Raw genomic sequence first — 57,671 nt, forward strand, 5'->3', positions numbered from 1 at the left:
CCCACACCTATGCAACTTACTCACGCTTTACTCGGTTCCCGCTTCCGGGTACTTCCGAGGCAGGATTGTGACCATGTCCAACACTCCCATGGCAGCGAGCCCGCTCACCCGGGCCGTACTCGAGATCGACGAGTACGCCTCCGGCCTCGGCTGGGACCAGCCCGCTCGCCTCTTCGCCCTCGTAGACACCGCGCGACTGCGGGCCCAGGAACCCGGTCTCGCGGCCCAGCTCGGTCTTCAGGACGAGCAGGAGACCACCGGTCTCACCCCCATCGAGCAGGACGAGGTTCCCGCCGACAAGCCGCTCGACGAGTTCCTCGGCACCATCGCCTGGCCGGACGCGGTCGTCGGCTGCGCGCTGACCGTGGAGCGGCTGATGCTGCCGCCGTCGGCGGAGGCCTCGGTCCCGGAGGGCCTCAGCGACAAGAAGCTCGCGCAGTGGGTGGCCGAACACCCGGACCGCCAGGAGGTCCGGATGACCGTCGCGGTGCTGCGGAACGGCTCCCGCGACTCGGCCCTGCGGCTGCGTGCCAAGGACGCGCCGACGGAGGTCCTCACCGGCTCCGAGCTGGTGCCGGGGCTCGCGGAGGCCCTGTCGGCCACGTTCGCGGACTGACACCGTCCGCACCTCTGTCCACGAAGGCTTCCCGTACGGCGACGGGGGCGCGCCCGGTTTCCGGGTGCGCCCCCGTCTGTGTGCGGGCACGTGGAGGTGTGCGAGCGGCCCAGGTCAGCCCTTGGCCGTGCACTTCGGCAGGGCGGCGGTGTCGCCGGAGCGGATGTCCTCCAGGGCGTCCATCGCGTCGTCGATGGTGTTCACCTTGACGAGCGTGAGGCCGTCGGGGGTGTCCTTGGCGGCGGCCGCGCAGTTGTCCTTCGGCGTCAGGAAGTACTGGGCGCCCTTGTCGCGGGCACCGACCGTCTTCAGCTCGATGCCGCCGATCGGGCCGACCTTGCCGTCGTCGTCGATGGTGCCGGTGCCGGCGACGAACCGGCCGCCCGTGAGGTTCCCCGGGGTCAGCTTGTCGACGATGCCGAGGGCGAACATCAGGCCGGCGCTGGGCCCGCCGACGTCGGCGAGCTTGATGTCGATGCTGAACGGGAACGTGTGATCGGTCCCGGCCGAGATGCCGACGATCGCCCGGGCCTCGCCGGTGTCGTCGGACTTCTCCGTGGTGATGGTGATGTCCTCGGTCCGGGTCGCCGTCCTGTTCGCCTTCTCGGCGGCGGCCTGCTCCTTGGCGGGCACGATCGTGAAGTCGACCTTCTCGCCCGGCTTGTGCCTGGTGACCAGCTTCGCCACGTCCTCGGGGGCCTTGACCACCGTGCCGTCGACGGCCTTGACCACGTCACCCGCGTGCAGCTTCCCCTCGGCGGGGGTGCCCTTGACGACGGTGGAGACGATCACCCAGGACTTCACCGGGATGTCCAGCTCCTTGAGCGCCGCGACCTTGGCGCTCTCCTGGGACTGGCTGAACTCCTCTGCGTTCTCCTGCGTCGACTGCTCCTCCGTCTTGCCGTCCGGATAGAGCGTGTCGTGCGGCACGATCTTGTTGTCGTGCGCCAGCCACCCGTAGACCGCCTCGACGAGGTTCATCTTGTAGTCGGCGCTGGTGACCCTGACCGTCGTCATGTTGAGGTGACCGGTCGTGGGGTACGTCTTGCGGCCGGAGATCTGCAGCACCGGCTCGCCCGCGTGCTCCCCGAGCGTGTTCACCGTCGGTCCCGGTGACATCTCCGAGTACGGCACGTCGATGAACACTCCCGCGCACAGGAGTGCGATCAGCATCAGGGTGGAGGCGAGCATCGTCGCGGTGCGGCGTGGCATGGAACGACAGTACGGGACCACGCCGACAGCGCACTGCGGGGGCCGCCCGTACGGGGACCGGCCCCCGCTCACGTCCCGGAGTGCGACTTCTCCATGGCCTCACGGAAGCGCGTGTAACCCGCGAGCTCGGTTCCGTCTCCCGTGGTCTTGCGATTCCGTCCGACCCAACTGCCCCACAGACCGGCGCCGATCGCAGCGAAAAGCGGAATCAGCAACCAGGCGAGCGCTGCCATGCCGACCTCCCAACCCCATGAGCGACCGCAACTGAGTGATCAGCAGATTAACCATCCGCCTGCTCAACGCTCACGCCCGGGGTGCGGTTACGCAACCGGAGGACCAGGCGGGGGTGAGGAGTTCACGACGCGGCCCGCGCGCGGGTGCCGTCCACGAGTCCTCGGCGGGCGTCCGCGGCCCCGCGCGTCGCCCGTTCGGCTCAACAGGCCCCGACCCACTCCTCCGTACCGTCGGAGAACGTCTGGTGCTTCCAGATCGGCACCTCGTGCTTGAGGTCGTCGATCAGCTTGCGGCACGCCTCGAAGGCCTCGCCCCGGTGCGGGCACGACACGGCGACGACGACCGCGAGGTCTCCGACGGCCAGGTCACCCACGCGGTGGACGGCGGCCAGCGCCCGCACGGGGTACGCGGCGACCACCTTCTCGGCGATCCGCCGCATCTCCGCCTCGGCGGTGGGGTGGCACGAGTACCCGAGCCGGTCGACGTCGGCGCCCGAGTCGTGGTTGCGCACGGTCCCCACGAAGAGCGCGGTCCCGCCGGCGGCGTCGTCCCCGACGGCCCGGAAGACCTCGTCGAGGGAGAGCGGCGTCTCCCGGATCGCGAGCAGCCTGATGGGGTCCTGCGCCGCCTGCTCGCCCGGGTGGTCGTACATAGGTGCCATGGCCCCATCGTGCCGCACGCCACCGACAAGTCGGAATAGCCGTTTCGCCCGGCACACGCGCGTGGCCGCTTGGAGCCTCCTACAGAAGCGGACCGCCACCCGTGCGGAGTACGGACCACCGCTCCGTCGGCGGCGCCCCGGCCAGCACCCCGCCGGGCACCGCGCGGGACGGGCCGCCGGCCCGGCGTCAGATCCGACGTCGGGCCTTGCGGGCCCGGCGGACGAGGGCCGCCGTACCGAGCAGGGCGACCGTCGCTCCGGCGGCTCCCGCGGCGGTGGCGTCCTTGCGCCCGAGCCGCCGCCCGGCCACCGTGTGCCGCCCGGCGACCTCCTCCAGCAGCTCAGCCATGACCTCCTCGTTGGTCCACCGGGGCCGCCACCCGGCGTCGTGCAGCTTGTTCCCGCTGACCACCCAGGGGTACATCGTGTACGCCAGGTCACCGGCCGGCGAAGGCGTCAGCCCGATCCGGTGCAGCCGGGCGGCCGCGCCGAGCGCCACCGCGGACGGCAGTTCCATCCGCCGGATGCCGCTGAGCTCCTCGACCTCCTCCTGCTCCAGCCACCCGTCGCAGCCGACGACCAGCTCGCCGTCGACCTTCTCCAGGACGGCGTACTCCAGGGCGCTGCACAGGTCCTCGACGTGGCAGAACTGCCAGGCGGGCCGCGAGCCGGCCACCACCAGCAGCCGCGGCGACTCGAAGTACCTGGTCAGCGCCGTGTCCGTGCCGCCGACCAGCACCGCGGGCCGGACGACGGTGACGTTGAGGCCCGGATGGGCGCGAGGCGCGCGCCGCGCGAGCCGCTCGACCTCCAGGAGGTCCCCGACGCCCGTGGCCTCGGCGGTCGCCCGCAGTTCTGCGTCCTCCGAGAGCGGCAGCTCGTTGTCGGGCAGCGCCCCGTAGACCATCGACGAGGTGCACAGCACCACCCGGTGGACCCCGGCGGCCGCGGCGGCCGTCAGCACCGTCTGCGTGCCCCGGACGTTGTAGGCCGTGCGGGCCGCCGGGTCGCTCTCCAGGTCCAGGTCCAGCGCCAGGTGCACGACGACGTCGGCGCCGCGCAGCTTCTCGGCGATGGCCGGGTCCCGCACGTCGAGGATCTGCCACTGCGCCCCGGCGCACTCGCCGCGCCGCTCGTCGATGGCGATGACCTGCTTGATCTCCTCGCTGGCGGCCAGCCGCTCGGTGAGCAGCGCGCCCACGCCGGACGCCGCGCCGGTGACGGCGACGACGGGCCCGCGGGCGGCCGGGCTGGTTGAGGGGTTTCGCGCTGCGCGAACCTGCGGATCTGGGGAACTCACCGGGCGTCTCCAGCGGTTGTCTTCAGTAACGAACGCGCGTGACGCGTGCGTACCAGGTGGCATCCATCCTGCCGCAGGCGGAGAGTCGGCGAAGCACCGAGGCCCGATCGGCCCTTGGTGTCTACGCTGGGTGGTGTTGTCGGGCAGCCGCCGTCGGAAAGAACCGGCGGCCTTACCAGCCGAGGAATCCCGTGAGTGACACCCCATTCGGATTCGGCCTTCCGCCGGAGGAGCCGGAGAACGGCGACGAGGGCAAGAAGAAGGACCAGGAGAGCGGCGGTGGTCAGGGACCGGCCAACCCGTTCGGCTTCGGGTTTCCCGGAGCCGGCGGTCCCGGCGCCGACAATCCGCTCGCCGCGATGTTCGGTTCCCTGAACCCCAACGACCTGGGCGCCGCGTTCCAGCAGCTGGGCCAGATGCTCTCGTACGAGGGCGGCCCGGTGAACTGGGACATGGCCAAGCAGATCGCCCGCCAGACGGTCTCCCAGGGCACGTCGGAGGGCACCAAGGACGCGAGCGTGGGCCCCGCCGAGCGCACGGCGGTGCAGGAGGCCGTCCGTCTGGCCGATCTCTGGCTGGACGACGCGACGTCCCTGCCGTCCGGCGCCGGCTCCGCCGTGGCCTGGAGCCGCGCGGAGTGGGTCGAGGCGACCCTTCCGGTGTGGAAGGAGCTCGTCGATCCGGTCGCCGAGCGTGTCGGCGCGGCCATGGGCGACGTGCTGCCCGAGGAGATGCAGGCCATGGCGGGCCCGCTGATCGGCATGATGCGGTCCATGGGCGGCGCCATGTTCGGCACGCAGATCGGGCAGGCCGTGGGCGTGCTCGCGGGCGAGGTCGTCGGCTCCACCGACATCGGCCTCCCGCTCGGTCCCGCCGGCAAGGCCGCGCTGCTCCCGCTGAACATCGAGGTGTTCGGCAAGGACCTGGGCGTCCCCCAGGACGAGGTACGGCTCTATCTCGCCCTGCGGGAGGCGGCCCACCAGCGGCTCTTCACGCACGTGCCGTGGCTGCGCTCGCACCTCTTCGGTGCCGTCGAGGGCTACGCGCGCGGGATCAAGGTCGACACCGCCAAGCTGGAGGACGTGGTCGGCCAGTTCGACCCGCAGAACCCCGAGCAGCTCCAGGACGCGCTCCAGCAGGGCATGTTCCAGCCGGAGGACACCCCGGAGCAGAAGGCCGCGCTCGCCCGTCTGGAGACGGCGCTCGCGCTGGTCGAGGGCTGGGTCGACGCGGTCGTGCACGCCGCGGCCAAGCCGCGGCTGTCCTCGGCCGACGCGCTGCGTGAGACGCTGCGCCGCCGCCGTGCCTCGGGCGGTCCGGCCGAGCAGACGTTCGCGACCCTGATCGGCCTGGAGCTGCGCCCGCGCCGGCTGCGGGACGCCTCGCGCCTGTGGGCGTCCCTCACGGACGCGCGCGGGGTCGACGGCCGCGACGGCCTGTGGGCGCACCCGGACATGCTGCCCACCTCGTCCGACCTGGACGACCCGGACGGCTTCGTGCACCGCGAGCAGCTGGACTTCTCCGAGCTCGACAAGATGCTCGGTGAGGCGGCGGGCGGTCCCGGCGGACGGCAGAACCTGAAGAAGGACGAGACCGGCGAGACCCGGGGCAAGGACACCGAGGACACCAAGGACACCAAGGACGACGGCAAGGGCGACGGCACCGAGTGACGCTCCACGACGACGCGGTCCTCGTACTGAAGGAGTACGGGGACCAGGAAGAGCTGCGCCAGGTCTATCTGGACCATCTCGCGGCGCATCCGGACGGCCTGTGGAAGGCCTGTACGGCGGGGCACCTCACGGCGAGCGCCCTGGTGGTCGACCCCGAGCGGGGCCGGGTGCTCCTGACCCTCCACCGCAAGCTGCGCATGTGGCTCCAGATGGGCGGTCACTGCGAGCCCGGCGACGCCACGCTGGCGGCGGCCGCCCTGCGCGAGGCCACGGAGGAATCGGGCATCGCGGGCCTGACCCTGGTGCCCGGCGGCCCGGTGCGCCTGGACCGGCACGCGATCCCGGCGCCGTGCCACTGGCATCTGGACGTCCAGTACGCGGTGCTGGCGCAGCCGGGGGCGGTGCACGAGATCAGTGACGAGTCGCTGGACCTGCGCTGGTTCGCGTACGACGAGGTCGCGGGAGTGGCCGACGCGTCGGTCGTCCGGCTGCTGGAGGCCGCCCGGGCCCGGCTCTGAGCGGCTGCGTCCCGACGGACGGGTAAGGGGCGGTCGCCGCGGCGACCGCCCCTTACCCATACCTCCCGGGAGGCTGCGCCCGCGGCTAGCTCCAGGCGTTGCCCTGGTTCTGCGCGTGGGCGCCGTGCTGTCCCATGCCGTACTGCGCGCGCACGCCCTGTCCGATCTGGGCGTTCTGCGGCGGCAGCAGCTCGCTCGGCTGGACGAGGATGTACCCCTGGCCCATGAAGCTGAGCTCCCAGCCCTCGCCGGTGCTGCCACGGCGCCGCCACACCCCGGAGGAGTGCGTCTGCGCCTGCATCTGCACCCGGAGGGCGGTCGACCAGGCGACGATCGCGTCCGCGTCGCAGTTGACGTACTTGTCCGGCGTGACCTGCATCATCAGCGGCATCCCGGACGTCATCAGGGCGACCTTGCCCCGGCCCGTGATGTTGAGCTGGTACTTGCCGGACCCCGAGATGCCGTACTGGCTGTCCACGGCGATCACCTCGTGGTGCAGCGCCGAGTCCATCGCCAGGACGTAGCTGCTGTCGACCGTGAGGCCGTCCTGGTCGACGTCGACCACGTGCACGTGCTGGGCCAGGTTGGCCAGGTAGACCGTCCCCTGTCCGTGGCAGCGCATCAGGTCCAGGCCCTCGCCGGTCATCGCGCGCGACCGCCGCTGCCCGTTGTTCTGGTACTCGGCGTCGAACTCGACGAGTCCCTGGTAGGCGACCATCGTGCCCTTGCGGGCCAGGATGTCGTCGTGCCCCTCAAGGGAGACCCGCAGCATCTGCGAGTTCTGCAGGCTGTAGCGGTCCTGGGACTGCTGTTCGTTGTAGCCGAAAAGCGGGCTCTGCATGGTGTCCTGTTCCCCCTCAGCCCCGGATCCGGAGGCGGTCGGTGCTGTCCTCGCTGGGCTGGACGACGACGATGCCCTGCCCGGAGAACGCCATCTGGTACGCCTCGCCGCTGCCCCGGCCGATCAGGGACTGCGCCTTGAAGCTGCGCTTGCCCTTGACCTTGAGGTTCGGGGACCAGGCGACGAGCGCGTCCGGGTCCACGTACGTCTCGTCCTCGCCGCCGCCGCAGTCCACGACGATCGGCTTGCCGCGGGAGGTCAGCGCCACCCAGCCCTGGCCGGAGATCTTGGTGTTCCACAGACCCTGCCCGGCGAACTTGGCGAGCCCCTTGACGCGCTCGACGCCCCAGGTGAGGTGCGCATCGAAGGCGAGCAGGTTGGTGGCGTTGACGGAGATCGCGTCCCCGTTGAGGTTGATGACGACCACGTTCGCGCCGTAGTCGGCGAGATACAGCAGACCGTCACCGGTGCACTTCATGAGGGGCGCGCCCTCACCGGTCATCCAGTCGCGCGCGATCTGGCGCACGGCCGGCGGGTTGGGCTCGTACTGGACGAACCCTTCGTAGGCGACCATCGAGCCCACGCGCGCGAAGAGGTCGTTTCCGGTCTGCATGGCGACCTTCAGCATGTGATTGCCGTGGTTCTCCATGCGGGCGGTGACGGGTGCCGGGGCGAAGCCCGCGAACGGCTGATTCATGACGGGCTCCCTCAGACCTCGTACGGCTGGACGACGATGAAATTGCCGGGAGCGCCCCGGAACTGCAGGTTCACGCTCTCGCCGGTGTCGCCCGGGTAGGCGTTGCGACGCATCCGCACCTGGCTGGAGACGATCACCTGGGACGCCGAGGACCACGCCACGACGGCGTTGCAGTCGGCGAACGTGGTGGGCGTGACCGGCAGTACGACGGGAGCGCCGTGGGTCTTCACCACGATCGTGCCGGTCCCCTGGAACTGCATCGTGAACAGGGCCCCACCCGGGATGCCGTGCCCCTCGATCCGCCGCACCTCGTACTGGAGCGTCTCGTCGAAGGCGAGGACGTTCTCCGCGGAGACGCAGATGCCGTCGCCCTGGAGTTCGATGGGGTGCAGCATCGTCGAGTTGTCGGCGAGGAACACCTGGCCCCGGCCGGAACAGCGCATCAGCTGCATCTCCTGGCCGGTCGCGTTGCCCACGATCCGGCCGGCGAAGCCCGCTCCCTTGTAGGTGAAGTCGACCTTGCCCTGGTAGAGCACCATGCTGCCCTGCCGGGCGAGGACCGCCTGGTCGCCGCCGGCGCCGAGGTCGACGCGGACCAGCTTCTTGTTCTGCTGGGTCCACCGCTGGCCGGTGGGCGTCTCCTTGTACGCCTGGAGCGCGGCGGCCACACCGGCGCCGCCCTGCGGGGCGCCCTGGGGGGCACCGTAGGGCGAGGGCGCGGCCTGGCCGGGGACCTGGCCGTACGGAGGCTGCTGCCCGTAGCCCGGAGGCGGGCCCGGCTGTCCGTAGCCGGGGGGCGCGCCCGGGGGCTGCCCGTAGCCGGGCGGCATGGGGGCGCCCTGCCCGGGAGGCTGCTGTCCGTAGCCGGGCGGCGGGCCGGGCTGGCCCGGCGGCTGCGCGTACGGCGCGGGTCCGGGCGGCGGTACGGTGCCCGCGCCCGGCGGGGTCAGCGGCGCGATGATCGTGGGCGCGGCGTGCACCGCGGGCGCCGGTGCCGGCGGCGGAGTCGCGCCCGGAGGCGGCGTGAAGCCCTGCGGCGCGGGGGCCGGGGCGCCGAAGGCGGGCGGCGCGGAGGACTGGGCGGGCGGCGCGAAGGACGGGGAGGCGCCGGCCTGCGGCTGCGGGGCCACGGGTGTCTCCTCGGCGACCTCGCCGCCGAAGTTCTTCAGCAGCGCGTCGAGCCCGCCGTCGAAGCCCTGTCCGACGGCGGCGAAACGCCACACGTCCTTCAGGTAGAAGTCGCCCAGCATGACGGCGCGTTCCGTCGAGAACTCCGCCCCGCTGAACGCGTACCGGGCGACCTCCTCGCCGCCCGCGACGATACGGAGGTATCCGGGAGCGATCTGCGACATCTGCCCGGCGCCGTCGATCGTCGCTGTGAACGACAGCTTGTGGATCTGCGGCGGGATCCTGTCGAGGGTGACGCGGAAGGACTCCGTGTCACCCGCCTGGGCGCCCAGGAGCTGGACGGACTCCTCGGGGGACTTCGGCTGGTTGAAGAAGACGAAGTACCGGTCGTCGGACAGCCGTTCGTCGGCGTCGAGGCCGAAGCAGCTGATGTCGAAGGTCAGCCCGGGGCCGGTGATCTGCACGCCTACGTACAGATCGGTGCCCGCGGTGAGGTCACTGATCTTGGCCTTGTGGCCGCGTTGGAATTCCCTGGCCATGCGTAACGACCGTCCCCCATCCCGAATGCGAGTGCGTCGCGTCAGGCTAACGGCAAATTCCGGGAGCGGACGAAGCCGGTACAGACCCGGTACACAATCCCTGCCCCGCGCGCGTCGGGCCGCTCTCAGTCCTCGGCGTCGGCGGGCTGGTGGGGCAGGCGGTCCGCGGCGGCCACCCCTTCGAGGTAGCCGCGGGCACGCTCGGTGCGCGGATAGGCCTCCAGGAGCCGCCAGAAACGGGGGCCGTGTCCGGGTACGAGCAGGTGCGCCAGTTCGTGGACGAGGACGTAGTCGACGACGTACTCCGGCATGCCCTGCAGCCGGTGCGACAGCCGGATGCTGCCCTCGGACGGGGTGCACGAGCCCCAGCGCGTGTTCTGGTTGGTGACCCAGCGGACCGAGGTGGGACGGGCCCGGCCGTCGAAGTACAGGTCGGAGAGCCGGGCCGCGCGCTCGGACAGCTCCCTGTCGCCGAGCCTGCGCTTGCTCTCCTGGGCGGCCAGCTTGTCGAGCATGACGCTCACCCAGCGCTGCTCCTCCGCCTCGGACATCCGGGCGGGGATGAGCACAACGGTGCGATCGCCCTCGCGGTACGCGGAGACCGTCCTGCGCCGTCGGGCACTCCTGCGGACCTCGATCGCGCTCGCCCCCGAGCCGCCTGGCGGCAGGCTCGTCGTGCTGCGCTGTGGCTTTCCGGCGCGGTGCAGTGGGTCGGCGGGCACGCCCCGACGTTACCCGTTGCACATGGTGAAAGTCCCGCCTCCGGGACGGTTCCGTGGCGATCCGCACTCCGTGCGCTGGATTCGTACGACGAATGCGGCAGCCTGTGGACAACTTTCGGCGCGGTGGCGGCCCGGGCGGGCATGCTGGCGGTCGTCGGCGGAGCTGGACCGCGGCCCGCCGGCACACGGGACGATCCGAGGGCTACGGGGGCCGGTCATGCATCCGATGGTGAAACCCGCGCTGCGGCGCGGCTGGCGGGATCTCAACACCGTGCAGTTCGGCATGGCCCCGGCGCACGCCATAGTGCTGGGCCCGATGGACACGGCCACGGGCAGCTTCCTGACGCTGCTCGACGGGACCCGCGGGCTGCCGCTGCTGCGGGACGAGGGACGCCGGATGGGTCTGCCGGACGGCCATGTGGACGGCCTCGTCGAGCGCCTCGCCGGCGCCGGACTGCTGGACGACGCGACCGGTGGCGGGCCGGCCGCCGACGCCCTGCGCGGGAGGAAGGCTTTATTGGACCGGCTCCGCCCGGACTTCGCCTCGCTGTCGCTGGTCGCTCCCGGTCCGGGCGAGGCGATCGAGCGCCTGGCCGCCCGCCGCTCCCTGCGGGTGCAGGTGCGCGGAGCGGGTCGGGTGGGTGTCGTGCTCGCCTCGCTGCTGGCGGGCGCGGGCGTGGGCGAGGTCGACGTCCGGGACGGCGGCCGGGTGGAGCCAGGCGATGTCGCTCCGGGCGGTCTGCCCGCCGAGTCCATCGGCGAGCGCAGGGAGGAGGCCGCCCGGCGGGCTGTGCGGCTCGCCGCCCCCGACCGGCCACCCCGCCGCAGACGGGCACCCGCACCGGATTCACCGGGCTCACCGGGCTCACCGGGCTCACCGGATGAGCAGACGCCGCCTCCCGCGGAGCCGACCTTCCCGGAAGGACGGGCGCACCTCCTCCCGGACGAGTCCGGCTGGTCGCTGGTGATCCTCGCGCCCCGGGACGGACTGGCGGTCCACGCACCCGACCCGGCCGCCGCCGACCAGCTCATCGCCTCCGGGACGCCGCACCTGTACGCGGGAGTAGTGGAGGGGACGGGTGTGGTCGGCCCCCTGGTCCTGCCCGGCGAGACCGGATGCGCGGGCTGTCTGGACCAGGCACGCGCCGACCGGGACGAGACCTGGCCGCGGCTGATCGCCCAGTGGCGCTCGGGTGGCGTTCGCCACGTCCAGGCCTGCGATCTCGCCCTGGCGGCCGCTGTCGCCGGGCTGGCCGCGAGCCACGCGCTCGCCTTCCTCGACGCCACGGCGCCCGCAGGCACCGGGATCCGCTGGGAGGCGTCCGTGCCGGAACCGACCTGGCACGCCCGGCCTGTGTGGCCCCACCCCACGTGCCCGTGCGGGGCGGCGGAGAGAGGTAAGGAAGAACACACCCCCGGGGACGGGGAACCGCACGAGACAATGGCGGAGCAACAGCCGCCGACGGGGTCACGCCACGAGGCACACGCCGCGCGGCTGTCTGGGACTTGGAGGGCGCATGTCTGATCTTCCCCGCAAGGCGGTCACCCGGACCGCCAAGCTCGCGGCGCTCCCGCTCGGCTTCGCCGGGCGGGCGACGTGGGGGCTCGGCAAACGCATCGGCGGGAAGTCGGCGGAGATCGTGGGCCGCGAACTCCAGCAGCGCACGGCGGAGCAGCTGTTCAAGGTGCTCGGCGAGCTCAAGGGCGGTGCGATGAAGTTCGGGCAGGCCCTGTCCGTCTTCGAGTCCGCGCTGCCCGAGGAGGTCGCGGGCCCCTATCGTGCGGCGCTGACGAAGCTCCAGGAGGCCGCGCCTCCCATGCCGACGCGGACCGTGCACACCGTGCTGGAGGAGCGGCTCGGCGAGGACTGGCGGGAGCTCTTCCAGGAGTTCGAGGACAGGCCCTCCGCGGCGGCCTCGATCGGCCAGGTGCACCGGGCCGTGTGGCACGACGGGCGCGAGGTCGCGGTCAAGGTCCAGTACCCCGGCGCGGGCGAGGCGCTGCTCTCCGACCTGACCCAGCTCAGCCGCTTCGCCCGTCTCCTGGGTCCGCTCATCCCCGGCATGGACATCAAGCCGCTGATCACCGAGCTGCGCGACCGGGTCTCCGAGGAGCTCGACTACGGGCTGGAGGCCCAGGCCCAGGCGGCGCACGCGGAGGAGTTCGCGGACGACCCGGACGTGGTGGTCCCCGCCGTCGTCCACCAGAGCGACCAGGTGCTGGTGACGGAGTGGATCGACGGGACGCCTCTCTCGGAGGTGATCGCCGACGGCACCCGGGAGCAGCGTGACCGGGCGGGCCAGCTGCTGGCCCGTTTCCTGTTCTCGGGTCCCGCCCGCACCGGTCTGCTGCACGCCGACCCGCACCCGGGCAACTTCCGTCTCCTGCCGGACGAGGAGAAGGGCTGGCGTCTCGGCGTCCTGGACTTCGGCACGGTGGACCGGCTGCCGGGCGGCCTGCCCAGCACCATCGGCAGCTCGCTGCGCATGACCCTCGAAGGAGAGGCGGAGGCGGTCTACGGACTTCTCTGCGAGGAGGGTTTCGTCAAGGAGTCGATAGAGCTGGAGCCGGACGCGGTCCTGGACTACCTGCTCCCGATCATCGAACCGGCCCAGGCCGACGAGTTCACCTTCACCCGCGGCTGGATGCGCAGCCAGGCCGCACGCATCGCCGACCCCCGCTCCCCCGCCCACCAGCTCGGACGGCAGCTCAATCTGCCGCCGTCCTACCTGCTGATCCACCGGGTCACCCTCAGCACCATCGGTGTGCTGTGCCAGCTGGGTGCGACGGTGCGGCTGCGGGACGAACTGGAGGAGTGGCTGCCCGGCTTCCTCGCAGAGGAGGACCCGATGGAGGAGCTGCTGGAGGAGGAGTCCGCCGCCGAAGCGTGATCGGGCCTACCACCAGGCCGAGTCGAGGCGGCCCTCGATCGCCCTGAGGTTGGCCCGGGCGCACGCCTCGCAGAAGTAGTGGCGGGCGCCGTTCTCCACGGAGCAGGTCCAGGTGACCGGTGGTTCTTCGGCGGAGGTGCCGCAGCGGGCGCACACGACGCGCGGGGGCTCGGCCGGGTCGTTCCGCGGCGTGGAGCCGTTGTCGTCGTTGTCCCCGGGAAGGCTCGTCACCCGGCGACGATAGCGCCGCACCGAGCGGCCCGGCGCCCACAACGCACCGCGGGGGCCGGTCCGTTCGGACCGGCCCCCGCTCTGACATCTCGTCTACTTCTCGTGACCGCTTACGGTCACTGCATGACGGCCATGGCCAGCGCCCGGCGAGCACGCATCGAGGCGCGCTCGGCACGGCGCTGCATCCGCCGGGCGGTGGCCAGGCGCACGGCCTGTCGTTCCCGCTCGGCTTCGTGCAGGCGGTCGTGCATATGCGCACGAGCCATGGCTTCTGGGATGAGTTGCATCTCGCGGGTCCTGTTCTGGCGCGAGTCGTTCGCACCGGTGGTGGAGAAGTCTGGGATCGCGGAGCCGACGGGCTCGGTGGTGGACGGCTTCATCGGGGCCTGCTTCTTGGGGTCGTTCGTGAGGGGGCGGTCGATCGTTCCTGCGGTGTTCATGCTGTGACCGGGTTCTTGCGCGGACGGCCACGCGGCCGCTTGCGGGCCACGACGACCCCCTGCACGAAGAGCTCGCCACCCCAGACGCCCCAGGGCTCGCGCCGCTCCTTGGCGCCGGCGAGGCAGGCCTCGACCAACGGGCAGGTGCGGCAGAGGGACTTGGCGTACTCGACATCGGCCGGCGACTCCGCGAAGAAGACCTCCGGGTCGTACGAGCGGCAGGGGACGGGTACGCCGAGGTTCTCGATGGCGTCGTCGAGCGCGGTGAGCGCGGTGAGCGCGGTGAGCGGAGTCAAGGTGGAGTCCTCCGTGAGGCCGGGCGGGGGGATCGTCTCGGAAGGCGGTACGGACGGGGCGTGCGCTTCGAGTTGCACGGTTTGTTTTCCTCGTCTGGTCGTGCCGGCCGGTTGGCCGGTTGGCGGCTTGGTACCGGGTTTTCTTGTCCCGAGGCCCCTTCGCTCCGGCTGTCCCCGGTCGGGGACAAACAGAAGGGCCGCGGATCCCGGGTGGGGTTCCGCGGCCCTGAAGGCGCCGGCCTGATCGAGAATCAGGCTGGATCACTCCAGGGTTCAGGCCCACGGAAGGCCCACATCGTGTGGTGCTGCTTCGTCTGCTCCAGGGATCCGGCACCGGCCGCCGCAAAGGCATAGGTCCGCACCTGTGCCGCTACTGCTTCCAGTGCCTGGATCGGTCGCTCATTGCGCTCACGAACGGGAAGACCCGCGAGAGCCACACTGGACGCCGGACGGACGGCGGAGATGCCGGACAGACCGGTGCCCAGGATGGAGACGCCGAGCGTGCAGACAGAGGCGACCGAGGGATCGGTCATTTTGACGGTGCTGGTGGAGCTGAAGTTGATGCTGATCACTGGAATCGCCTCCTCTCGGCGTCTATGGGGACCGGGGTGAACCGGTCCGACGGTTGTTAAGTACATCACGAAACCAGGGCCTCGGAGAAGGCCGCCGTTTCCGTGTTAAGAACCTATGGGGATCGCTGGGGCATGCGCAAACTATTTTTTCGACGAGTTTGAATCAGTCGACGTCGTCGTCCCCGCCGGGCTCGCGACCTGCGCAGATGGCCAGAACATCGGCTCCGAAACGGTTCAGCTTGCGTACTCCGACCCCCGGGATCCGCGCCAGCTCGCGCTCGTCGTCGGGCACGGACTCCGCGATGGCCATCAGTGTCTTGTCGGTGAAGACGCAGAACGCGGGCTGCCCACTGCGCTGCGCCTGCACCGCGCGCCACTCCCGCAGCCGCTCGTAGAGCCCCTCGTCCATGTCGGAGGGGCAGTCCTCGCAGCGCATCAGTTTCATCTCGCCCGCGTCGGTGAGCGTGCGTCCGCAGACCCGGCAGCGGGCCGGTGTCCGGCTGGTGCGCCGCACGGCGCTGCCGCCCGCTCTCCCGATCCCCCGCTCTATCCCGCCGGCGCCGACCGCTCCCGCGCGGCCCGCCGTGGCGACGGAGCCGGGGCGCAGCCCGTCGAGGAAGCGGCTGGGACGGCGGCTGGCCCGGCCGCCGGGCGAGCGGGACAGCGCCCAGGAGAGGAACAGGTGCTCTCTGGCCCGGGTGACGCCGACGTAGAGGAGCCGGCGCTCCTCCTCGATCTGCTCGTCCGTCTTTGCGTAGGTGATCGGCATCATGCCCTCGGCGACCCCGACCAGGAAGACGACGTCCCACTCCAGGCCCTTGGCGGAGTGCAGCGAGGCGAGCGTGACGCCCTGGACGGTCGGCGCGTGCTGGGCACCGGCGCGTTCGTCCAGCTCCGCCACCAGGTCGCCCAGGGTGGCGTCCGGTTTGGCCGCCGCGAAGTCCTGCGCGAGGTTCACCAGGGCGGCCAGCGACTCCCAGCGCTCCCGGACCGCTCCCGAACCGGCGGGCGGCTGGGTGGTCCAGCCCTCGCCGGAGAGGACCGCGCGGACCTGCGAGGGCAGGTCGACCACGTCGTCCAGGAGGGAGTCGTTGCCGCCGAAGCGGGCCGCGCCGCGCAGGGCGACGCCGGCCTTGCGCACCTCCGGGCGGTCGAAGAATCGCTCGGCTCCGCGCAGTTGGTAGGGCACCCCGGCGTCGGCGAGGGCCTGTTCGTAGATCTCGGACTGCGAGTTCGTGCGGAAGAGGACCGCGATCTCCGCGGCCGGGACTCCGGAGGCGATCAGGTCGCGGATGCGGCGGGCCGCGCCCTCGGCCTCGGCGGGCTCGTCCGTGTACTCGGTGTAGACGGGTTCTGGGCCGGGGCCGCGCTGGGAGACCAGCTCCAGTCGGTGGTCGGCGGCCCGGCCGCGGGCCTGGGCGAGCAGCCCGTTGGCGAGGTGGACGACCTGGGGCGAGGAGCGGTAGTCGCGGACGAGCTTGACGACGGTGGCCCCGGGGTGGCGGGTGCGGAAGTCGAGCAGGTGGTCGGGGGTTGCACCGGTGAACGAGTAGATCGTCTGGCTGGCGTCGCCGACGACGCAGAGGCTGTCGCGCTCCCCGAGCCACAGCTCCAGGAGGCGCTGCTGGAGCGGGCTGACGTCCTGGTACTCGTCGACGACGAAGTGCTGGTACTGGGAGCGGACCTGCTCGGCGATGTCGTGCCGGTCCTGCAGCACGGCCACGGTCAGCAGCAGGACGTCCTCGAAGTCGATGACCGCGCGGTCGCGCTTGAGGTCCTCGTACGTCGAGTAGAGCTGGGCGATCTCGGCCGGGTCGCGGGGGGTCTCGCGGCCCGTCTTGGCGGCGGCGGCCGCGTAGTCGCCGGGGACGGTCTGGGTGACCTTGGACCACTCGATCTCGGCGGTCACGTCGCGCAGCTCGCCCCGGTCGAGCCTGATGCGGCAGGCGGCCGCCGCGTCCGCGACGATCTGGATCTTGCGGTCGATGATGCGGGGCATGCTGCCACCGACTGCTTTCGGCCAGAAGTACTGGAGCTGGCGCAGGGCGGCGGAGTGGAAGGTGCGGGCCTGGACACCGGAGGCGCCGAGCTGCCTGAGGCGGCCGCGCATCTCGCCCGCGGCACGGTTGGTGAACGTGACGGCCAGCACGCTGGAGGGCTGGAGGATCCCGGCGCGTACTCCGTAGGCGATGCGGTGGGTGATCGCCCGCGTCTTGCCCGTGCCGGCTCCGGCCAGCACGCACACCGGACCGTGCAGGGCGGTCGCGACCTCGCGCTGCTCGGGGTCGAGCCCGTCGAGCACCGCGTCGGCCGTGTCCGGTACCTGAGGGAAGAGGGTGGAGTGCGTTGCTGCTGTCACACCGCCATGCTGCCAGGTCGCGGGAGACGGGTGAGCCGGTTGTCCACAGGGGGGCACCACTTGTCGTACCAATGCGGCAGGCGTCACAGCCGTCACATCGCAGGACTCGGCACCGGACCGGCGCCGGACCCGGGCCGTGCGCCGGCCCGCCCGCGGGAATGGCGGCCCGGTCACGTACGTTCCACTGACTGCGAACACGCACCCTCTGCCGCGAAGGAGCACAACAGACATGCCGGGCACTGTGACGATGTACAGCACCACGTGGTGCGGCTACTGCCGCCGGCTCAAGAGCCAGATGGACCGGGAGGGCATCACGTACAACGAGATCAACATCGAGCAGGACCCGGATTCCGCCGCGTTCGTGGAGAAGGCGAATGGCGGAAACCAGACGGTTCCGACCGTCCTCTTCCCGGACGGGTCGACGCTCACGAACCCCTCGCTGGCCCAGGTCAAGCAGAAGATCGGCGCGTAGCGCGGGACGTCGTCGGCACGCGGCCGTCGGCCGCGGCGTGAGCGTGACGATCGCGAAGGCCGGGCACCCCATGGGTGCCCGGCCTTCGCGTTGCCGTCCCTGAGACCGGTCGCACGTCGTCCGCGCGCGGCCCGGCGCCCGTCAGGGGCGTGACCTCACGGACGCGGCAGGGGCTTGCCGTACCAGAGCTCGATCAGCCGGGCCGCGATGGAGATGCCGTACGGGGGCAGCACCTCGCCGGACTCGAAAGCGGCCCGCAGGTCCTCGCGGGAGAACCAGCGCGCCTCCTCGATCTCCTCGCCGTCGACGTCGATCTCCGACGACGTGGCGCGGGCCATGAAGCCCAGCATGAGGCTGGAGGGGAAGGGCCAGGGCTGGCTGGCGACGTACTCGACCTCGCCGACCGTGATCCCGGCCTCCTCGAAGACCTCGCGGCGCACCGACGTCTCGATGGACTCGCCCGGTTCGACGAAGCCCGCGAGCGTGGAGAAGCGACCCTCGGGCCAGTGCACCTGGCGGCCCAGCAGGATGCGGTCGTCGTCGTCCGTGACCGCCATGATCACGGCCGGGTCGGTACGGGGGTAGTGCTCGGCTCCGCAGGCCGGGCAGCGGCGGATGTGGCCGGCGGCCGCGATGACCGTGCGCTCGCCGCAGCGCGAGCAGAAGCGGTGCAGCCGCTGCCAGTTCTCCAGGGCGACCGCGTGCACCATCAGTCCCGCGTCGCGCGGGGACAGGAGCAGCCCCGCCTCCCGCAGGCCGGCCGGGCGGGCGGACTGGTCGATGCGCCCCGGCAACGCGTCCTTCTGCAGGGCGAAGTAGCTCACGCCGTCGTCGTCGGTGCCGAGGAAGTAGCGGTGCGCCTCGGTCAGCGGGGCCTCGAAGGACGGGGTCATGACGAGTTCGGTGGTGCCGTCCGCCGCCTCGTCGATGAGGACCTGACCGCCGGAGACCACGAAGACGCGGGTGGTGGGGTGGCTCCACGCCGCCGCGAGCCAGGCCTCGTCGAGCCGGTGGTGGGCGGCCCGGTCGATGCCGCTCGGGGCGGTGAGCGAGATGGGACGGTCGGCGCTGTGGTCGGTCCAGGTGGTCACGGGTGCTTCCAACTCCCCCGATGGAAAGGTTGTTTCGGCTGGCGGTGCGGCGGGACGGGTGCGGAGGTCGTTCTTCGGCGTGCGGCCGGCCTTCTTCAGTGTGCCTCGCCCCAGTTCTCGGCCAGGTCGCCCCAGAGGTGGGCGGTGGTCTCGACGCCCTTCATCAGGAGGTCGAGCTCCACCTTCTCGTTCGGCGCGTGCCAGCCGTCGGACGGGACGGAGATCCCCAGGAAGAGCACCGGCGCCCCCAGCACCTCCTGGAGGTCGGCGGCGGGACCCGAGCCGCCCTCGCGGGTGAAGCGGACCGGCTGCTCGAAGGCGCGGCCCATGGCGCGTACGACGGACTGCAGCGCGGGGTGGTCGAGCGGCGTCAGGCAGGGCCGGGTGGCCGCGCCGAAGGTGATCTCGTGCCGGATCCCCGCGGGCAGCTGATGGGCCGCCCAGGCGCGCACCGCCTTCTCGATGTGGTCCGGGTCCTGTCCCGCGACCAGCCGGAAGGACAGCTTCACCATGGCCGAGGACGGGATGATCGTCTTGCTGCCGGGGCCCCGGTAGCCGCCGCCGATGCCGTTCACCTCGGCGGTCGGGCGGGCCCAGATGCGCTCCAGGGTGGTGTGCCCGGCCTCGCCGTGGGTCGCGGCGGACCTGGCCGTACGTAGCCACCGCTGCTCGTCGAAGGGCAGCTCGGCGAAGAGTTCGCGCTCGCGGTCGGTGAGTTCGACGATGCCCTCGTAGAAGCCGGGGACGGCCACGCGCGCGTGCTCGTCGTGCAGGGCGGCGACCAGGCGGGCGGCCGCGGTGGCCGGGTTCGGCACGGCGCCGCCGAAGGAGCCGGAGTGGATGTCCTGCTCCGGTCCGTGCAGCTCGATCTCGCACTCGGCCAGGCCACGCATGCCCGTGCACACCGTCGGGGTGTCCTCGGACCACATGCCGGTGTCGGAGACGATCACCGCGTCCGCGGCGAGCCGGTCCGCGCGCTGTTCCACGAGAGCGCGGAAGTGCGGTGAGCCGGACTCCTCCTCGCCCTCGACGAGCATCTTCAGGTGCACCGCGGGGGCCGTGCGACCGGTGGCGGCGAGGTGGGCGCGGACTCCGAGTGTGTGGAAGAACACCTGCCCCTTGTCGTCGGCGGCCCCGCGCGCGTGGAGGCGGTTCCCCCGGATCACCGGTTCGAACGGCTCGGTGTCCCAGCCGTCCGCGCGGGCGGCGGGCTGCACGTCGTGATGCCCGTAGACGAGGACCGTGGGCGCCTGTGGGTCGTCGGCGGGCCACTCGGCGAAGACGGCGGGCGCGCCCGGCGTCTCCCACACCTCGCTGACCGGGAAGCCGGTCTCCTTGAGCTTGGCGGCGAGCCAGTCGGCGCTGCGTGCCACGTCCGCGGCGTGGTCGGGCTGCGCCGAGACCGAAGGGATCCGCAGCCACTCCGCGAGGTCGTCGAGGAAGGCGGCGCGGTGCGCGGCGATGTACGTGCGGATGGTGCTGACAGCGCTGTCAACGGGCTTGCTCATGGCCACGAGCCTAGCGGCCCCCGCCGACACCCTCGTCCGGCGGATCCTCGGGAGCCCCGTCGGCGTCAGCGGGATCCTCCAGCAACAGCCGTTCGAGCGCCGCCCGGTCGGGGAGCCCGTCGAGGTTGACGACCTCGCCACTGCGCACGTACAGGAAGGTGGCCCGGACGGACGCGAGGGGGACGCCCTGCTGCTCGGCCCAGGCCAGTCGGTACACGGCGAGCTGGAGCGGGTCCGCGGTGCGGGTGCGGCTCGTCTTCCAGTCGACGATCTCGTACGTGGTGCCCTCGGCTCCGTCCTCGCGGTAGACGGCGTCGATGCGGCCGCGCACGACGCGTCCCGCGACGGACAGCTGGAACGGGGACTCCACCCGGTACGGGGTCCGGTGCGCGTACGGGCTGCGCTCGAAGGCCTCCTTGAGTGCCTCCAGGTCGCGCTCGTCGGCGATCTCGGCCTCGCTGCCCGGCAGCTCGTCCGGTTCCAGCATGGGCAGCCGCAGCGCCTCGAAGCGGGATTCGACCCAGGCGTGGAAGCGGGTTCCGCGGCGGGCCGCGGGCTGGGGCGGGCGGGGCATGGGGCGGGCGAGCTCCTGGGCGAAGCCGTCCGGGTCGGCGGCCAGCCGCAGCAGCTGCGAGGCGGTCAGGGACGCGGGCAGGGGTACGTCCGTGACGCTCGCGCGGGACCGCAGGAGCTCGCCGGTGAGAGCGTCGAGGTCGCGGTCCCAGGAGGCGAGGGTGCGGGCTTCCTCCGGGGTGAGCGGCGCGCCCCCGGCCTCGGACGCGTGATCGAGGTCGTCGGGGTGGGAACGGGCGTGCGGGATGACGGGCCGGTCGTCCTCGCCGGACGGTCCCGCCGTCGGTTTCTGCTCCCGCTCGTGTTCCTCGGGAAGCGGCACGCGCGCGTGGGGCGTGCCTGCGGGGCGGTCCGTCGTCCAGGAGTCCCAGTCGGCGGCGGCCTCCTCGGAGGGGTCGGCGTCGTAGGAGTCGTCGGGGAACTCCTCGTCGTCCGGTGGCGGCGGCCAGTCCGGGTCGTCGTGCGAGGAAGGGTCGTGGAGGGCCTCGGGCCGGCCCGCCCCCGGGTGGGTCTCGTCATGGGAGGCGAGCCGCTCCAGGTGCGCCAGCACGGTCTCCGCGGCGGCGCGCCGGCGAGCCAGCGCCAAGTCGTCCAGGGGCAGCGGCCACGCGTGATCGGCGGCGGCCTCCTGGAGGGCGGGGTTCTCCTCGTCCTCGGCCGGCTCGTCCGCCCAGACCTCGATCTCGCCGTGGCCGGACGCGCAGTGCTCGTACAGGGCGTGCAGGAAGTCCGAGGGGCCGCGCGGGCGCTTCTGCGAGGGGCCCCACCAGTGGCCCGAGCCCAGCAGCAGGGAGCGGGGGCGGGTGAAGGTGACGTAGCCGAGCCGCAGTTCCTCGGTGTGCTGGTGCTCCTTCATGGCGTCGTGGAAGGCCTTCATGGCCCTGGCGTCCCAGGAGTCGATGTCGGGCAGCGTGTCGGCGTCGCCGCGCAGCTCGTGCGGCAGGACCTTCCCCTGGGCGGTCCACTTCTCGCGCCCCTGGGTGCTGGGGAAGGTCCCGGTGACCAGTCCCGGCACCGCGACGACGTCCCACTCCAGGCCCTTGGACTTGTGCGCGGTGAGCACCTTGACGGTGTTCTCGCCGCCGGGGAGGGCGTTGTCGAGGCCCTTCTCGTACTGGGCGGCGGTCCGCAGGAAGCCGAGGAAGGCCAGCAGGGTCGCCTCCCCGTCACCGGCCGCGAAGGAGGCGGCGACGTCCAGGAAGTTGGAGAGGGTCTCCCTGCGGCGGGCGGCCAGCGCGTGCGGGGACGCCGACAGCTCGACCTCCAGTCCGGTGACGGCGAGCACCCGGTGCAGGACGTCCATCAGGGGGTCGGACAGGGAGCGCCGCAGGTCGCGCAGTTCGGCGGCGAGACGCGCGAACCGCACCCGGGCGTCGGGCGAGAACGGCAGCCCGTCGTCCTCGGCCTCGGCCCCGAAGGGCATCTCGAGGAAGGTGTCGAGGGCGTCCGCGAGCGATATCACCTCGGCGGGGTCGACCCCCTCGACGGCGGCGGCGAGCCGGCGGTCCGGGTCGTCGTCGTCCCCGCGCGCGTGGGACACGAGCAGCCGGGCCCGCCGCCCCAGGAGCGCGAGGTCGCGCGGGCCGATCCGCCAGCGCGGTCCGGTGAGCAGGCGTACGAGGGAGGCGTTGGCCCCGGGGTCCTGGAGGACTTCGCAGACCGCGACGAGATCGGCCACCTCGGGCAGGTGCAGCAGGCCGGAGAGGCCGACCACCTCGACCGGGATGTCCCGGGCGACGAGCGCGCCCTGGATCTCGGCGAAGTCCGTCGCCGTGCGGCACAGCACGGCGATCTCGCCGGGTGCCTTCCCGGTGCGTACGAGGTGGGCGATCGAGTCGGCGAGCCAGTCCATCTCCTCGGCGTGGGTGCGCAGCAGCGCGCAGCGGACCGTGCCGTCGCGCTCGGCTCCGGGGGCGGGGCGCAGGGCCTCCACGCCCGCGTGCATCGCGCGCAGGGGTTCCGCGAGGCCGTTGGCGAGGTCGAGGAGCCGGCCTCCGCTGCGGCGGTTCTCACTGAGCGACTGGCGGGCCGCCGGGCGGCCGTCGGCGTGCGCGAAGTGTTCGGGGAAGTCGTCCAGGTTGGCGACGGAGGCGCCGCGCCAGCCGTAGATCGCCTGGCAGGGGTCGCCCACCGCGGTCACCGGATGGCCCGTGCCGGCGCCGAACAGTCCGGCTAGCAGGACGCGCTGGGCCACCGACGTGTCCTGGTACTCGTCGAGCAGCACCACGCGGAACTCGTCGCGCAGGATCGCGCCGACCTCCGGGCGGGTGCGGGCCAGGGTCGCGGAGAGGGCGATCTGGTCGCCGAAGTCGAGCAGGTCGCGCTCCCGCTTGGCCGCGCGGTAGCGGCCCACCAGCTCGGCGAGCTCACGCCGGGCCCTGGCCGCCTCGGGCACCTTGCGGAGGTCGGCGTTGCTGAGCCGGGCGTCCTCCAGGGAGCGCAGCAGCTCGGCGTCGTACGCCCGCAGGTCCTCGATCCCCACGAGGTGCTCGGCCAGTTCGGAGTCGAGCGTGAGGAGGTCGCCGACCAGGTCGGGGAAGGAGCGGGTCAGGGCGGGATAGGGGCCCGGGGCCTCCCGCAGCACCCGCGCGGCGAGCTGGTAGCGGGTGGCGTCGGCGAGGAGGCGTGCCGTCGGTTCCAGCCCTATGCGCAGGCCGTGGTCGGTCAAGAGCCGGCCGGCGAACGCGTGGTACGTCGAGATGACCGGCTCACCCGGCGGGTTGTCCGGGTCGATCACGTCGGGGTCGGTGACGCCGGCCCTGACCAGCGCCTTGCGGACGCGCTCGGCCAGCTCACCGGCCGCCTTGTTCGTGAACGTCAGGCCCAGCACCTGTTCCGGGGCGACCTGTCCGGTGCCGACGAGCCACACCACGCGGGCCGCCATCACCGTGGTCTTGCCCGAGCCGGCTCCGGCCACGATCACCTGCGGGGCGGGCGGTGCGGTGATGCACGCCGTCTGCTCCGGGGTGAACGGGATGCCCAGGAGCTCCTTGAGCTGCTCGGGGTCGGTGATACGGACTGGCACGTCAGAGAGGCTAGCGGCGCCCACTGACAGCGGAGACCGCATCGGCGCACGGGACGGAAGAAGCGCTGGTCAGCTCACGAGGTGCGGTATGTCACTCGGGCCGCGCCGACCGTCGGCGGGCAGCCGCCGCGGGGCGCTCGTACGTCGGCGGGCGGCCGCCCCGGGGTGCGCGGGGCGCTCGTACGTCGGCCGTTCGAGGGACGCCTCACTCGATCACCTGCCGCCCTTCCGGCCGGGCGCTGCACGACGCCCGGAACGCGCAGTGCGTGCAGTGCTGTCCTGTGCTCGGCGTGAACCGTTCGTCGAGGACCTTGCCCGCGGCGGTGGCGAGGAGGTCGCCGACCCACTCCCCCGTCAGCGGCTCCTGCGCCTGGACCTTCGGGAAGGTCTCCCCGCCGTTCTTCTTGGCGGCGCCCTGGCGCAGCTGGACGAGTTCGGCGCCGCCCGGCTCCGGGCGCACCCCGTCGAAGACCTCGTCGACGGCGCCCTGGTTCACGGCCAGCTGGTACACCGCCAGCTGCGGGTGACGGGCGACGTCGGCCGCCGTCGGTGCCTGCTTGCCGGTCTTGAAGTCGACCACGTAGGCGCGGCCTTCGGTGTCCGTCTCGACGCGGTCCATGGAGCCCCGGATGCGCACTTCGTAGGAGCCCGCCTCCAGGGTCACGTCGAAGTCGTGCTCACTGGCCACCGGCCTGCGCCCCGTGCGGTCCATGACGTGCCACCGCAGGAAGCGTTCGAGCGCCACGCGCGCGTGCTCCTTCTCCTGCGACGACTTCCAGGGCGCGTCGAACGCGAGCGCGTTCCACACCGAGTCGAGGCGTTCCATGAGGACGGCGAGGTCGGCGGGCGTGTGCCCGGAGGCCACCTCGTCGGCGAGCACGTGCACCACGTTGCCGAATCCCTGGGCGGCGGTCGCGGGTGCGTCCGCCTTCACCTCGCGGCCCAGGAACCACTGCAGGGCGCAGGTGTTGGCGAGCTGGTCCAAGGCGCTCCCGGAGAGCACCACCGGGTGGTCGCGGTCGCGCAGCGGCACCTTGCTCTCGGTCGGCTCGTACATGCCCCACCAGCGGTAGGGGTGTGCGGACGGCACCAGGGGGCGCCCGTCCTCGTCGCCGAGCGCGGCGAGCCTCGCCAGCCGGCGGGCCGCGGCCTCCCGCAGGGTGTCGGAGACCCGCGGGTCGACGGTGGTCGCCCGCAGTTCGGCCACCAGGGCGGCCACGGACAGTGGGCGGCGCGGGCGGCCGGTCACGTCCCTGGGCTCGACGCCGAGCTCGGTGAGGAAGCGGGAAGGCTGGTCCCCGTCGTCCGCCGGGGCCTTCACCGCGGTGACGACGAGGCGTTCACGCGCGCGCGTGGCGGCCACGTAGAACAGGCGGCGCTCCTCGGCGAGCAGCGCGCCGGGCGTCAGCGGTTCGGCGAGGCCGTCACGTCCGATGCGGTCGGCCTCCAGCAGGGAGCCCCGCCGACGCAGGTCGGGCCACAGCCCCTCCTGGACACCGGCGACGACGACGAGCCGCCACTCCAGGCCCTTGGAGCGGTGCGCGGTCATCAGGCGGACGGCGTCGGGGCGTACGGCCCGGCGGGTGAGCGTGTCCGCGGCGATGTCCTGCGCCTCGATCTCCTCCAGGAAGTTGAGGGCGCCGCGGCCTCCGACGCGCTCCTCGGCGCGGGCGGCGGTCGCGAACAGCGCGCACACGGCGTCGAGGTCGCGGTCGGCGTTGCGGCCCGCGGCGCCGCCGCGCCGGGCGGAGCGCTCCAGCCGCTGCGGCCAGGGTGTGCCGTCCCACAGGTCCCAGAGGGCCTCCTCCGCCGTCCCGCCGCCCGCGAGCCGCTCCCGGGCCTTGCGCAGCAGCACGCCGAGCCGTTGGGCGCCCCGCGCGTACGCCGGGTCGTGCGCCACCAGCCGTTCCGGCTCGGACAGCGCCCGGGCCAGCAGTTCGTCGGAGGGCGGCGGTACGTGGTTGCCGCCGGCGCGCTCCTCCTCGCGCAGGGCCCTGCCGAGCCGTCGCAGGTCGGCGGCGTCCATACCGGCGAGCGGGGAGGTGAGCAGGGTGAGAGCGGTCTCGGTGTCGAGCCACGAGCCCTCGGGACGTGACCCGGGCGTTCCGGTCTCCGCACCGCACTCGACGGGATCCGGGGTTTCCGTGTCCTGGCCGGGCTCGGTGGAGTCCGGGGTTTCCGTCTCCTCGCCGGGCTCGGTGGAGTCCGGGGCTTGCGCGACCTCCCCGGATTCGGGGGATTCCGTGATGCCGGTGTCCTCGGGCTCCGCCGTCTCGGCCGTCTCCGCCTCCGCCGTCGCGACCGCCTTGAGCGCCGTGAGCAGCGGCGCGACCGCCGGTTCGTGCCGCAGGGGCAGGTCGTCGCCGTCGATGTCCAGGGGGACCCCGGCGGCCGTGAGGGCACGCCGGAACGCTGGGATGGTGCGGGAGCCCGCGCGTACCAGGACCGCCATGTCGCCCCAGGGGACGCCGTCCTCCAGGTGGGCGCGGCGGAGGATGTCCGCGATGTTGTCCAGCTCCGTGCCGGACGTCGGGTACGTGTAGACCTCGGCCCGCCCACCGCCGCGGACCGGCGTGAGTTCGCGGTGGGCGCGGACCTTCTCCGCCGGGAGGCGGGTCAGGGGCATGCGCTGGGTGACCAGACGGGTGGCCTCCAGCAGGGCGGCGCCCGAGCGGCGGGACGTGCGCAGGACCTCCACGGGGGCCGGACGGCCGTCCGCGCGCGGGAAGGCGTGCGGGAACTCCAGGATGCCGTTCACGTCGGCGCCCCGGAACGCGTAGATCGACTGGTCGGGGTCTCCGAAGGCCACCAGGGTCCGGCCGCCTCCAGCGAGAGCGTGCAGCAGCCGGACCTGCGCGGGGTCGGTGTCCTGGTACTCGTCCACGTAGACCGCGTCGTACTGGGTGGCCAGCCGCTCGGCGACCTCGTTCCGTCCGGCGAGCAGCACCGCGCGGTGGACGAGTTCGGCGTAGTCGAGCACTCCCTGCATGTCGAGGACGTCCAGGTACTCGGCGAGGAAGGCGGCGGCGGCCCGCCAGTCCGGGCGGCCGATGCGGGAGGCGAAGGCGTCCAGGGCGTCGGGGCCGAGCCCGAGTTCACGGCTGCGGGCCAGCACCGCGCGGACCTCGTCGGCGAAGCCGCGGGTGGTCAGGCAGGCGCGCAGTTCGTCCGGCCAGCGCACGTGCGCCAGACCGAGCTTCTCCAGGCCGGGCTGGCCGGCGAGCAGCTCGCGCACCGCCACGTCCTGCTCGGGGCCGGACAGCAGCCGCAGGGGCTCGACGAACAGCTCGCTGTCCTGGTGGGCGCGCACCAGGGCGTAGCAGTACGAGTGGAAGGTGGTGGCGCGCGGGGCGCGGGCCGCCCCGATGCGCAGCGCCATGCGGTCGCGCAGTTCCACGGCCGCCTTGCGGCTGAAGGTCAGCACCAGGATGCGCTGCGGGTCCGCGCCCCGGGCGATGCGCGCCGCCACGGACTCGACGAGCGTCGTCGTCTTTCCGGTGCCGGGACCTGCCAGGACGAGCAGCGGGCCCGCCTTGTGGTCAACCACCGAGCGCTGTGCCGCGTCCAGACGAGGGGGGTCCGGCCGGGCGGGCGGGGTACGCACCAGTCGGTAAGCGCCACGGCTCCCCTGGCGCACCTGGTGGTGCGACAGACGCCTGGTGGAAGAAGAGGAGCTCACGTGGTTCGCCGGTCCTGGTGGTTGTGCGATCGGTCACTGCCGGCGCGGGGCGCCGTCCTTCAGGGGTGGTCGGGTGACGGGCGGGCGGGCCGCCGCACGGGGCGGGCGGTGACCGCGAGGTGAGGGAGACGCGCGTCGTCGGTGCCACGCGGGTGGACGCCGGGGAAGACGCTACGCCGGTGGACACCGTGGAAGGAGGCCTTCCCCTTCTTCCCTCGTGCCCCGTGCGTCCCTCGCTCCCCGAACGTACGGCATGTCCCGCGGGTGCCCCGTTTCCCTCGTACGGGCCACAGGTTCCCCGTTCGCCGGTCCGATGCCGGAAGCTGTCAGGTGTGACCCTCCGCGCGCCCGCCCCCGTCCCATCTCGCCCGTCTCATGTCGACGCGGGGCAGATGACCTGCGGAGGCCCGGCCCGCTTCCTTCAGAGGCGTGCCCTCCGCGCGGTAGTGGCCCAGCGCCTCCAGCTCGTGGCCGGGGACCAGCACCCCGTCCGCGCGTATGACCCGCCACCAGGGAACCGCGCCTCCGTAGAGGGCCATCACGCGGCCCACCTGTCGCGGGCCGCCCTCCTCCAGCCATTCGGCGACGTCCCCGTACGTCATGACGCGCCCGGACGGGATCAGCTCGGCGACGTCGAGCACCCGCTCCGCGTACTCCGGCAGGGCGTCCGCCGGAAGGCTCTCCTCGCTCATCCGACCCATCCTGCCCCACCCCACCGACAATTCGACCGGGCGGTCACGCTGCGTACGCGTCGCCCCGGGACCACACTCGAGGCAGGCCGTTGGACCCCGTATTGCACCCTCCTGCCCCCGTGTCCCGGCGGGGCATGCCACCATCGTGCGGGCGGTGACAGGTGATACGAGATCAAGAAGAGACGATGAAGCAGCAGGGTGTGCACCCCGAAGACGCGGAGGGCACCTCTGAGGCGTCGTCGCGCCCGGACGCCGCCCGGACGGACGACGGAGCGGCCGAGGACGTGTCCGAGGAGAACGCCGACTGCGCCGAGGACCAGCACAGCGACGAGGTCGAGGGCGACGAACCGCTGCTCCCCGCGCGCGTGCACCGGCCTTCCGACCTCATGCGGCTCCTGGTCGGGATCCTCGCGATCGTGGTGCTGCTGGCCATCGCCGCGTTCGCGCACGGCACCACCTCGGGGCTCGAACAGGACATCAACAAGGGCACCGGCCAGGCACCCGATCTGCTGATCAAGATCGCGGGTCTGGCGTCGAGCATCGCGATCCTCCTGGTGCCCGTCGCCTTCGCGATCGAGCGGCTGATCAAACGGGACGGCCTGCGCATCGCCGACGGCGTGCTCGCCGCGGTCCTCGCCCACGGTGTGACACTCGCCACGGACCTGTGGGTCGCCAAGGCCGCCCCGAACTCGATCCAGGAAGCGCTCACCCAGCCCTCACCCGGCGACGTCCACGCCCTCACCGACCCGGTGCACGGCTACCTCGCGCCCGTCATCGCCTACATGACGGCCGTCGGCATGTCGCGCCGCCCGCGCTGGCGGGCCGTGCTGTGGGTGGTGCTGCTGCTGGACGCCTTCTCGATGCTGGTCACCGGCTACACGACACCGTTCTCGATCATCCTCACGGTGCTGATCGGCTGGACGGTCGCCTACGGGACGCTGTACGCGGTCGGCTCGCCGAACGTGCGTCCGACCGGCCGGACGCTGATGGCGGGGCTGCGGCACGTGGGCTTCCGCCCGGTGAGCGCGGCCCGCGACGAGGCCCCGGACACCACCGAGAACGGCGACCGAGGGCGGCGCTACTTCGTCACCCTGGAGGACGGCCCACCCCTCGACGTCACGGTCGTGGACCGGGAGCAGCAGGCGCAGGGGTTCTTCTACCGCGTGTGGCGCCGGCTGACGCTGCGCGGCATCACCACGCGCCGCAGCCTGCAGTCCCTGCGCCAGGCGCTGGAGCAGGAGGCCCTGCTCGCGTACGCGGCCATCGCGGCCGGCGCCAACGCGCCCAAGCTGATCGCGACCTCGGAACTCGGCCCCGACGCCGTGATGCTCGTCTACGAGCACACAGGCGGCCGCACCCTCGACTCGCTGCCCGACGACATGATCACCGACGAGCTCCTGAGGGACACCTGGCACCAGGTCCACGCCCTCCAGTCACGGCGCATCGCGCACCGCAGGCTCGCCGGCGACGCCATTCTGGTGGATCGTTCCGGCACGGTGATCCTCACCGACCTGCGCGGCGGTGAGATCGCGGCCGGCGACCTGGTGCTGCGCATGGACATCGCGCAGCTCGTGACCACGCTCGGACTGCGTGTCGGCGCCGAACGCGCGGTCGCCTCGGCGGTCGGCGTGCTGGGCCCGGACGCGGTCGCCGACTGCCTGCCGCTGCTCCAGCCGATCGCGCTGACGCGCTCCACGCGCGCGACGCTGCGCAGACTGGCCCGCGAGCGCGCCCAGCGCGAGCGCGACGCGGTGCTGGAGGCCTCCCGGCAGGACAAGCTCGCCCGCACCGAGGAAGCCCACGAGCAGACCGGACCCGTACTGGAGAAGCCGGGCAAGAAGGCCGTGCGTGCCGAGCAGCGGGCGGAGAAGCGGGCCATCGACGACGCCGTGGAGGAGGCGCGCGAGGAGGACCTGCTCACCCAGATCCGCCACCAGGTGCTGCTGATCAGACCGCAGGCGCCCGTCGAACCGGCGCGTCTCGAACGCGTCCGCCCCCGCACGCTGATCAGCTTCATCGCCGGTGCCATCGGCGCGTACTTCCTGCTCACGCAGCTCACCCACATCGAGTTCGGCACCCTCTTCGACAGCGCCGAATGGGGCTGGGTCGCCGCGGCCGTGCTGTTCTCGGCGCTGAGCTACTTCGCGGCGGCGATGAGCCTGCTGGGCTTCGTGCCCGAGCGGGTGCCGTTCATGCGGGCCGTGGCCGCGCAGGTCGCCGGCTCGTTCGTGAAGATCGTGGCGCCCGCCGCGGTGGGCGGAGTCGCTCTCAACACCCGCTTCTTGCAGCGCGCCGGGGTCCGCCCCGGACTCGCGGTGGCGAGTGTCGGCGCCTCGCAACTGTTCGGGCTCGGCTGCCACATCCTGATGCTGCTCTCGTTCGGCTACCTGACCGGCACCGAGAAGACACCCTCCCTCTCGCCGTCCCGCACGGTCATCGCCGGCCTGCTCACCGTCGCGGTCCTGGTGCTCGTGGTCACGTCGGTGCCGTTCCTGCGGAAATTCGTCGCCACGCGCGTGAGGTCGCTGTTCGCCGGCGTCGTGCCGCGCATGCTCGACGTCCTCCAACGGCCGCAGAAGCTGATCACCGGCATCGGCGGCATGCTGCTCCTCACCGCCTGCTTCGTGATGTGCCTGGACGCATCGATCCGGGCCTTCGGCCACGACGAGACGACCACGCTCAGCCTCGCCAGCGTCGCCGTCGTCTTCCTCGCGGGCAACGCGCTCGGCTCCGCTGCGCCCACCCCGGGCGGTGTCGGCGCGGTCGAGGCGACGCTGACGGTCGGTCTGATCGCGGTCGGGCTCCCCAAGGAGGTCGCGGCGCCCGCGGTGCTCCTGTACCGGCTCCTGACGCTGTGGCTCCCGGTGCTGCCCGGATGGCTCTTCTTCAACCACCTGACACGCAAGGGCGCCCTCTAGACGCGTACCCGGGTGACCGCCTACGCGCCGGGCGCTCCTCACCCGCACGGCCCGTGCCCCGAGCGTGCCGTCCGGCGCGACCTCAGGATGGGATCATGCCGACCCCTCCCCGACTGCGCGCCGCCGCCATGACCGCCGCCGCCGTACTTCTGTCGTCCCTGATGACGGGCTGCAGCGACGACGACTCCAAGGACGAGGACCTGACGGCTCAGAAGCTGAGCTGGAAGGAGTGCCCGGCACCCTCCGAGTCCGAGGGCGGCGGCAACGCCCCCTCCCCGTTGCCGGGCGGCACGGAGTGGCAGTGCGCCACCATGAAGGCGCCGCTCGACTGGGACGAGCCCAAGGGCGACACGATCGGCATCGCGCTGATCCGCGCGCGGACCAGCGGGGCCGAGAGCGAGCGCATCGGCTCACTGATCTTCAACTTCGGCGGTCCCGGCGGCTCCGGCGTCGCCACGCTGCCCGCCTTCGGGGAGGACTACGCGAAGCTGCGCACCCGCTACGACCTGGTGAGCTTCGACCCCCGGGGCGTCGGCCGCAGCGCGGGGGTGAAGTGCGAGGACGACCAGCAGCTCGACGCGTACTTCCAGCAGGACGCCACGCCCGACGACGCGGCCGAGCGGACTGAGCTGCTCGACAACACCAAGCAGTTCAACTCGGCCTGCGAGAAGAACTCGGGCCGGACCCTGCCGCACGTGCGGACCACGGACGCGGCCCGCGACATGGACCTGATGCGTCAGGTGCTGGGCGACGACAAGCTGTACTACTTCGGCGTCTCGTACGGCACCGAACTGGGCGGTGTGTACGCGCACCTGTTCCCCACGAAGGTGGGCCGTGCCGTCTTCGACGCCGTCGTCGATCCGACGCAGACACCGGAGCAGGGCTCCCTCGGCCAGGCCAAGGGCTTCCAGCTCGCGCTCGACAACTTCGCCCAGGACTGCACCAGCAAGGTCGAGGACTGCCCGGTCGGCGACTCCCCGCAGGACGTCAAGGACCGCATCGCGAAGCTGCTGGCGGACCTCGACCGCAAGCCGATCCCCGGTGTCTTCCCCCGGGAGCTGACCCAGACCGCGGCCACCGGCGGCATCGCCCAGGCCCTGTACTCCAAGGACTTCTGGGAGTACCTCACCCAAGGCCTGGAGGAGGCGTACGACGGGGACGGCAAGGTCCTGATGCTGTTGTCCGACTCGATGAACGGACGCAACGAGAACGGCCAGTACAGCAACATCACCGCGGCGAACGTCGCCATCAACTGCGCCGACGACAAGGCGCGGTACACGACGGGTGACGTGGAGACGCGGCTGCCCGAGTTCCGGTCCGCCTCCCCGTTGTTCGGCGACTACCTGGCCTGGGGCATGGTCAGCTGCACCGACTGGCCGGTCGCGGGCGCCGCCGACCACCCCGACGTGAGCGCGCCGGGCTCGGCCCCGATCCTCGTCGTCGGCAACACCGGCGACCCGGCCACCCCGTACGAGGGCGCGAAGAAGATGGCGGACGCGCTGGGCCGGGGGGTCGGCGTCGAGCTGACGTACAAGGGCCAGGGGCACGGCGCCTACGACAGCGGGAACAAGTGCGTTCACCAGGCGGTCGACAGCTATCTGCTGGCCGGGACCGTGCCCTCGGCCGGAACCGTCTGCTCCTAGGAAACCGCAGGTCAAAAGGTTATCCACAGGCCGCGACGGCGGTCGGACGCCGACGCCTAGTATGGCTTGCGTGTGATCCGCGACTCCGGCGGAGCACTGGCGAGGGGGGAAGCACATGACACGTTTCGCACGGTGGACGGCGGTGGCCGCAGCCGCACTGCTGCTGGCCGGCTGCAGTGACGGCTCGTCCGGCGAGGCCAAGGGCGGGGCCGGGGACAAGGACCGCCCCGACTCGTCGGCCACCGCGTCCTCCTCGGGTGCGTCGCCGGGGCTGCCGTCCGCCCTGACCTCGCAGAAGCTGGACTGGGGCCGCTGCAAGGCCACGTCGGACTCCCCCGCCCCGGGGAACGCGTGGCGGTGCGCGACGCTCAAGGCGCCCCTGGACTACGCGAAGCCGGACGGCGACACCATCGACCTCGCGCTGATCCGCTCCCAGGCGACCGGCGGCCGGAGCAAGCACATCGGCTCCCTCGTCTTCAACTTCGGCGGCCCCGGCGCCTCGGGCGTCGCCACGATGCCGGCGTACGCGAACGCGGTCTCCAAGCTCCACCAGCGCTACGACCTCGTCAGCTGGGACCCGCGCGGGGTTGCCGCCAGCGAGGGCGTGCGCTGCCGCGGCGACAAGGAGATCCAGGCCGCCGAGTCGGTGGACGCCACCCCGGACGACGCAACTGAGGAGAAGACCTACCTCAAGGACGCGACGGACTTCGGCGAGGGCTGCCGCAAGAGCGCCGGGAAGCTCATGTCGCACGTCTCGACGACCGACACCGCCCGCGACCTCGACCTGATGCGCCAGGTCCTCGGCGACCGCAAGACGCACTACTTCGGCATCTCCTACGGCACCGAACTCGGCGGGGTGTACGCCCACCTGTTCCCGAAGAACGTGGGACGCGTCGTCCTGGACGCCGTCGTCGACCCGAGCGCCGACACGGTGGGCCACGCCAAGAACCAGACCCGGGGCTTCCAGCGCGCCCTGAACGCCTATCTGAAGTCCACCGGCCAGAACCCGGAGCAGGGCTCTCAGAAGATCGTGGACCTGCTGAAGCGGCTCGACGCGAAGCCGCTCCCCGCGTCCCCCGGCCGCAAGCTCACACAGACGCTGGCGGTGACCGGCATCGTCCTGCCGCTCTACAGCGAGCAGGCCTGGCCCACCCTGACCAGCGCGCTCAAAGCCGCCGAGAGCGGGGACGGTTCACAGCTGCTGGCGCTCGCCGACGGCTACAACGAACGTGACGCCTCGGGGCACTACGGCACGACGACCCACGCCCAACGGGTCATATCGTGCCTGGACGACAAGCAGCGGCTGACGCCCGAGGAGTCGAAGAAGCTGCTGCCGGAGTTCGAGAAGATCTCCCCCGTCTTCGGCGCCTTCATGGGCTGGGACACGGCGGGCTGGTGCCACGACTGGCCGGTCGCCGGTCAGTTCGACACCCCGGAGGTCAGCGCGGCCGGATCGGCGCCCGTCCTGCTCGTGGGCAACACCGGGGACCCGGCGACGCCCTACGAGGGCGCCCGAGCGATGGCCGACGAGCTGGGGAAGGACGTGGGCGTGCTCCTCACCTGGAAGGGCGAGGGTCATGGGGCGTACGGGAGCGGCAGCGACTGCGTCGACTCGACGGTGAACGGCTATCTGCTGGACGGCACGGTGCCGAAGGACGGCAAGGTCTGCTCGTAGGACGGCCCGCGGGCGGCCGGGGCACGACGTCCCGGCCACCCGGGACCGTTCCGGCGGCAGGGGCACGGGCCTGGGTATTGGGGAGGTGCCCGGCACGAGCCACGGTACCGGAGAGGTGCGTGGCACCGGTCTCTGCACCGGAGTGGAGCCCGGCACCGGCCTTGGCACGAGTCCCGGTACGGGAAAGGGGCCCTGCACACGAGGTGCCGGGCCCCTCCCGGAAGGCCGTACGTCCGGCGAACCGGTTCGGACGCCTAGTAGACCGGCTTGTCCGGCTCGATCTGGTTGACCCAGCCGATCACGCCGCCGCCGACGTGCACGGCGTCGGAGAAGCCCGCGGACTTCAGCACGGCGAGGACTTCCGCACTGCGGACACCCGTCTTGCAGTGCAGGACGATCTTCTTGTCCTGCGGGAGGCTCTCCAGGGCGGTGCCCATGAGGAACTCGTTCTTCGGGATCAGCCGGGCGCCGGGGATCGAGACGATCTCGTACTCGTTGATCTCGCGGACGTCGATGATGTCGATGTTCTCGCCGTCGTCGATCCACTCCTTGAGCTGCTTCGGAGTGATCGTCGAGCCGGCCGCCGCCTCCTGGGCCTCCTCGGACACGACGCCGCAGAAGGCCTCGTAGTCGATGAGCTCGGTGACGGTGGGGTTCTCACCGCAGACCGCGCAGTTCGGGTCCTTGCGGACCTTGACCTGGCGGTACTGCATCTCCAGGGCGTCGTAGATCATCAGGCGGCCGACGAGCGGCTCGCCGATGCCCGCGAGGAGCTTGATGGCCTCGTTGACCTGAATGGACCCGATGGACGCGCACAGCACGCCCAGGACGCCGCCCTCGGCGCAGGAGGGGACCATGCCCGGCGGCGGGGGCTCCGGGTAGAGGCAGCGGTAGCAGGGACCGTGCTCGGACCAGAAGACCGAGGCCTGGCCGTCGAACCGGTAGATCGAGCCCCACACGTACGGCTTGTTCAGCAGCACGCAGGCGTCGTTGACCAGGTACCGGGTGGCGAAGTTGTCCGTGCCGTCCACGATCAGGTCGTACTGGCTGAAGATCTCCATCACGTTGTCGGCTTCGAGCCGCTCCTCGTGAAGGACGACGTTCACGTACGGGTTGATGCCGAGCACCGAGTCGCGCGCCGACTCGGCCTTGGAGCGGCCGATGTCCGCCTGGCTGTGGATGATCTGGCGCTGCAGGTTCGACTCGTCGACCTCGTCGAACTCCACGATGCCGAGCGTGCCCACGCCCGCGGCGGCCAGGTACATCAGTGCCGGCGATCCGAGGCCGCCGGCGCCCACACAGAGCACCTTCGCGTTCTTCAGCCGCTTCTGCCCGTCCATCCCGACGTCCGGGATGATCAGGTGGCGGGAGTACCTGCGGACCTCGTCTACGGTGAGCTCGGCAGCCGGCTCGACCAGGGGTGGCAGCGACACGGTTACTCCGTTAATCGGTCAATCAATGGGTGTCCCCCCGTTCGGGCGCAGCCGGGACCGGGGGAGGTCGTTCTCCCCGTAACACTGCCACGCCCTTCTTCATTCCGAGACACCCGTTCCGACTCGCGAGACGATCTCGTCCCAGTAGCCGGGCATGCTCGCGTAGGGGTCGGCGCGGCCGCCGTGGTCGAGGCGGTCGGTGAAGTAGATCGTCGACGCGCCCTGCCAGCGGGCGATGCGCAGGGCCTCCTCCAGGTGACCGCGGGGTACGCCGTGCACGAAGTGGCAGAAGCGCTCGGGCGGATAGTCGGCCGTCCACTCGGCCACCTGCGACCAGCGGTAGTCGGTCCAGGGGCCGGAGAAGGTCACCAACTGGTCGGCGTTCTCGGCGTATCCGGGGTAGGGGTGCGTGCCGTGGCCGAAGACGATGTGAGCTTTGTCGCGCAGCGCACGCAGTGTGGTCACGGTGCGGCGGATCTCGGGAAGCGCGGTGCGCTCGGTGGGACAGCGGTCCAGGTAGAAGCCGTCGGCCTTGTACCAGTCGAGGTAGCGGTGCGCGTCGGAGACGAGTTCCCCGAAGGTGCGGGCGCCGTAGGCGGCGTCCAGATGCCCCAGGACGCGGACTCCGGCGTTGCGCAGCCGTCCCGTCGCCTCCAGGCAGCGCGGGTCGGGGCGGGTGCCGGGCCCGTCGGCGACGTTCAGGACGACCCAGTGCAAGGGGGTGCCGGGGCGGGCGAGCTCACCCCATTCGAGCGGGGCGACGAGGGGGTGCGCGTAGCCGGGGATGCCGAAGCCGACGCCCAGACCGGTGCGTGCGGTGCCCGCCGCGGAGCGGGTCAGATACGGCATGCCGCCTCCATCCAGATGTCGGCGAGGGATTCCTCGAGGTTGATGCGGGGACGCCAGCCGAGCCGGTCGCGCGCGGTGCGGACGTCGGCCTGCTGCCAGCTGCCGCAGCCGTCCGGGTACGGGAAGGCGGCGGCCGGCACGTGGTCGGGTTCGTTGCGGGGATGCACGATGGACGGCCGCAGTGGGCCGGGCGGTCCGTCGAGCTCGTGCAGCGCCCCGCCGTATCCGGCCACCCGTGCGAGGACGGCGGCGGCGTCGCGGAGGCGGACGGCGCGTCCCGAGCCGATGTTGATGACGCCCTGGGCGGCGGAGAGGGAGGCGGCGTGGACGGCGCGGGCGACGTCGCGGACGTCGATGAAGTCGCGCTGGACGCCGAGTCCGCCGAGCTTGAGTTCGCCGTCGCCGGACTGCATGGCGCGGCGCATGGCCTCGGCGAGGCGGCCGAGGGGGGACCCGGCGGGGGTGCCGGGGCCCGCGGGCGAGAAGACTCGGAGGACGACGGCGTCCAGACCGGAGCCGAGGACCAGTTCGGTGGCGGCGAGTTTGCTGACGCCGTACGGACCGCCGGGGCGCGGTACGGCGTCCTCGGCCGTGGAGGAGCCGGGCTGGCTCGGCCCGTACTCGGCGCCGCAACCGAGCTGTACGAGCCGTGCCCCACAGCCGCTACGGCGCAGGGCCTCGCACACGGTGGCGACGGCGACGGTGTTGTGCCGGGTGAGTTCGCGGGCGCCGCCGCGGGTGGCGCCGGCGCAGTTGACGACGACTCCGGGGTGCACCGCGTCCAGGAAGCGGGTGAGGGCGCCGGGGCTGCCCGAGGCGAGGTCGAACCGTACGTCGGCGTCGTCGCCGCGGCCGAGCGCGGTGAGCTGGACGGCCGGGTCGGCGAGCAGCCGGTCGGCGACGAAGCGGCCGAGATATCCGTTGGCTCCGATCAGCAGGACCCTCATCGGGCGGCTCCCGGGGCGGACTCTCCGGTTCGGGAGGTGATCATCTGGCGTTCTCCTTCAGGGGTGGTGCCGTGGATCGGGAGTAAGGCCCGCGGTGTCGGCCCCGCGGGAGACAAGGGGGTGCTCGGGCCGGAAGCCGGCCTCACGGTGTCGCTCCGGCCGGTGTCGCGTGGGCCGAGGCGCGGGTCAGGGTGCGGGTGGCGTGGATCAGGAGGACGAGGGCCGCCGTCCCGCACACGGCCGCCGGGACGGCCCCGGGTCCCCCCGCGGCGACGACGGCCTCGACCGGTACCGAAAGGAGGGAGCAGCCGGGGAGGCGGCCGGCGAAGACGGACGACAGGGCGGTCGCCTCGGCCGCGCCCGCCGCGGCGAGCACGACGGCCGGGGCGTGGGTGAAGCCGTGCGCGGTCAGGAGCCGGGCGAGGAGGAGCAGTGCTCCGAGGGCGCCGGCTCCGGCGTACGCGGCGGGCTCGCCGAGCAGAGCCCCGCACACGGCGAGCAGGACGCCGACGGAGCAGAGGAAGAGCCCGAATGTACCCAGGAGCAGGGGCTTCACGGAGTCGGCGAACTCCTCCAGGCCGCGGCTCGCGGTGAGCCGGCGCCGGGCGCGTACGGCGAAGAGGTGGGCGCACCAGGCCGCCGGGGCGCAGGACAGGGTGAGGGCCAGGACGGGTGCGACGGCCAGGGGCCAGGGCCCGTCGGGGCCGCCCTCGATGCCGGCGTCGAGCAGTCCGTCGCCGACCAGTGCGTACGTGAGGAGCCAGCAGATCCAAGCGCGGGAGGAGTTGCGGTCAGGGGCCCTGAGGGGTCCCCGGCGCAGGGCCGCCCGCAGGCCGATCGCGACGGCCAGGACACCGGCGGCGGCCACGGCGAGGCGCGGCTGCCCCTCGGTGAGGCGCAGTCCTGCGACGGTCGCCGCGCAGAGGGCGCCCGGGAGCAGGGCGAGCACGGCCCAGCGGGCGGGGGCGCCGGGAGCGTCGGCCGTCTCGGGCCGTGCGGTCGGCTCCCCGTCGCGGGGCACGCGGGCGTACATCTCCTCCGCCAGCGAGAACACGTCCCGGTGCCGGAAGCGGGCGGCGGTCCGGTCGGTCACGCCGTGCGCCTCCAGGCCGGCGGCGATCTCCAGCGGGTCGACGGCGCGTTCGCAGAGTTCGCGGTGCCGGTGCATCAGGGCCTTCACGGGGTCGACGGCACCCCGACGGCTCACGGCCCGCTGCGCCACACCGAGGCCCCCACGGAGCCCGGCGCCGCCGCTCACTCCGGCGCGGCCTTCGGCTCCGGCACCCGACGCGGCTTCGGCGCCCACTCCGACTCCGGCGTGCCCGTCTAGCCCGGCGCGTCCGCGCACTCCGGCGCCGCCGCCGACTCCGGTCGGGCCTTCGAGCCCGGCGACCGAATCGGCTTCGACGACATGGCCCGCCGTTTCGAGCGGACCAAGCGTCTCCAGAGGTACTGCCTCACCGAACCCACCGGGCTCCCCAGTCACCTCCGCAGCACCAAGCCCGCCGAGCCCGTCGGCAACCTGGCCCCCGCCAGGCCGACCGAACGGCGCCGTCCCTACGACCTCACCGAAGTCACCGGTCGCCTCAGCCACTTCCGCTGCATCGAGCCCACCAAGCCCACCAAGTCCCCCGAGCCCGTCAGCAACCTGGCCCCCACCGAGCCGACCCGGCCCTTCCAGAGCTACCGCCTCACGGAACCCACCGGTCGCCGCAGCCACTTCCGCAGCACCGAGCCCAGCGAGCCCGCCGAGCCCGTCGGCAACCTGGCCCCCGCCGAGCAGCCCCAGCCCTTCCGGAGCTACCGCCTCACCGAACCCACCGGCGTCCTCCGCCAAGTCCTCTGCCGTAACCCCACCAAGTCCGCTGAGCCCCTGAGCAACGGCCCCCGCATCGAACCGGCGCAGTTCCTCCGCACCCGAGGCCCCACCGGCTCCGCCCGCTCCCCCGGCGAGCTCCCCCAGCTCGCTCGGTCCGCTGCACGCGCCGGAGTTGGTCGTACTGTTCGCCCCGGTCATCTCGCCCGCTCCGCTCATCGCACGCCCTCCCCGGCAGGGACCACCTGGGGGGCCGGGACGGTCACCGTGGCGCGTACCGGTGCGCCCGCCGCCCAGCGCGGCCGGCCCGCGGCCATCAGGCGGGACTCGGTCCAGCGGCCGGGCACGTGGGCCTCGGCGGGGACACCGAAGGGCAGCGGTTCGCCGGCCTCGTCGACGACGACCCGGCGTACCGGGGAGTGCGAGACGATCTCCAGGTAAATGCCGTGAAATGCCGCGATGTTCTGCTCGACGGTGAAGAGTTCGAGGGCGCGGGCGCGGGCGGCGGCGCCGAGCCGCTCACGGCGCTCGGGGTCGCGCAGCAGCGCCACACACGCCTCGGCGAGCGCCCGCGGATTGCGCGGGGGCACCACCAGCCCCGTACCGCCGATGACCTCGACGACCGCGCCGACGTCCGTGGAGACCGTGGCGCGTCCGCAGAACATGGCCTCGACCAGGCTGATCGGGAAGCCTTCGACGACGCTCGACAGGACGACGACGGCTCCCGCCGCGTACGCCTCCGCGAGGGTCGGGACCTCGGGGCCGCCGATCTCCTCGAAGGACACGGGGTTGTCGCCGACCGCGTGCACGCCCTCCGCCTCGTCGGGGAAGAGCTGCGCGGCCAGGGCCTTGCAGTGGCCGAGGTAGGCGGTGCCCTCCGCACCCGCGGCGGCGCCGACGATCCGCAGCCGCGTCTTCGGTTCCTCCCTGCGGATCTCGGCGAAGGCGTGGAGGAGGGAGATGAGGTCCTTGGCCGGTTCGATGCGGCCGACCCAGACCAGCGTGTCGGGGTCCGCGCCGGCGGCGCCCTCCGGGTTCTCCCCGACCTCGGCGAAACGGGAGGCGTCCATGCCCGGGTAGACCGTGCGCAGCTTGGCGCGGTCGGCGCCGCAGCGCTCCTGCCAGCGGCGGGCGTGCGTGTTGCCGGGCGTGATGAAGGAGGCCCGGCGGTAGACCTCGGAGGCGAGCCTGCCGTGGAAGGCGGCGAGCAGCGACCGCACCGCCGGGGGTGCCTGGGTCGACGCGAGGTAGTGGGCCCGCAGTTGTACCCCGTACTCGGTGACGAGGAGCGGGACGCCGGAGAAGTGGTGTGCCAGCAGCCCGGGCAGCGCGGCGGAGCCGCCGGCGGCGGCGTGGCACAGGTCGACCGAGCCGAGCCCGTCGTCCTCGTACCAGTCGAGGGAGAGGGGGCGCAGCGCCCGTTCGATGTGGGCGGCGACGGCGAGCAGGTCGGGCACCCGGGCGGTGCGGGCGGGCCGGAGTGCGCCGGGCGCACGACAGGCACGCTCCAGGGCGCGTACGGCGACCTCGGACCGCAGGGCTCCGACCAGGCCGCCCTCGTCCCGGGCGAGTTCGGCGAGGGCGTACAGCGCGTTGCCGAAACGGTCCGCCTCGACGCCGTCGGCGGTTTCGGAGCCCTCGGGGGACCCTGCCGCGCCGGTGCCGGAGGGTCCGGCGCAGACCACCGCTGCCAACTCGGCGTACGCGTCGGCGAAGCGCCTGCGTGCCCGTCGGCCGTGGACCACGCCGTCGCCCTCGGCCGTCCACAGGGGCGCGGTCCGCACCCGGCTGACCTGGGGCGGGAGTTCGATCCAGCCCTCGTCCTCCTGCCGCTCGCTGCGGCTGAGCGCGTAGATGTCGAACTCGTGCTGCCCGAGCCCGCGTACGAGCCGGTCGCACCAGAGCCTGGCATCACCGCTCACATACGGATAGCCACCCTCCGTAAGCAGTCCGATGCGCACGAGTGCACCCCCGATCTCCCGTATGGGGAGCCGCCGTTGGCCCGGCGGCTCGCAGCGGGACGAACGTATGCGGACAAGGCGGTGGCGCGACGGACGGTTGTCCATCGCGCCACCAAAAGGGGTGAACGGTCGTAACTTTCCCGCGCGGTCGGCGTTCCGTCGCGCTAAGGGATCATGCGGTCACATTCCGTCAGACCGCGGTCAGTTCCCGCCGGGCGGCCCGGCGCCGCGCCGCGACCTGCGGATCGAGCGCCGGTACGGCGGCGAGCAGCTGCCTGGTGTACGGGTCCCGCGGGGATTCGTACACCTCGTCGACCGGGCCCTGTTCGACGATGCGGCCGCGGCTCATCACCGCGACCCGGTCGCTGACCCGGCGCACCACCGCGAGGTCGTGCGCCACGAACACCAGCGCCAGCCCGAGTTCGCGCCGGAGTTCGCCGAGGAGGGCGACGACCTGGGCCTGCGTGGTGACGTCGAGCGCGGAGACCGGCTCGTCGCACACGATGACCCGCGGCTCGGCGGCGAGGGCCCGTGCGATGCCGACCCGCTGGCGCTGTCCGCCGCTGAACTCGTGCGGGTAGCGGTCGTAGTGCGCCGGTTCGAGCCCGACGCGCTCCAGCAGACCTCGCACACGCCCCCTGATCAGGTCCTCGTCCCGCTCGCCCCTGGCCCGCAGCGGATCGGCGATCGACTCGCCGACGCTGCGCCGGGGGTTGAGGGAGGAGACGGGGTCCTGGAACACCATCTGCACGGCCGGACCGACGCCGGAGCGGGCACGCCCCTGGTACCGGACGGAGCCGGCCGTCGGCTCCAGGAGGCCGACGAGCATGCGGCCCAGCGTGGTCTTGCCGCTGCCGCTCTCACCGACGATGCCCAGGGTCTCGCCCCGGTGCACGGTCAGCGTGACGTCGTCGACCGCCGTGAACCGGTGCTTGCCGCGCCCGAACTCGCGCCGCAGGCCCACCGCTTCGAGGACGACCTCACCGACGGCACCCGGCCCACCACCGGAACCGGACGCGGACTCGGACGCGGACTCGGCCTCGGACGCGGACTCGGCCTCGGACGACGTGCCCGCCCCACCGGACGAGGACTCGACCGACTCACCTGGCCCTCCGGACGAGGAACCAGCCGACCTGCCCGCCCCTCCGCCCGAAGGCCCGGCCGATGCCGATGTGCCCAGCGCTCCGGCCGAAGGCTTAACCGACGGCGCCGGAACACGCACCCGAGACCCGGCCCCCCGGGACTCGTGCGCACCGGGACCGCCCACTCGCGGCTCGTCCACCCGTGGGACCGCACTCAGCAGTTCCCGGGTGTACGCCTCCCGCGGGGCCCCCAGCACCGCGCCGACCGTTCCGTGTTCGACCGCGCGCCCGTGGCGCATGACAAGGACGTCGTCCACGCTCTCGGCGGCGACGCCGACGTCGTGCGTGACGAGCAGCAGCCCCATCCCCGTCTCCTCCCGCAACGTGTGCAGCAGGTCGAGGATCTGGGCCTGGACGGTGACGTCGAGGGCGGTCGTCGGCTCGTCGGCGATCAGCAGGTCCGGCTCGCACGCCAGGGCCATCGCGATCAGCGCGCGCTGCCGCATGCCCCCGCTGAACTCGTGCGGGCGCGAGCGGGCCCTGTGTGCGGCGCCCGGAATCCCGACCCGGTCGAGCACGGACACGGCACGCGCGCGGGCGGCCCGCCGGGACGCCCGGGTGTGCACCCGGTACACCTCGGCGATCTGGTCGCCGACGGCGTAGTACGGGTCGAGGGACGAGAGCGGGTCCTGGAAGACCATCGCGGCCTTCGCGCCCCGCAGTCGCCGGAGTTCCTCGTCGGATGCCGCCCCCACGTCCACTCCGGCCACGCGCAGCACCCCGCCGACGCGCGCGCCCGTGCCGCGGTGCAGCCCCAACAGGGCCGACGCCACAGTGGACTTACCGGAGCCGGACTCGCCGACCAGGCCCAGCGCGGCCCCCTTCTCCAGCCGGAAGGACACCCCGTCGACGGCACGCAGCTCCCCGAACGCGACTGTCAGATCACCGACTTCGACGAGGCTGTCGCCCGTTCTCCCGTCACGCGGGTCGGCCCCGGCGGCGGAAAGGGCACTCCGCTCACCGCCGCCGGAACGCTCACCGCCGACAGAGGCATGGACGTCACGGCCGGAACCCGTACCATCGGGCCCCGCCTTGTGGTCCTCCCCGACCGGGCCCCGGTCGGTCTTCCCAGAGCTCATGAGAGCACCACCCGTCGGTCCGCCACCGCGAACAGCACGTCCGCGACAGCATTGGCCACAACCACGAAGAAGCCGGTCACCAGGACCATGCCGACGACCACCGGCAGGTCGACGACCTTCACCGCGTGCACGAGTTCGCGCCCGAGGCCGGGCAGACCGAACATCGTCTCGGTGAGCACGGCGCCGCCGATCGCCGACCCGAAGTCGTTGGCGCTCAGGGCGATGACCGGCGCGACGGCCCCGCGCAGGGCGTGCCGTCCGATGACCGACCGTTCGCCGACGCCGTACGCGCGAAAGGTCCGCACGGGGTCCTCGGCGAGCGTCTCCAGCATGGCGGCGCGGGTCAGCCGGGCGTACTTGGCGGCCTCGATCACCGCGAAGGCCAGCCACGGCAGCAGCAGGTTCCAGGCCCACTGCTCGGGGTCCTCGGTGAAGGGCACGTACTGCGGGAAGGGCAGCAGCTGGAGCTGCCCGCACACGACGATCATCAGGACCAGGCCGATGACGAAGACGGGCGTGGCCGTGCCGGCGAGTGTGATGCCGGTCAGCAGCCGTTCGCTGATCCGTCCGCGCCGCCACGCGGAGAGCACTCCGGTGCCGACGCCGAGGATCAGCCAGAGCACCATGGCGCCCAGCACGAGGGAGAAGGTGACCGGCAGCTTCGCCCAGATGAGCTGCGTGACCTGCTGGTCGCTCTGGTACGAGAGACCGAGGCAGGGCGCGCCGCAGTGCCGCACGGAGGTGCCCGTGGAGTAGTCCTGGCCGGCGAAGATGCCCTGGAGGAAGTGCCAGTAGCGCAGGTAGAGCGGGTCGCCGAGCTTCAACTGCTCGGCCACCTGGTGCACTTGGGCGGGCGAGCAGCGCGGGCCGCAGGTGATCTGCGCGACGTCGCCGGGGGCGACGTAGAACACCGCGTAGATGATGACGGTGATGGCGAGCAGGGTGACGACTGCTCCGACCAGCCGGCGCAGGGCGAACCCGGCGAAGCCGGCCGTGAAGGGGACCGCGCTCATGCCTTCGCCTCCCGCCTGCGTCCCGTGCCGACGCGCAGCCGGGAGGCGGCGCGCGGGTCGAGCGCCGTCCGCACACCGTCGCCGAGGACGGTCAGGGCGAGCACCGTGACGAACAACGACCCGGCGGGGAGCAGCAGATACTGCGGTGCCGCCTGGTACCAGACGTCGGCCGCGGTGAGCATCTGCCCCCATGAGGGCGTCGGCGGTTTCACGCCGACGCCGAGGAAGCTGAGCGCCGCCTCGACGGTGATGTTCATCGGGACGAGCAGGGCGGCGTACGTGATGACGGGCGCGGCGAGCGCGGGCAGCAGCTCGCGGCGGGCGACCCGCCAGGAGCCCCAGCCGCTGAGCCGGGCCGCCGCCACGTAGTCCAGCTGCTTGAGGGTCAGGGTGTGCGCGCGCACGATCTTCGCGATCGATCCCCAGGCCACGAGCCCGATGATCAGCGCGACGAGGACGGGCCGCGGGAAGCCGCCGGGCACGATCGCGAGCAGCGCGAGGGCCACGATCATGAGCGGCATCGCGATGATGACGTCGGTGGCGCGGCTGAGCAGCTGGTCGACCCAGCGGCCGCCGAGGGCGGCGGCGACGCCGACCACGACGCCGATGAGGACCTGTACCAGCGTCGCCGCGAGCGCGACGCCGAGGGAGACGCGGGCGCCGTAGACGAGTCGGGCGAAGAGGTCGCGGCCGGTCTGCGGTTCGACGCCGAGCCAGTGGTCGCCGCTGACTCCGCCGAAGGAGCCGAGGGGGACGCCGCCGCGCGCCGAGTCGATCAGCGAGGGGTGGTAGGACGTCGGGTCCTGCCCCTCGATCGCCGTGAGGAGCGGTGCGACGAGCGCGACCAGGACGAGCAGCGCCACGACGGCCGCCGCCACGAGGGCGGAGCGCTGGGCACGCAGCCGCCCCCAGAACTGTCGGGCCCCCGAGACCGCCGGGACGGACGGATCCGTCCCGGCTGCCTCCGAGACCACAAGGGCCTCACTCATCTGACTACTTCACCGCGACCTGGGAGATGTCCAGCACGCCGGTCCAGTCGCTGATCACGATGTTCTTGACGTCCTTGCCGTACAGGCGCTTGTAGACGGGGTGGAACAGCGGCACGGTCAGCGCCTGCTCGCCGATCTTCTTGTCCAGCGCGCCCCAGCGCTTCGCCGCCGCGTCGAGGTCGGTCAGCTTGTTGATGGCGTCGATCTCGTCGTTGACGGACTTGTCGTTCAGGAAGCCGGTGTTGAAGTTGGCGCCGTCCTTGACGATCTGGCGGCCGTCGAAGATCGGGGCGAGGAAGGGGCCGCCGGAGGGCCAGTCGGCTCCCCAGTGGGCGAGGAAGAAGCCGGGCTCGGTCTTGGCGCTGTGGATCTTGTCGGCGTAGTCGTTGTCCTCCAGGCCCTGGAGCTTGACGGTGATGCCGGCCTTCTTGAGGGCGTCCTGGACGGCGGTCGCGATCTCCGGGCTGGTCTCGAAGTCCTTGGCGTTGGAGTGGGTGAGCGTGACCGTGAGCCCGTTCTTGTGACCGGCCTCCTTCAGCAGCTCCTCGGCCTTGCCCGCGTTGCCCGACTTGCCCGCGGGGAAGTGGTCGTACGGCGTGTAGCCGAAGGACTTCTGGTCGGGCAGGTACGTGGTCGCCGGCTCGGCGAGGGAGGAACCGCCGGCCGCGTTGATCACCGACGAACGGTCGACGGCGTACGAGATCGCCTGGCGCACCTTCGGGTTGTCGAAGGGCTTCACCTTCGGGTTGAAGGCGATGTAGTTCGTGTAGCCGAAGTGCCCGGTGCCGACGCGCGAGGCGAGTTCCTTGTCGCCGCTGACCTTGGCGAGTTCGGCGGGACCGAGGTTGGTGTCCGTGGTGACGGCGGCACCGTCCGCGCCCTGGGACGCCGAGAGCCGCTGGTTGATCACGGAGGAGTCGAGCCCGGACCGTACGTCGATCTTGTCGGGGTAGGCCTTGCGCTCCGCGTCGGTGGCCGCCGACCAGTGGGTGTTGCGCTCCAGGATCAGCCGCTCGCCGTCGTTCTCGTTCTTGACGACCTTGTACGGGCCCGAGGAGACGGGGTGCTCCTCGTACTTGGTGCCGGTGTCCTTGGCCTTGGGGACGGGCGTGAACTGAGTCTGCGTGGCGAGGTAGGGGAACTCGCCCTCGGGCTTGTTGAGCCGGAAGACGAGGGTGCGCTCGTCCGGCGTCTCGATCGAGTCGAGGCCCTTCTTGTCCTTGTACGGCCCCTGGTAGTCGGCGCCGCCGATCAGCCAGTCCCGCAAGTAGGGGGCGCCGCCGGAGAGTTCGGCGGCGAAGGAGCGCTCGATGCCGTACTTGACGTCGGCGGAGGTGATGGCGCTGCCGTCCTCGTACTTGAGGCCCTTCTTCAGGGTGTACGTCCACACGGTCGCGTTCTTGCTGGGGCGGCCGGTGTCGGTGGCGAGGTCGGGGACGACCTCGGCGCCGGCCGCGCCGTCCTCGCGGTTGCGGGTGGTGAGGGTGCGGAAGACGAGCGAGGGGACGTTACCGCCGCCGGAGGTGTAGAGGCGCGCGGGGTCGAAGTCCTCCTGCGGGTTGGCGTTCAGGACCGTCAGCGTGCCTCCCTTCTGCGGCTCGGAGCCGCCTCCGGTGCCCTTGGCATCGTTGTCCTCAGGACCGCAGGCGGCGGCACCCGCTGCCACGACCAGGCTGACGGACACCGCGGCCACGCGGCGCGCTATGAGGGACGGTTGACGCATCGGAAGACGACCTCTCGGGGAATGTCTCGTATGGCGAGACGAAACGACACAGAGTGAGACGAACATGTGCAGAGCTCGCCCCGGGCGTCGAAGTGCGCGTCGAGAGAACGGCCGTGAAGGACAGACGGAACCCGAAGAAGGGGAACGTGACGCACGCGCCGGGGGCGGGCGTCAGCGACAGTGAATGTCGGCCACGCAGAGCGCGGTCACACCGATGAGCGCCAGCTCAAGGGCGGCGCAAGCGGAGGCGTGACGAGGCGACATGCGGAGAAATATGAACGAACTTTCGTCCGATGTCAACGCGGCTTCCGGGGCCGGTGTCAACTCCCGGGATACTGCCAGGGGTTGGCCTTGCAGTGGATTCCGTCGTGGTCGAGGAACTTGGTCTGCTGCTGCATGACGGGCGCGAGGTCGCCGTCCTTGCCGCAGGTCACATGGCCGTAGCCGAGCCGGTGACCGACCTCGTGGTTGATCAGCATCTGGCGATAGGAGTGGATCCGGTCACCGTAGGTCTCGGAGCCCTGGGCCCACCGGTAGGCGTTGATCATGACGCGGTCGGTGGCCGCCGAGTCGCACGACACGTTGTCCTCGGTGGTGTCGAGCCCGGACTTGGCACACCAGTCGGCGGTGGTGCCGGGACTCGCCAGCGTGATCACGAAGTCCGGCTCGCCGGAGGAGATCCGCTCAAAGGTGCGGGCCCCGTCGTGCGCCCAGCTCCGGTCGTCGTTCAGGGTCTTCTGCACGGCCTCGGCGAAGAGCTCCGCGTCCAGCCCGAGGCCCTGCTCCACGTCGACCCGGTAGGTGTACTTGCGTCCCTTGCCCGGCGCCTTGTCGAAGCCGAGGACGGCGTCGAACTTCCCCGACCCCGTGAACTCCGCCCCGAGCGCGTACCTCTCCGCCATCTTCTGCTCGTACGTCAGCGGTGCCACGCTCGGCGTCCCGGTGGGCGTGGGACGGCGGTCGCCGCGCGAGGCGGAGTCCCGGGCGTCCCGGCCACCGGCGCCGGCCGCCTGCGCGCGCACGGTCTTCTCCGCACGCCCTTCGGTGACCTGCCCGGCGACGACGACCGCCAGCACGGTCGTGACCGCGGCGGCCGCGATCCCCGCGAACGTCCGGCCCCTGCCGCCGCCTCTGCCCTTCTCCGGAAGCCCCGTCTCCGGGAACACCGGCCCGCCGCGGCCGGCGCCCGCGTCCGGGAGGGCGGACGCGGCCGGCGGACCGGCGGCGCGCACGCCCCCGGTGCCGGGCGCGAAGACGTCGTCGTCCTCGTCGAAGGCGTCGAGATAGGTCTGTCGTGGGCCGCCTGCGCGGACGTCCTCACGCTGTGGCGGTATCCGCGGCCCCGACCGTCCGCCGGGCGCACCCTGCGGCAGGTCGAGGGAGACGCCCTGAGGCGCCGCGAGGGGCAGACCCGGCGCCGTGCCGTACCCGGGCCCGGCGGTCGGCCGCGCCCCGGTCCGCAACTCGCCCCAGCCGCCCCCGATCTCGTGCTGCTCGGGGTGCCCGCCCCGCACCGGGGACGCTCCCCGCGCGGGAGCGCCGTCGGGCAGCCGCGGCACACCACGCGCGGGTGTGCCGTCACCGAAACGAGGTACTCCGTGAGCGGGCGTCCCGTCGGTCAGACGGGGCATCCCGTGCGCCGGTGTCCCGTCGGAGAAACGCGGCACGCCGTGCGCCGGCGTGCCGTCGGGCAGACGAGGTACTCCGCGAGCCGGCGTCCCGTCGGAGAACCGGGGCACTCCGTGAGCGGGGGTGCCGTCGGGCAGACGTGGCACTCCGCGCGCGGGGGTGCCGTCCGGCATCCGGGGCATCCCCCGGGGCGGGGTCCCGTCCCTGCGGGGCTGCGCCGCCGCTCCGGCCGGGGGCAGCACGACTCTCGGAACGGACTGCTTCTCCTCGGCCTTGCCGCCGGTACCGTTCTTGTCGGCCCGCCCGCGGCTGTGACGTCCCACGCCCCGCCTCAGCTCCCCGCGCTCGCGCTGCCGACCCCGTCCTTCGCGGCCGGGGTGTCCGTGACCGCCGACCCGTCCAGCTCGCCCGAGTCGACCAGTAGTTCACGGAATGCCGTGGCCACCGTATCGGGATACTCCATCATCGCGACATGGCCCGCATCCGGAAGGGTCAGCAGCCGGGAGTCGCGGAAGGCCCGGGCCGCCCGCTGGGCCATGCGGTACCCGACCAACTGGTCCCGGCCGCCGTAGACGAGCAGCGTGGGCGCGAGGACCCGTTCGGCCTGACGCCAGAGCCCGTGCTGGCCGCCCAAGGTGTACGCGTTCACGATGCCGCGCGTGGAGCGGGCCATGGCGTCCCAGAAGTAGGGGAGCGCCAGCCGCCGTTCCATCTCCTCGACCGCGTTGCGAAAGCCTTCGGGCGTGACCATGGAGGGGTCCCCGTAGCAGAGGGCGGTGACGCCGCGTACGCGCTGCTCGGCGGTCCAGCCCTTGGTGAACCGGGTGAACAGGGCCGCGACGCCGGGCAGCGCCAGCGCCGCCGTGGGCCACGCCGAGCGCTGCGCGCGGATCTCCGGGAGCGCGGGCGAGACGAGCGTGAGGGTGCGGACGAGGTCGGGACGTACGGCGGCGACGCGCGTCGTGATCGCTCCGCCGAGCGAGTTGCCGAAGAGGTGCACCGGCCCGCGCCCGGAGGCGTCGAGATAGCGGATCACCGCGCGCGCGTGCCCGGTGACCGAGTAGTCCCCGTCGTCCGGCGGCGGTGAGTCCCCGAAGCCCGGCAGGTCCAGTGCCTCGCTGTCGACGAGCTGGTCGAGCAGCGGCATCAGCGCCGACCAGTTCTGTGAGGAGCCGCCTAGTCCGTGCACGTACAGCGCCGGCGGCAGTCCGCTCCGGGCCGGCGGCCGCGACCGCACCGTCAGGGTGACGCCCGGCAGGCCGACCGACCGCAGCCGCTCCCCCTCCGCGACCCGTACGGAACCGACCCTCGGTGTGACGGTGGAGGCCAGTACGGACGGCAGCTCGGTCGAAGACATGCGGGCAATGTTACGAGACGATCACGTACTGGTTCATGTGTTCGCCGTCACAGGAGGCGGGGTACCGGGGCGGGGCCCGGGCGCCGCGAAAGCACGCCGAATCGCATCGCGTCCGGATCAGGTGTCTCCTAGGCTCGAAACAGGGCACCCATATGTGATCCCTGCTTCGCAGCGCGCAGGGAGTACGAGCACGTTCCAGGAAGGGAGCCCGCCATGGCCATCGACCCCACGGATCCGGAGACGTTCGAGGACGAGGAGACGACTCCCGGGATCGACGAGGAGACCCCGGAGGCCGACGCCGCCGAGCAGCACAAAGAGGTGGCCCCGGACCGCGACGACCCCCTCACGGGCGCCGACCCGGCCAGCGCCAACGAGGCCGACCTCGCCGAGCAGGCACGCGTCGTCACCCTCGACGAGGACGACTACCGTTGACAGGGAGGCGGACGCACTGACCGCCGTGCCCCCCTTTGCCGCCCTCTGCGTGGCTATCGCCCTTGTCCGGTCCGTGAAATTGTGCGTCCTCGGCGCGCACACGGGGGTTACCGAAAAGTACGATGGCGGCGCGGCGCACACCGCATGTGGACGATTTTGGGAGGCGGCGTGACAGCCATCGAGCAGACAGAGGCGGCGCGCCCGCGGGGCACACGCCTGCCGCGCCGTGCCCGACGCAACCAGCTCCTCGGCGCGGCCCAGGAAGTCTTCGTCGCGCAGGGGTATCACTCGGCCGCGATGGACGACATCGCCGAACGCGCGGGCGTCAGCAAGCCGGTTCTCTACCAGCACTTCCCGGGCAAGCTCGACCTGTACCTGGCCCTCCTGGACCAGCACTGCGAGTCGCTGCTGGAGGCGGTGCGCACGGCGCTGGCCTCCACCTCCGACAACAAGCTGCGGGTCCGCGCCACGATGGACGCGTACTTCGCGTACGTCGAGGACGACGGCGGCGCCTTCCGGCTGGTCTTCGAGTCCGACCTGACGAACGAGCCGGCGGTGCGCGAGCGCGTGGACCGGGTCACGGTGCAGTGCGCGGAGGCCATCTGCGACGTGATCGCCGAGGACACCGGCCTGTCCCGGGCCGAATCGATGCTGCTGGCCTCCGGGCTGGGCGGTCTCGCGCAGGTGGTGGCCCGCTCCTGGCTGCACAGCGACCGCAGCGTGCCGCGCGATCAGGCGGTCCAGCTGCTCACGTCGCTGGCCTGGCGCGGCATCGCCGGCTTCCCGCTGCACGGCAGCGAACAGCACTGACGTACGGCGGGCGCGTTTGTTCCCGTCCGCTGTTCGCTGATGGCGTTCTCGGACGGAACGTGTACGTCCCCTCACCGGGCTAATGTGTGCAGCGTACGGCGCGAGCAACGCGCACATCACTGACCGTCGGAGGGACAAAGCCGTGGAGGTCAAGATCGGCGTGCAGCACGCGCCCCGCGAGATCGTTCTGGAGAGCGGTCAGACCGCCGAGGAGGTCGAGCACGCGGTGTCCGAGGCGCTGTCCGGCAAGTCGGCGCTGCTGAGCCTCGTGGACGACCACGGCCGCAAGGTCCTGGTCCCGGCCGACCGTCTCGCGTACGTGGAGCTCGGCGAGCCCACCGCGCGCAAGGTGGGCTTCAGCGCGCTCTAGCAGAGAGTGCAAGGGGCCCGGCGGCATCGGCCGCCGGGCCCCTTTCTCATGACCTGAACTGCACAGACGGAGCACATCTTCCGCACAGGGGAGGGTTGCTTTCCGGCCCTCGGGGGTAGATCGACTACGACCGATTTGCCCCAGCCGTGCGGGAGGGAACCCACGATGTTTTTGGAAGCGCTCGGCTCCGCGATCCTCGGTCTCGCCCTCGCCTGGGCGGCGGCGTACCGCCTGCCCCACCGGCTCCCCACGCGCAGCCTGGTGCTGTCGACGGGCGTCGCGGGAGCACTCTTCGGAGCCTTTCTGACCCACAGCGCGCTCGGTCCCGGCCACTTCTCGCTGACCCTCGTCGGCGCGGTCGCGGTCTCGGCCGCCTCGCTGTCGCTGCTGCTCCGTCCGGCGGAGCGCTTTCGCCGCCGTTCGGCGCCGGCGTAGGACCGCCGCCGGCCGGACCCCGCGAGGCCGTCCGCGTCACCGTTCATCGAGCCGCCGGAAGCCACCGGCGGCTCGACGGCCGTCCGCGTCCGGGGACGCTCAGGCCGCGAGGCCCAGGGCGGCCATGCGCTTGGTGTGGGCCTCGGTGATCCGGGAGAACATCCGGCCGACCTCCGCGAGGTCGAAGCCGTCCGCGACTCCGCCGACGAGCATGGTCGACAGGGCGTCACGGTCGGCGACCACCCGCTGCGACTGGGACAGCGCCTCGCCCATCAGGCGGCGGGCCCACAGGGCGAGCCGGCCGCCGACGCGGGGCTCGGCGTCGATCGCTGCCCGGACCTTCTCGACGGCGAAGCTGGCGTGCCCGGTGTCGTCGAGGACCGCGAGGACGAGCGCGCGGGTGTCGGTGTCGAGACGCGCGGCGACCTCGCGGTAGAAGTCGCTGGCGATGGAGTCGCCGACGTACGCCTTGACGAGTCCCTCCAGCCAGTCCGAGGGCGCCGTCTGGCGGTGGAAGCCGTCGAGCGCGGCCACGAAGGGCTCCATCGCCCCGGTCGGCTCCGCGCCCACGGCGGACAGCCGGTCGCGCAGCTGCTCGAAGTGGTGGAACTCGGCCGACGCCATCTTGGCCAGCGCCGCCTTGTCGGACAGCGTGGGTGCCAGCTTGGCGTCCTCCGCGAGCCGCTCGAACGCCGCCAGCTCGCCGTACGCGAGCGCTCCGAGCAGGTCCACGACCGCGGCGCGGTACTGGGGGTCGGCGGAGGCCGTGTCCCAGTTCTGCGCGGCGACTCCGGTGGCCGCGGGAGTGGCTTCGGCGGGGGTGGCAGCGGCGTTGTCAGGCGTCGTCATGAAGCGCACAATAGCCCGCTCGCCGCGCCACGGAAGTCCCTGGTCAATCAGTGTGACGACGACCATGTGACCAAATCGGCCATCGCGTGTGCGCGATTCCGGGGTATGGTGGTAATGCGCCCGGCGAGTCATTCGACGGGCCGCGTGAATGAGGATGCCCGGTCGGTGGCCCGATCGGCTCCGACCCGACAGACCTCCACGTCCGTACGGCACCTTGCGTACGACACCCGGAGGAACCCTCAGCGGTACGAGCGCTCGAGCGTCGGCAGTGGTCCCATGCCACTCGGCCAGCCCGCAAAGCGGCCGACGTCCCCGGCACGGTCCAGACACGACCCCCGCGCTCGCCTCGCACCGCGTTCACAGAAGAGGCAGCACCCTGACTACGACTTTTCGAGACCTCGGAATCCTTCCCGAGACCGCCGAAGCCCTTGAGGCCGTCGGCATTCTCAACCCCTTCCCCATCCAGGAGATGACGCTCCCGGTCGCCCTCACGGGCAAGGACGTCATCGGACAGGCCAAGACCGGCACCGGCAAGACGCTGGGCTTCGGTCTCCCGCTCCTGGAGCGCGTGACGGTCCCCGCGGACGTCGAGGCGGGCCGCGCCCTGCCCGAGCAGCTCACGGAGGCCCCGCAGGCGCTCGTCGTCGTCCCGACACGTGAGCTGTGCACCCAGGTCACCAACGACCTGCTGACCGCGGGCAAGGTCCGCAACGTGCGCGTGCTCGCCATCTACGGCGGCCGTGCCTACGAGCCCCAGGTCGAGGCCCTGAAGAAGGGCGTCGACGTGGTCGTCGGCACCCCCGGCCGCCTGCTGGACCTCGCGGGCCAGAAGAAGCTGAACCTGAAGCACATCAAGTCGCTCGTCCTCGACGAGGCCGACGAGATGCTCGACCTGGGCTTCCTGCCCGACGTCGAGAAGATCATCAACATGCTGCCGGCCCGCCGTCAGACGATGCTGTTCTCGGCCACGATGCCGGGCGCCGTCATCGGCCTGGCCCGCCGCTACATGTCGCAGCCGACGCACATCAGCGCCACCTCGCCGGACGACGAGGGCGCGACGGTGCGCAACACCGCGCAGCACATCTACCGCGCGCACAACATGGACAAGCCGGAGATCGTCTCGCGCATACTGCAGGCCGACGGCCGCGGTCTCGCGATGGTCTTCTGCCGCACCAAGCGGACGGCGGCCGACCTCGCCGACCAGCTCCAGCAGCGCGGTTTCGCGTCCGGCGCGGTCCACGGCGACCTCGGCCAGGGTGCCCGCGAGCAGGCGCTGCGCGCCTTCCGCAACGGCAAGGTGGACGTCCTCGTCTGCACCGACGTCGCCGCCCGCGGTATCGACGTCGAAGGCGTCACGCACGTCATCAACTACCAGTCCCCCGAGGACGAGAAGACCTACCTGCACCGCATCGGCCGTACGGGCCGCGCGGGCGCCAAGGGCATCGCGGTCACGCTCGTCGACTGGGACGACATCCCGCGCTGGCAGCTCATCAACAAGGCGCTGGACCTCGGTTTCCCGGACCCGCCGGAGACGTACTCCACGTCCCCGCACCTGTTCGAGGAGCTGAAGATCCCGGCCGGCACCAAGGGTGTCCTGCCGCGCTCCGAGCGCACCCGCGCGGGCCTCTCCGCCGAGGTGGTCGAGGACCTGGGTGAGACCGGTGGCCGCGGTCAGCGCACCGCCCGCGGTGGACGCGCCGCCGCCGCGCCGGTCGCGGAGCGCGACAGCGAGCGTGAGCGCCCGGCGCGCACGCCGCGCCGCCGCCGCCGTACGCGCAACGGAGCGCCGCTGGAGGAGACGTCCGCGTCCGCCGCGGTGACGCCCGTCGAGTCCGCCGGGACCACGGAGGCCACCGAGCCGCGTACCCCGCGCCGTCGCCGCCGCACCCGTAACGGGGCCGGCGCGGAGCCGGTCGCGGTGACCGAGGCCGTGGCCGAGCAGCCGTCGGCCGAGGCCGCTGTGGACACGGCCGAGGGTGTCACCGAGGAGAAGCCGCGCCGTCGCCGCACCCGCAGGGCCGCGGAGACGACGGCCGTCGAGGCGCCCGCCGCCGAGGTCGCCGGGGTCGTGGAGACCACCGAGCCCGAGGCCAAGCCGCGCCGCCGCACCCGGAAGGCCGCCGATACCGCCGAGACCGTGGTCGACACGGCCGAGGCCGCCACGGAAGCCCCCGCGAAGCCGCGTCGCACCCGCGCCAAGGCCGCGCCGGTGACGGAGGCCGCCGAGACCGCCGTGGACACCGCGGAGGCCGCCGAGGCCAAGCCGAAGCGCCGTACCCGCAAGGCCGCGGTCGCTACCGTCGACGCCGAGATCCCGGCACAGACGGCCGACGAGCCCGAGGCCAAGCCGCGCCGCCGCACCCGCAAGGCCGCCGAGACCGCGGTCGACACGGCCGAGGCCGCCACGGAGGCGCCCGCGAAGCCGCGTCGCACCCGCAAGGCCGTCGCCACGGCCGCGGACGCCACGGCCGAGGTCGCCACCGAGGCCGCGGAGGCCAAGCCGCGCCGCAGCCGTGCCAAGGCCACGACGGCGGCGGTCGCCGAGACCGCCGGGGAGCCGCAGCCGAAGCGGCGTCCGCGCAAGGCCGCGGTCGCCACCGTCGACGCCGAGATCCCGGCGCAGACGGCCGACGAGCCCGAGGCCAAGCCGCGCCGCCGCACCCGCAAGGCCGTTGCGGCCACGGAGCCCGCGGACAGCTGATCCCCACCTCGAACGGCCCGGCCCCTTTCCCAAGGGACCGGGCCGTTCGACATCCCGGGTACGGGTCCCCCGCCTCCTAGCCAACTCGGCTCCCCGGAGCCTTGGTTGACGTAGCCCCAGGGCCGCCGCCCCCGACACCAACGGGGTGCCGCTCGTAGCGGTTCACTCCCCCTCGCCTGCATCAGCACCCGACGCTGAGCCCGACGTCGGAGTGGGCCGGCGAACCCGGCGTCTACGGGTGCCGTCCCCGGGTGGGCCAACTCCCGCTCCTGCATCGGCACCCGGCGCCGCAGCCGAGGCCGAGGTGGGACGGCGAACCCGGCGCCAACGGGGAGCCGCCTGCGCCCACCCGTGCCGCCCCAGCGGCACGATTGCCCGCAGCTGTAGCGAGAACGGCCGACCCACGCCGCACGCCTGCCCGCAGCGGGAGCGGACGGACCTCCGTCGCCAACCGGGTGGGCGCCGCACGCCTGCCCGCAGATGGAGCGGGCGGACCGCCTGGCCCCACCTGGGCGGACGCCGCACGCCTGCCCGCAGCGGGAGCGGGCGGACCGCCGTCCCCAGCCGGGTGGACGCCGCACGCCCGTCCGCAGCCAGGTGGGCGTCGCCCCGCCAGCCCGCACCGGAGCCACCGGGCCCGAGCCCCCGCGGCTCAGCCGCCCACGGCCCGCAGTCGCCCTGCGACCGAAGGGGCCGTGCCGGTACATCAAATGGCCGTCGAGACGGGGACGTACCCGACCGAGGAACGCTGGTGACGGACGCCCACAACAACTACCGACGGCCGGATGTACCGGCACGGACCCGACCCACCCACCGGCCCCACCGCGCCGGACGCCCACCACAGCGCCCCTCAGCAGTCCCAGATAGCCTCGGGGCATGAGCAGGCCGCCCAGTTTCGTCCCGCCGCCCGGTGTCCGGGCGTACCGTCTCGCGACCGCACGCGGCGACTTCGCCGTGCTGGACGCCGCCCCGACGGCCCCGCCGAGAGGAACCGCCCTGCTGCTCCCGGGATTCACCGGCAGCAAGGAGGACTTCATCGCCCTGCACGAGCCCCTCGCCGCCGCCGGCTACCGCACCGTCGCCGTCGACGGACGCGGCCAGTACGAGACACCCGGCCCCCCGGACGACGAAACCCCGTACGCCCAGGCCGAGTTGGCACACGACGTCCTGGCCCAGGCGGCAGCCCTCGACGCCCCGGTCCACCTCGTGGGCCACTCCCTCGGCGGTCAGATCGCCCGCGCCGCGGTCCTGCTGGACCCGACCCCGTTCAGGTCGCTCACCCTCATGTCCTCGGGCCCCGCCCAGGTCTCCGTACCGCAGCAGCAACGCGTGAAGCTGCTCCGCGACGCCCTCGCGGTGATGAGCATGGCCGACGTCTGGGAGGCCATCCAGGCGATGGAACCCCCGGAACCCCCGGAGGAGTCCACCCCGAGCAACCCCGACTCGGCCGACCTCGACTCGGGCGACCTCGACGCCGGCCTGGACGACCGCGCGGACCTGCGCCGCCGCTGGCTGGCCAACAGCCCCGCGCAGCTCATCGCGACGGGCCGGCAACTGTGCACGGAACCCGACCGCGTACCCGAACTGGCCGCCGTACCGCTCCCGATGCACGTCATCTCCGGCGACCGCGACGACGCCTGGCCCTTGCCGCTGCTGGACGACATGGCGGTACGGCTGGACGCGCGGCGCACCGTCGTACGGGGGGCGGAGCACTCCCCGAACACGGACCGGCCGCAGGACACGGCAAAGGCACTCGCCCGCTTCTGGGACGACTGCCCCCCGGCCTGAGCCGGCCCCCCTCGAACGACGGGACCTAGAACTGCGACTGGAGATGCGCCCAGAAGCCGTCCCGGAGCGAGCGACGGAGATCGGCCTGCCCCCGCAGGGAGTACTGGAGCAGCCCCTCGGCCTCGACGAGCAGATCCTGGTCGAC

Annotated in this window: 47 protein-coding genes (1 of these 47 running past the window's edge); 15 read left to right on the plus strand and 32 right to left on the minus strand. The window is 72.4% G+C overall.

Going from position 1 to position 57,671, the window contains the following annotated elements:
• The first annotated feature begins 73 nt into the window (after nt 1-73).
• Nucleotides 74-616 carry a PPA1309 family protein gene (locus tag ACZ4VA_RS29365; protein ID WP_355781814.1) on the plus strand — a complete coding sequence of 181 codons (543 nt, stop codon included), beginning with the start codon at nt 74-76 and terminating at the stop codon, nt 614-616.
• 114 nt (nt 617-730) lie between these two features.
• Here the strand turns inward: ACZ4VA_RS29365 and ACZ4VA_RS29370 are convergent, their stop codons facing one another.
• From ACZ4VA_RS29370 to ACZ4VA_RS29385, 4 genes are all read right to left on the minus strand, one after another.
• A complete protein-coding gene (locus tag ACZ4VA_RS29370) occupies nt 731-1,828 on the minus strand; it encodes a YlbL family protein (protein ID WP_355781817.1) in 1,098 nt (365 codons plus the stop codon).
• A 68-nt stretch (nt 1,829-1,896) separates the two neighbouring features.
• On the minus strand, nt 1,897-2,061 hold the full coding sequence (locus ACZ4VA_RS29375) for a hypothetical protein (RefSeq protein WP_355781820.1): 165 nt from the start codon (nt 2,059-2,061) through the stop codon (nt 1,897-1,899).
• Nucleotides 2,062-2,261: 200 nt separating this feature from the next.
• Nucleotides 2,262-2,723, minus strand: a complete 462-nt coding sequence (locus tag ACZ4VA_RS29380) for a molybdenum cofactor biosynthesis protein MoaE (RefSeq protein WP_389390492.1) — start codon at nt 2,721-2,723, stop codon at nt 2,262-2,264.
• A gap of 187 nt (nt 2,724-2,910) precedes the next feature.
• The gene (locus tag ACZ4VA_RS29385) at nt 2,911-4,023 is read right to left on the minus strand and encodes an SDR family oxidoreductase (protein WP_355781826.1); all 1,113 of its coding nucleotides are present in this window, start codon (nt 4,021-4,023) and stop codon (nt 2,911-2,913) included.
• A 191-nt stretch (nt 4,024-4,214) separates the two neighbouring features.
• On the opposite strand from ACZ4VA_RS29385, the gene ACZ4VA_RS29390 reads away from it, so the two are divergent.
• Together ACZ4VA_RS29390 and ACZ4VA_RS29395 are read left to right on the plus strand one after the other, a co-directional pair.
• Nucleotides 4,215-5,693: a zinc-dependent metalloprotease gene (locus ACZ4VA_RS29390; protein WP_468083069.1), complete on the plus strand. Its 1,479-nt coding sequence runs from the start codon at nt 4,215-4,217 to the stop codon at nt 5,691-5,693.
• Nucleotides 5,690-6,211 carry an NUDIX hydrolase gene (locus ACZ4VA_RS29395; RefSeq protein ID WP_468083071.1) on the plus strand — a complete coding sequence of 174 codons (522 nt, stop codon included), beginning with the start codon at nt 5,690-5,692 and terminating at the stop codon, nt 6,209-6,211. The genes ACZ4VA_RS29390 and ACZ4VA_RS29395 overlap by 4 nt, the downstream gene beginning before the upstream one ends.
• Nucleotides 6,212-6,296: 85 nt before the next feature.
• Here the strand turns inward: ACZ4VA_RS29395 and ACZ4VA_RS29400 are convergent, their stop codons facing one another.
• From ACZ4VA_RS29400 to ACZ4VA_RS29415, 4 genes are all read right to left on the minus strand, one after another.
• Complete coding sequence (locus ACZ4VA_RS29400; RefSeq protein ID WP_355781835.1) at nt 6,297-7,052, minus strand: AIM24 family protein; 756 nt, start codon at nt 7,050-7,052, stop codon at nt 6,297-6,299.
• A gap of 16 nt (nt 7,053-7,068) precedes the next feature.
• Entirely contained in the window at nt 7,069-7,749 is a 681-nt protein-coding gene (locus tag ACZ4VA_RS29405; RefSeq protein ID WP_355781842.1) for an AIM24 family protein, read from the minus strand.
• An 11-nt stretch (nt 7,750-7,760) separates the two neighbouring features.
• On the minus strand, nt 7,761-9,416 hold the full coding sequence (locus ACZ4VA_RS29410) for a TerD family protein (protein ID WP_468083074.1): 1,656 nt from the start codon (nt 9,414-9,416) through the stop codon (nt 7,761-7,763).
• A 125-nt stretch (nt 9,417-9,541) separates the two neighbouring features.
• Entirely contained in the window at nt 9,542-10,138 is a 597-nt protein-coding gene (locus ACZ4VA_RS29415) for a M48 metallopeptidase family protein (RefSeq protein ID WP_355781655.1), read from the minus strand.
• Between the two features lie 217 nt (nt 10,139-10,355).
• On the opposite strand from ACZ4VA_RS29415, the gene ACZ4VA_RS29420 reads away from it, so the two are divergent.
• Nucleotides 10,356-11,663: a TOMM precursor leader peptide-binding protein gene (locus ACZ4VA_RS29420; RefSeq protein ID WP_468083077.1), complete on the plus strand. Its 1,308-nt coding sequence runs from the start codon at nt 10,356-10,358 to the stop codon at nt 11,661-11,663.
• Nucleotides 11,656-13,029 carry an ABC1 kinase family protein gene (locus tag ACZ4VA_RS29425; protein ID WP_468083079.1) on the plus strand — a complete coding sequence of 458 codons (1,374 nt, stop codon included), beginning with the start codon at nt 11,656-11,658 and terminating at the stop codon, nt 13,027-13,029. Before ACZ4VA_RS29420 ends, ACZ4VA_RS29425 begins: the two co-directional genes overlap by 8 nt.
• Before the next feature lie 6 nt (nt 13,030-13,035).
• Here ACZ4VA_RS29425 and ACZ4VA_RS29430 read toward each other — a convergent pair whose 3' ends face one another.
• The 5 genes from ACZ4VA_RS29430 to ACZ4VA_RS29450 form a co-directional block, all read right to left on the minus strand.
• On the minus strand, nt 13,036-13,260 hold the full coding sequence (locus ACZ4VA_RS29430) for a hypothetical protein (RefSeq protein ID WP_468083081.1): 225 nt from the start codon (nt 13,258-13,260) through the stop codon (nt 13,036-13,038).
• Nucleotides 13,261-13,376: 116 nt separating this feature from the next.
• A complete protein-coding gene (locus ACZ4VA_RS29435; RefSeq protein ID WP_355789308.1) occupies nt 13,377-13,700 on the minus strand; it encodes a hypothetical protein in 324 nt (107 codons plus the stop codon).
• Nucleotides 13,697-14,074 carry a WhiB family transcriptional regulator gene (locus tag ACZ4VA_RS29440; protein ID WP_468083083.1) on the minus strand — a complete coding sequence of 126 codons (378 nt, stop codon included), beginning with the start codon at nt 14,072-14,074 and terminating at the stop codon, nt 13,697-13,699. The genes ACZ4VA_RS29435 and ACZ4VA_RS29440 overlap by 4 nt, the downstream gene beginning before the upstream one ends.
• Before the next feature lie 173 nt (nt 14,075-14,247).
• Complete coding sequence (locus tag ACZ4VA_RS29445; protein ID WP_355789303.1) at nt 14,248-14,568, minus strand: hypothetical protein; 321 nt, start codon at nt 14,566-14,568, stop codon at nt 14,248-14,250.
• A 163-nt stretch (nt 14,569-14,731) separates the two neighbouring features.
• A complete protein-coding gene (locus ACZ4VA_RS29450) occupies nt 14,732-16,984 on the minus strand; it encodes an ATP-dependent DNA helicase UvrD2 (RefSeq protein ID WP_355789316.1) in 2,253 nt (750 codons plus the stop codon).
• Nucleotides 16,985-17,156: 172 nt separating this feature from the next.
• Here ACZ4VA_RS29450 and ACZ4VA_RS29455 point away from each other — a divergent pair, with 172 nt between their 5' ends.
• A complete protein-coding gene (locus tag ACZ4VA_RS29455) occupies nt 17,157-17,399 on the plus strand; it encodes a mycoredoxin (protein WP_030929162.1) in 243 nt (80 codons plus the stop codon).
• Between the two features lie 155 nt (nt 17,400-17,554).
• Here the strand turns inward: ACZ4VA_RS29455 and nudC are convergent, their stop codons facing one another.
• The 5 genes from nudC to ACZ4VA_RS29480 all read right to left on the minus strand — a co-directional run bounded on the left by nudC (nt 17,555) and on the right by ACZ4VA_RS29480 (nt 27,967).
• Entirely contained in the window at nt 17,555-18,490 is a 936-nt protein-coding gene (nudC, locus tag ACZ4VA_RS29460; protein WP_355793709.1) for an NAD(+) diphosphatase, read from the minus strand.
• Between the two features lie 95 nt (nt 18,491-18,585).
• On the minus strand, nt 18,586-19,998 hold the full coding sequence (locus ACZ4VA_RS29465) for a dipeptidase (protein WP_468083086.1): 1,413 nt from the start codon (nt 19,996-19,998) through the stop codon (nt 18,586-18,588).
• A 10-nt stretch (nt 19,999-20,008) separates the two neighbouring features.
• Nucleotides 20,009-23,638 (minus strand): UvrD-helicase domain-containing protein, encoded by a 3,630-nt coding sequence (locus tag ACZ4VA_RS29470; protein WP_468083088.1) that lies wholly within the window; start codon nt 23,636-23,638, stop codon nt 20,009-20,011.
• Nucleotides 23,639-23,801: 163 nt separating this feature from the next.
• Nucleotides 23,802-27,275, minus strand: a complete 3,474-nt coding sequence (locus ACZ4VA_RS29475; RefSeq protein ID WP_468083090.1) for an ATP-dependent helicase — start codon at nt 27,273-27,275, stop codon at nt 23,802-23,804.
• Between the two features lie 326 nt (nt 27,276-27,601).
• Complete coding sequence (locus ACZ4VA_RS29480; RefSeq protein ID WP_355782300.1) at nt 27,602-27,967, minus strand: MGMT family protein; 366 nt, start codon at nt 27,965-27,967, stop codon at nt 27,602-27,604.
• 185 nt (nt 27,968-28,152) lie between these two features.
• Between ACZ4VA_RS29480 and ACZ4VA_RS29485 the strand changes: the two genes are divergently transcribed.
• From ACZ4VA_RS29485 to ACZ4VA_RS29495, 3 genes are all read left to right on the plus strand, one after another.
• Nucleotides 28,153-30,885: a lysylphosphatidylglycerol synthase domain-containing protein gene (locus ACZ4VA_RS29485; protein ID WP_389390499.1), complete on the plus strand. Its 2,733-nt coding sequence runs from the start codon at nt 28,153-28,155 to the stop codon at nt 30,883-30,885.
• A 95-nt stretch (nt 30,886-30,980) separates the two neighbouring features.
• Nucleotides 30,981-32,528, plus strand: coding sequence for an alpha/beta hydrolase (locus ACZ4VA_RS29490; protein ID WP_389390500.1), 1,548 nt, complete (start codon nt 30,981-30,983; stop codon nt 32,526-32,528).
• A gap of 115 nt (nt 32,529-32,643) precedes the next feature.
• Nucleotides 32,644-34,203 (plus strand): alpha/beta hydrolase, encoded by a 1,560-nt coding sequence (locus tag ACZ4VA_RS29495; RefSeq protein ID WP_468083093.1) that lies wholly within the window; start codon nt 32,644-32,646, stop codon nt 34,201-34,203.
• A 254-nt stretch (nt 34,204-34,457) separates the two neighbouring features.
• On the opposite strand, the gene moeZ is transcribed toward ACZ4VA_RS29495, so the two are convergent.
• The 12 genes from moeZ to ACZ4VA_RS29555 all read right to left on the minus strand — a co-directional run bounded on the left by moeZ (nt 34,458) and on the right by ACZ4VA_RS29555 (nt 50,141).
• Nucleotides 34,458-35,636, minus strand: coding sequence for an adenylyltransferase/sulfurtransferase MoeZ (gene moeZ, locus ACZ4VA_RS29500; protein WP_355782290.1), 1,179 nt, complete (start codon nt 35,634-35,636; stop codon nt 34,458-34,460).
• Between the two features lie 99 nt (nt 35,637-35,735).
• Entirely contained in the window at nt 35,736-36,485 is a 750-nt protein-coding gene (locus tag ACZ4VA_RS29505; RefSeq protein ID WP_355782288.1) for a spherulation-specific family 4 protein, read from the minus strand.
• Entirely contained in the window at nt 36,473-37,432 is a 960-nt protein-coding gene (locus ACZ4VA_RS29510; RefSeq protein WP_355782285.1) for an NAD-dependent epimerase/dehydratase family protein, read from the minus strand. The genes ACZ4VA_RS29505 and ACZ4VA_RS29510 overlap by 13 nt, the downstream gene beginning before the upstream one ends.
• 142 nt (nt 37,433-37,574) lie before the next feature.
• Nucleotides 37,575-38,690, minus strand: coding sequence for a hypothetical protein (locus tag ACZ4VA_RS29515; RefSeq protein WP_468083240.1), 1,116 nt, complete (start codon nt 38,688-38,690; stop codon nt 37,575-37,577).
• 773 nt (nt 38,691-39,463) lie between these two features.
• Nucleotides 39,464-41,209, minus strand: a complete 1,746-nt coding sequence (locus ACZ4VA_RS29520; protein ID WP_468083096.1) for a DUF3492 domain-containing protein — start codon at nt 41,207-41,209, stop codon at nt 39,464-39,466.
• A 190-nt stretch (nt 41,210-41,399) separates the two neighbouring features.
• Nucleotides 41,400-43,430 (minus strand): dipeptide ABC transporter ATP-binding protein, encoded by a 2,031-nt coding sequence (locus ACZ4VA_RS29525; protein ID WP_468083098.1) that lies wholly within the window; start codon nt 43,428-43,430, stop codon nt 41,400-41,402.
• Nucleotides 43,427-44,443, minus strand: coding sequence for an ABC transporter permease (locus tag ACZ4VA_RS29530; protein WP_468083100.1), 1,017 nt, complete (start codon nt 44,441-44,443; stop codon nt 43,427-43,429). The genes ACZ4VA_RS29525 and ACZ4VA_RS29530 overlap by 4 nt, the downstream gene beginning before the upstream one ends.
• Nucleotides 44,440-45,432 carry an ABC transporter permease gene (locus ACZ4VA_RS29535; protein WP_468083102.1) on the minus strand — a complete coding sequence of 331 codons (993 nt, stop codon included), beginning with the start codon at nt 45,430-45,432 and terminating at the stop codon, nt 44,440-44,442. Before ACZ4VA_RS29535 ends, ACZ4VA_RS29530 begins: the two co-directional genes overlap by 4 nt.
• Nucleotides 45,433-45,436: 4 nt before the next feature.
• Nucleotides 45,437-47,155: an ABC transporter substrate-binding protein gene (locus tag ACZ4VA_RS29540; protein WP_355781596.1), complete on the minus strand. Its 1,719-nt coding sequence runs from the start codon at nt 47,153-47,155 to the stop codon at nt 45,437-45,439.
• Nucleotides 47,156-47,326: 171 nt separating this feature from the next.
• Nucleotides 47,327-47,419, minus strand: a complete 93-nt coding sequence (locus ACZ4VA_RS29545; RefSeq protein WP_355781599.1) for an Ms4533A family Cys-rich leader peptide — start codon at nt 47,417-47,419, stop codon at nt 47,327-47,329.
• A gap of 56 nt (nt 47,420-47,475) precedes the next feature.
• Nucleotides 47,476-48,966 (minus strand): DUF3152 domain-containing protein, encoded by a 1,491-nt coding sequence (locus ACZ4VA_RS29550; RefSeq protein WP_468083242.1) that lies wholly within the window; start codon nt 48,964-48,966, stop codon nt 47,476-47,478.
• 149 nt (nt 48,967-49,115) lie between these two features.
• On the minus strand, nt 49,116-50,141 hold the full coding sequence (locus ACZ4VA_RS29555; protein WP_355787765.1) for an alpha/beta fold hydrolase: 1,026 nt from the start codon (nt 50,139-50,141) through the stop codon (nt 49,116-49,118).
• A gap of 213 nt (nt 50,142-50,354) precedes the next feature.
• Between ACZ4VA_RS29555 and ACZ4VA_RS29560 the strand changes: the two genes are divergently transcribed.
• The 4 genes from ACZ4VA_RS29560 to ACZ4VA_RS29575 all read left to right on the plus strand — a co-directional run bounded on the left by ACZ4VA_RS29560 (nt 50,355) and on the right by ACZ4VA_RS29575 (nt 52,188).
• On the plus strand, nt 50,355-50,573 hold the full coding sequence (locus ACZ4VA_RS29560) for a hypothetical protein (protein ID WP_355787768.1): 219 nt from the start codon (nt 50,355-50,357) through the stop codon (nt 50,571-50,573).
• Nucleotides 50,574-50,741: 168 nt separating this feature from the next.
• Complete coding sequence (locus ACZ4VA_RS29565) at nt 50,742-51,383, plus strand: TetR/AcrR family transcriptional regulator (protein ID WP_355787771.1); 642 nt, start codon at nt 50,742-50,744, stop codon at nt 51,381-51,383.
• Nucleotides 51,384-51,525: 142 nt separating this feature from the next.
• Complete coding sequence (locus ACZ4VA_RS29570; protein WP_355787774.1) at nt 51,526-51,753, plus strand: DUF3107 domain-containing protein; 228 nt, start codon at nt 51,526-51,528, stop codon at nt 51,751-51,753.
• A gap of 165 nt (nt 51,754-51,918) precedes the next feature.
• The gene (locus tag ACZ4VA_RS29575; RefSeq protein ID WP_355787777.1) at nt 51,919-52,188 is read left to right on the plus strand and encodes a hypothetical protein; all 270 of its coding nucleotides are present in this window, start codon (nt 51,919-51,921) and stop codon (nt 52,186-52,188) included.
• 99 nt (nt 52,189-52,287) lie between these two features.
• On the opposite strand, the gene ACZ4VA_RS29580 is transcribed toward ACZ4VA_RS29575, so the two are convergent.
• Nucleotides 52,288-53,037, minus strand: a complete 750-nt coding sequence (locus ACZ4VA_RS29580; RefSeq protein ID WP_355787780.1) for a ferritin-like fold-containing protein — start codon at nt 53,035-53,037, stop codon at nt 52,288-52,290.
• 469 nt (nt 53,038-53,506) lie between these two features.
• Here ACZ4VA_RS29580 and ACZ4VA_RS29585 point away from each other — a divergent pair, with 469 nt between their 5' ends.
• Together ACZ4VA_RS29585 and ACZ4VA_RS29590 are read left to right on the plus strand one after the other, a co-directional pair.
• Nucleotides 53,507-55,738 carry a DEAD/DEAH box helicase gene (locus tag ACZ4VA_RS29585; protein WP_468083112.1) on the plus strand — a complete coding sequence of 744 codons (2,232 nt, stop codon included), beginning with the start codon at nt 53,507-53,509 and terminating at the stop codon, nt 55,736-55,738.
• 876 nt (nt 55,739-56,614) lie between these two features.
• The gene (locus ACZ4VA_RS29590; RefSeq protein ID WP_389390508.1) at nt 56,615-57,526 is read left to right on the plus strand and encodes an alpha/beta fold hydrolase; all 912 of its coding nucleotides are present in this window, start codon (nt 56,615-56,617) and stop codon (nt 57,524-57,526) included.
• Between the two features lie 25 nt (nt 57,527-57,551).
• Here the strand turns inward: ACZ4VA_RS29590 and ACZ4VA_RS29595 are convergent, their stop codons facing one another.
• Nucleotides 57,552-57,671 carry the 3' portion of an NYN domain-containing protein gene (locus ACZ4VA_RS29595; RefSeq protein WP_355780062.1) on the minus strand. The gene runs 786 nt beyond the window's last position, so 120 of the gene's 906 nt are visible here — the last part of the coding sequence; the start codon falls outside the window, past its right edge; its stop codon occupies nt 57,552-57,554.

The organism is Streptomyces sp. NPDC028308 (assembly GCF_055565855.1).

Coding starts and splice junctions, on each gene's coding strand:
- ACZ4VA_RS29365 (WP_355781814.1), top strand. CDS start 74: ATGTCCAACACTCCCATGGCAGCGAGCCCGCTCACCCGGGCCGTACTC.
- ACZ4VA_RS29370 (WP_355781817.1), bottom strand. CDS start 1,828: ATGCCACGCCGCACCGCGACGATGCTCGCCTCCACCCTGATGCTGATC.
- ACZ4VA_RS29375 (WP_355781820.1), bottom strand. CDS start 2,061: ATGGCAGCGCTCGCCTGGTTGCTGATTCCGCTTTTCGCTGCGATCGGC.
- ACZ4VA_RS29380 (WP_389390492.1), bottom strand. CDS start 2,723: ATGGCACCTATGTACGACCACCCGGGCGAGCAGGCGGCGCAGGACCCC.
- ACZ4VA_RS29400 (WP_355781835.1), bottom strand. CDS start 7,052: ATGCAGAGCCCGCTTTTCGGCTACAACGAACAGCAGTCCCAGGACCGC.
- ACZ4VA_RS29405 (WP_355781842.1), bottom strand. CDS start 7,749: ATGAATCAGCCGTTCGCGGGCTTCGCCCCGGCACCCGTCACCGCCCGC.
- ACZ4VA_RS29410 (WP_468083074.1), bottom strand. CDS start 9,416: ATGGCCAGGGAATTCCAACGCGGCCACAAGGCCAAGATCAGTGACCTC.
- ACZ4VA_RS29420 (WP_468083077.1), top strand. CDS start 10,356: ATGCATCCGATGGTGAAACCCGCGCTGCGGCGCGGCTGGCGGGATCTC.
- ACZ4VA_RS29425 (WP_468083079.1), top strand. CDS start 11,656: ATGTCTGATCTTCCCCGCAAGGCGGTCACCCGGACCGCCAAGCTCGCG.
- ACZ4VA_RS29435 (WP_355789308.1), bottom strand. CDS start 13,700: ATGAACACCGCAGGAACGATCGACCGCCCCCTCACGAACGACCCCAAG.
- ACZ4VA_RS29455 (WP_030929162.1), top strand. CDS start 17,157: ATGCCGGGCACTGTGACGATGTACAGCACCACGTGGTGCGGCTACTGC.
- ACZ4VA_RS29465 (WP_468083086.1), bottom strand. CDS start 19,998: ATGAGCAAGCCCGTTGACAGCGCTGTCAGCACCATCCGCACGTACATC.
- ACZ4VA_RS29470 (WP_468083088.1), bottom strand. CDS start 23,638: ATGCGGTCTCCGCTGTCAGTGGGCGCCGCTAGCCTCTCTGACGTGCCA.
- ACZ4VA_RS29480 (WP_355782300.1), bottom strand. CDS start 27,967: ATGAGCGAGGAGAGCCTTCCGGCGGACGCCCTGCCGGAGTACGCGGAG.
- ACZ4VA_RS29485 (WP_389390499.1), top strand. CDS start 28,153: ATGAAGCAGCAGGGTGTGCACCCCGAAGACGCGGAGGGCACCTCTGAG.
- ACZ4VA_RS29490 (WP_389390500.1), top strand. CDS start 30,981: ATGCCGACCCCTCCCCGACTGCGCGCCGCCGCCATGACCGCCGCCGCC.
- ACZ4VA_RS29495 (WP_468083093.1), top strand. CDS start 32,644: ATGACACGTTTCGCACGGTGGACGGCGGTGGCCGCAGCCGCACTGCTG.
- ACZ4VA_RS29505 (WP_355782288.1), bottom strand. CDS start 36,485: ATGCCGTATCTGACCCGCTCCGCGGCGGGCACCGCACGCACCGGTCTG.
- ACZ4VA_RS29510 (WP_355782285.1), bottom strand. CDS start 37,432: ATGAGGGTCCTGCTGATCGGAGCCAACGGATATCTCGGCCGCTTCGTC.
- ACZ4VA_RS29525 (WP_468083098.1), bottom strand. CDS start 43,430: ATGAGCTCTGGGAAGACCGACCGGGGCCCGGTCGGGGAGGACCACAAG.
- ACZ4VA_RS29530 (WP_468083100.1), bottom strand. CDS start 44,443: ATGAGCGCGGTCCCCTTCACGGCCGGCTTCGCCGGGTTCGCCCTGCGC.
- ACZ4VA_RS29535 (WP_468083102.1), bottom strand. CDS start 45,432: ATGAGTGAGGCCCTTGTGGTCTCGGAGGCAGCCGGGACGGATCCGTCC.
- ACZ4VA_RS29540 (WP_355781596.1), bottom strand. CDS start 47,155: ATGCGTCAACCGTCCCTCATAGCGCGCCGCGTGGCCGCGGTGTCCGTC.
- ACZ4VA_RS29545 (WP_355781599.1), bottom strand. CDS start 47,419: ATGTCGCCTCGTCACGCCTCCGCTTGCGCCGCCCTTGAGCTGGCGCTC.
- ACZ4VA_RS29550 (WP_468083242.1), bottom strand. CDS start 48,966: ATGCCCCGGATGCCGGACGGCACCCCCGCGCGCGGAGTGCCACGTCTG.
- ACZ4VA_RS29555 (WP_355787765.1), bottom strand. CDS start 50,141: ATGTCTTCGACCGAGCTGCCGTCCGTACTGGCCTCCACCGTCACACCG.
- ACZ4VA_RS29560 (WP_355787768.1), top strand. CDS start 50,355: ATGGCCATCGACCCCACGGATCCGGAGACGTTCGAGGACGAGGAGACG.
- ACZ4VA_RS29575 (WP_355787777.1), top strand. CDS start 51,919: ATGTTTTTGGAAGCGCTCGGCTCCGCGATCCTCGGTCTCGCCCTCGCC.
- ACZ4VA_RS29580 (WP_355787780.1), bottom strand. CDS start 53,037: ATGACGACGCCTGACAACGCCGCTGCCACCCCCGCCGAAGCCACTCCC.
- ACZ4VA_RS29585 (WP_468083112.1), top strand. CDS start 53,507: ATGACGCTCCCGGTCGCCCTCACGGGCAAGGACGTCATCGGACAGGCC.
- ACZ4VA_RS29590 (WP_389390508.1), top strand. CDS start 56,615: ATGAGCAGGCCGCCCAGTTTCGTCCCGCCGCCCGGTGTCCGGGCGTAC.